This window comes from Arsenophonus sp. PmNCSU2021_1, from assembly GCF_036919435.1.
Classification (GTDB): Bacteria; Pseudomonadota; Gammaproteobacteria; order Enterobacterales; family Enterobacteriaceae; genus Arsenophonus; species Arsenophonus nilaparvatae.
In genome coordinates this window covers 288,357-346,027 of the sequence record NZ_JAZHPL010000003.1, presented here as the reverse complement: position 1 = coordinate 346,027, position 57,671 = coordinate 288,357, and the positions used below count along the sequence as shown (strand labels likewise).

General features: G+C 41.6%; 58 protein-coding genes, 1 tRNA gene and 7 pseudogenes (2 of these 66 cut by a window edge). 31 read left to right on the top strand and 35 right to left on the bottom strand.

The annotated features are described in order from the left end of the window. The 22 genes from V3224_RS04105 to V3224_RS04000 form a co-directional block, all read right to left on the bottom strand. Positions 1-207 carry the 5' end (the start) of a phage structural protein gene (locus V3224_RS04105; protein WP_334468705.1) on the bottom strand. 234 nt of this gene lie to the left of the window's left edge, so only the first 207 of its 441 coding nucleotides appear in the window; its start codon is at positions 205-207; the stop codon falls past the left edge of the window. Positions 208-216: 9 nt separating this feature from the next. Further along, entirely contained in the window at positions 217-1,695 is a 1,479-nt protein-coding gene (locus tag V3224_RS04100; RefSeq protein ID WP_334468704.1) for a DUF3383 domain-containing protein, read from the bottom strand. Between the two features lie 103 nt (positions 1,696-1,798). Beyond that, positions 1,799-2,560 (bottom strand): IS21-like element helper ATPase IstB, encoded by a 762-nt coding sequence (istB, locus tag V3224_RS04095; protein WP_334468702.1) that lies wholly within the window; start codon positions 2,558-2,560, stop codon positions 1,799-1,801. Next, the gene (gene istA, locus V3224_RS04090; protein ID WP_334468700.1) at positions 2,547-3,587 is read right to left on the bottom strand and encodes an IS21 family transposase; all 1,041 of its coding nucleotides are present in this window, start codon (positions 3,585-3,587) and stop codon (positions 2,547-2,549) included. Before istA ends, istB begins: the two co-directional genes overlap by 14 nt. Before the next feature lie 57 nt (positions 3,588-3,644). Continuing rightward, positions 3,645-4,196: a phage neck terminator protein gene (locus V3224_RS04085; protein WP_334468699.1), complete on the bottom strand. Its 552-nt coding sequence runs from the start codon at positions 4,194-4,196 to the stop codon at positions 3,645-3,647. Beyond that, positions 4,186-4,575: a head-tail adaptor gene (locus V3224_RS04080; RefSeq protein WP_334468697.1), complete on the bottom strand. Its 390-nt coding sequence runs from the start codon at positions 4,573-4,575 to the stop codon at positions 4,186-4,188. The genes V3224_RS04085 and V3224_RS04080 overlap by 11 nt, the downstream gene beginning before the upstream one ends. Beyond that, positions 4,562-5,110 carry a hypothetical protein gene (locus tag V3224_RS04075; protein ID WP_334468695.1) on the bottom strand — a complete coding sequence of 183 codons (549 nt, stop codon included), beginning with the start codon at positions 5,108-5,110 and terminating at the stop codon, positions 4,562-4,564. Before V3224_RS04075 ends, V3224_RS04080 begins: the two co-directional genes overlap by 14 nt. Continuing rightward, positions 5,107-5,424 carry a DUF4054 domain-containing protein gene (locus tag V3224_RS04070; RefSeq protein WP_334468771.1) on the bottom strand — a complete coding sequence of 106 codons (318 nt, stop codon included), beginning with the start codon at positions 5,422-5,424 and terminating at the stop codon, positions 5,107-5,109. Before V3224_RS04070 ends, V3224_RS04075 begins: the two co-directional genes overlap by 4 nt. A 43-nt stretch (positions 5,425-5,467) precedes the next feature. Then, a complete protein-coding gene (locus tag V3224_RS04065; protein WP_334468693.1) occupies positions 5,468-5,746 on the bottom strand; it encodes an STY1053 family phage-associated protein in 279 nt (92 codons plus the stop codon). A gap of 35 nt (positions 5,747-5,781) precedes the next feature. Continuing rightward, positions 5,782-6,723 carry a DUF2184 domain-containing protein gene (locus V3224_RS04060; RefSeq protein ID WP_334468691.1) on the bottom strand — a complete coding sequence of 314 codons (942 nt, stop codon included), beginning with the start codon at positions 6,721-6,723 and terminating at the stop codon, positions 5,782-5,784. An 11-nt stretch (positions 6,724-6,734) separates the two neighbouring features. Further along, on the bottom strand, positions 6,735-7,253 hold the full coding sequence (locus tag V3224_RS04055; RefSeq protein ID WP_334468689.1) for a structural cement protein Gp24: 519 nt from the start codon (positions 7,251-7,253) through the stop codon (positions 6,735-6,737). Further along, positions 7,250-8,467: a DUF2213 domain-containing protein gene (locus V3224_RS04050; protein WP_334468687.1), complete on the bottom strand. Its 1,218-nt coding sequence runs from the start codon at positions 8,465-8,467 to the stop codon at positions 7,250-7,252. The genes V3224_RS04055 and V3224_RS04050 overlap by 4 nt, the downstream gene beginning before the upstream one ends. A gap of 4 nt (positions 8,468-8,471) precedes the next feature. Continuing rightward, positions 8,472-9,227: a phage head morphogenesis protein gene (locus tag V3224_RS04045; protein ID WP_334468686.1), complete on the bottom strand. Its 756-nt coding sequence runs from the start codon at positions 9,225-9,227 to the stop codon at positions 8,472-8,474. After that, entirely contained in the window at positions 9,139-10,536 is a 1,398-nt protein-coding gene (locus V3224_RS04040; protein ID WP_334468684.1) for a DUF1073 domain-containing protein, read from the bottom strand. Before V3224_RS04040 ends, V3224_RS04045 begins: the two co-directional genes overlap by 89 nt. Continuing rightward, positions 10,533-12,155 (bottom strand): TerL protein, encoded by a 1,623-nt coding sequence (locus V3224_RS04035; RefSeq protein ID WP_334468682.1) that lies wholly within the window; start codon positions 12,153-12,155, stop codon positions 10,533-10,535. Before V3224_RS04035 ends, V3224_RS04040 begins: the two co-directional genes overlap by 4 nt. Before the next feature lie 163 nt (positions 12,156-12,318). Further along, positions 12,319-12,792 carry a DUF2280 domain-containing protein gene (locus V3224_RS04030; RefSeq protein ID WP_334468680.1) on the bottom strand — a complete coding sequence of 158 codons (474 nt, stop codon included), beginning with the start codon at positions 12,790-12,792 and terminating at the stop codon, positions 12,319-12,321. 70 nt (positions 12,793-12,862) lie between these two features. After that, positions 12,863-13,312, bottom strand: a complete 450-nt coding sequence (locus V3224_RS04025) for a lysis protein (RefSeq protein ID WP_334468679.1) — start codon at positions 13,310-13,312, stop codon at positions 12,863-12,865. Further along, positions 13,282-13,764: a lysozyme gene (locus V3224_RS04020; RefSeq protein WP_334468678.1), complete on the bottom strand. Its 483-nt coding sequence runs from the start codon at positions 13,762-13,764 to the stop codon at positions 13,282-13,284. Before V3224_RS04020 ends, V3224_RS04025 begins: the two co-directional genes overlap by 31 nt. Continuing rightward, positions 13,724-13,942, bottom strand: a complete 219-nt coding sequence (locus V3224_RS04015; protein ID WP_334468677.1) for a phage holin family protein — start codon at positions 13,940-13,942, stop codon at positions 13,724-13,726. The genes V3224_RS04020 and V3224_RS04015 overlap by 41 nt, the downstream gene beginning before the upstream one ends. A gap of 501 nt (positions 13,943-14,443) precedes the next feature. Next, positions 14,444-14,875, bottom strand: a complete 432-nt coding sequence (locus V3224_RS04010; RefSeq protein WP_334468675.1) for an antiterminator Q family protein — start codon at positions 14,873-14,875, stop codon at positions 14,444-14,446. Between the two features lie 326 nt (positions 14,876-15,201). Then, the gene (locus V3224_RS04005; RefSeq protein ID WP_442889822.1) at positions 15,202-17,391 is read right to left on the bottom strand and encodes an AAA family ATPase; all 2,190 of its coding nucleotides are present in this window, start codon (positions 17,389-17,391) and stop codon (positions 15,202-15,204) included. Positions 17,392-17,394: 3 nt separating this feature from the next. After that, positions 17,395-17,634 (bottom strand): helix-turn-helix transcriptional regulator, encoded by a 240-nt coding sequence (locus tag V3224_RS04000; RefSeq protein WP_334468770.1) that lies wholly within the window; start codon positions 17,632-17,634, stop codon positions 17,395-17,397. Between the two features lie 325 nt (positions 17,635-17,959). On the opposite strand from V3224_RS04000, the gene V3224_RS03995 reads away from it, so the two are divergent. The 3 genes from V3224_RS03995 (at position 17,960) to V3224_RS03985 (ending at position 20,507) form a co-directional block, all read left to right on the top strand. Next, positions 17,960-18,652: a S24 family peptidase gene (locus V3224_RS03995; protein ID WP_334468672.1), complete on the top strand. Its 693-nt coding sequence runs from the start codon at positions 17,960-17,962 to the stop codon at positions 18,650-18,652. A 563-nt stretch (positions 18,653-19,215) separates the two neighbouring features. After that, positions 19,216-19,383 (top strand): hypothetical protein, encoded by a 168-nt coding sequence (locus V3224_RS03990; protein WP_334468670.1) that lies wholly within the window; start codon positions 19,216-19,218, stop codon positions 19,381-19,383. A 359-nt stretch (positions 19,384-19,742) separates the two neighbouring features. Beyond that, positions 19,743-20,507 (top strand): BRO-N domain-containing protein, encoded by a 765-nt coding sequence (locus V3224_RS03985; protein ID WP_334468668.1) that lies wholly within the window; start codon positions 19,743-19,745, stop codon positions 20,505-20,507. A gap of 30 nt (positions 20,508-20,537) precedes the next feature. Here the strand turns inward: V3224_RS03985 and V3224_RS03980 are convergent, their stop codons facing one another. Then, the gene (locus V3224_RS03980) at positions 20,538-21,410 is read right to left on the bottom strand and encodes an IS982 family transposase (protein ID WP_334467716.1); all 873 of its coding nucleotides are present in this window, start codon (positions 21,408-21,410) and stop codon (positions 20,538-20,540) included. Between the two features lie 332 nt (positions 21,411-21,742). On the opposite strand from V3224_RS03980, the gene V3224_RS03975 reads away from it, so the two are divergent. The 4 genes and pseudogenes from V3224_RS03975 (at position 21,743) to V3224_RS03960 (ending at position 24,793) form a co-directional block, all read left to right on the top strand. After that, positions 21,743-22,663 carry a hypothetical protein gene (locus V3224_RS03975; RefSeq protein ID WP_334468666.1) on the top strand — a complete coding sequence of 307 codons (921 nt, stop codon included), beginning with the start codon at positions 21,743-21,745 and terminating at the stop codon, positions 22,661-22,663. Next, a pseudogene (locus tag V3224_RS03970) lies at positions 22,635-23,954 on the top strand (DUF2800 domain-containing protein). The gene V3224_RS03975 and the pseudogene V3224_RS03970 overlap by 29 nt, the downstream one beginning before the upstream one ends. Positions 23,955-23,969: 15 nt before the next feature. Further along, the gene (locus V3224_RS03965) at positions 23,970-24,524 is read left to right on the top strand and encodes a DUF2815 family protein (protein WP_334468664.1); all 555 of its coding nucleotides are present in this window, start codon (positions 23,970-23,972) and stop codon (positions 24,522-24,524) included. 74 nt (positions 24,525-24,598) lie between these two features. Then, positions 24,599-24,793, top strand: coding sequence for a hypothetical protein (locus V3224_RS03960; protein ID WP_334468663.1), 195 nt, complete (start codon positions 24,599-24,601; stop codon positions 24,791-24,793). 2 nt (positions 24,794-24,795) lie between these two features. Here the strand turns inward: V3224_RS03960 and V3224_RS03955 are convergent. Next, positions 24,796-24,870: transfer RNA gene (locus tag V3224_RS03955), tRNA-Lys, on the bottom strand. 311 nt (positions 24,871-25,181) lie between these two features. Between V3224_RS03955 and V3224_RS03950 the strand changes: the two genes are divergently transcribed. The 8 genes from V3224_RS03950 to V3224_RS03915 all read left to right on the top strand — a co-directional run bounded on the left by V3224_RS03950 (position 25,182) and on the right by V3224_RS03915 (position 31,424). Then, entirely contained in the window at positions 25,182-25,964 is a 783-nt protein-coding gene (locus tag V3224_RS03950; protein WP_334468661.1) for a Rha family transcriptional regulator, read from the top strand. Between the two features lie 120 nt (positions 25,965-26,084). Further along, positions 26,085-26,957 (top strand): IS982 family transposase, encoded by an 873-nt coding sequence (locus tag V3224_RS03945; RefSeq protein WP_334467716.1) that lies wholly within the window; start codon positions 26,085-26,087, stop codon positions 26,955-26,957. A gap of 95 nt (positions 26,958-27,052) precedes the next feature. Next, the gene (locus V3224_RS03940; protein ID WP_334468659.1) at positions 27,053-27,751 is read left to right on the top strand and encodes a hypothetical protein; all 699 of its coding nucleotides are present in this window, start codon (positions 27,053-27,055) and stop codon (positions 27,749-27,751) included. 12 nt (positions 27,752-27,763) lie between these two features. Further along, the gene (locus V3224_RS03935) at positions 27,764-29,827 is read left to right on the top strand and encodes a DNA polymerase I (protein WP_334468657.1); all 2,064 of its coding nucleotides are present in this window, start codon (positions 27,764-27,766) and stop codon (positions 29,825-29,827) included. Between the two features lie 26 nt (positions 29,828-29,853). Next, positions 29,854-30,075, top strand: coding sequence for an ANR family transcriptional regulator (locus tag V3224_RS03930; RefSeq protein ID WP_334468655.1), 222 nt, complete (start codon positions 29,854-29,856; stop codon positions 30,073-30,075). Next, positions 30,066-30,347 carry a VRR-NUC domain-containing protein gene (locus tag V3224_RS03925; RefSeq protein WP_334468654.1) on the top strand — a complete coding sequence of 94 codons (282 nt, stop codon included), beginning with the start codon at positions 30,066-30,068 and terminating at the stop codon, positions 30,345-30,347. The genes V3224_RS03930 and V3224_RS03925 overlap by 10 nt, the downstream gene beginning before the upstream one ends. Positions 30,348-30,408: 61 nt before the next feature. After that, complete coding sequence (locus V3224_RS03920; protein ID WP_334468652.1) at positions 30,409-30,582, top strand: ORF6N domain-containing protein; 174 nt, start codon at positions 30,409-30,411, stop codon at positions 30,580-30,582. Between the two features lie 146 nt (positions 30,583-30,728). Further along, positions 30,729-31,424 (top strand): ORF6N domain-containing protein, encoded by a 696-nt coding sequence (locus V3224_RS03915; protein WP_334468650.1) that lies wholly within the window; start codon positions 30,729-30,731, stop codon positions 31,422-31,424. Here V3224_RS03915 and V3224_RS03910 read toward each other — a convergent pair. Further along, positions 31,421-31,795, bottom strand: a complete 375-nt coding sequence (locus V3224_RS03910; protein WP_334468648.1) for a DUF1640 domain-containing protein — start codon at positions 31,793-31,795, stop codon at positions 31,421-31,423. The genes V3224_RS03915 and V3224_RS03910 overlap by 4 nt on opposite strands. Positions 31,796-31,896: 101 nt before the next feature. On the opposite strand from V3224_RS03910, the gene V3224_RS03905 reads away from it, so the two are divergent. The 4 genes and pseudogenes from V3224_RS03905 to V3224_RS03890 all read left to right on the top strand — a co-directional run bounded on the left by V3224_RS03905 (position 31,897) and on the right by V3224_RS03890 (position 36,049). Further along, a complete protein-coding gene (locus V3224_RS03905; RefSeq protein ID WP_334468646.1) occupies positions 31,897-32,700 on the top strand; it encodes a KilA-N domain-containing protein in 804 nt (267 codons plus the stop codon). Between the two features lie 312 nt (positions 32,701-33,012). Beyond that, the gene (locus V3224_RS03900; RefSeq protein WP_334468768.1) at positions 33,013-33,795 is read left to right on the top strand and encodes a BRO-N domain-containing protein; all 783 of its coding nucleotides are present in this window, start codon (positions 33,013-33,015) and stop codon (positions 33,793-33,795) included. A gap of 65 nt (positions 33,796-33,860) precedes the next feature. Beyond that, positions 33,861-34,652, top strand: coding sequence for an antA/AntB antirepressor family protein (locus V3224_RS03895; RefSeq protein WP_334468644.1), 792 nt, complete (start codon positions 33,861-33,863; stop codon positions 34,650-34,652). After that, positions 34,624-36,049: pseudogene (locus tag V3224_RS03890) on the top strand (SNF2-related protein). The gene V3224_RS03895 and the pseudogene V3224_RS03890 overlap by 29 nt, the downstream one beginning before the upstream one ends. Before the next feature lie 526 nt (positions 36,050-36,575). Here V3224_RS03890 and V3224_RS03885 read toward each other — a convergent pair. Further along, positions 36,576-37,808, bottom strand: a complete 1,233-nt coding sequence (locus V3224_RS03885; RefSeq protein WP_334468642.1) for a tyrosine-type recombinase/integrase — start codon at positions 37,806-37,808, stop codon at positions 36,576-36,578. Between the two features lie 206 nt (positions 37,809-38,014). Continuing rightward, complete coding sequence (locus V3224_RS03880; RefSeq protein ID WP_334468640.1) at positions 38,015-38,239, bottom strand: hypothetical protein; 225 nt, start codon at positions 38,237-38,239, stop codon at positions 38,015-38,017. A 149-nt stretch (positions 38,240-38,388) separates the two neighbouring features. On the opposite strand from V3224_RS03880, the gene tpx reads away from it, so the two are divergent. Next, positions 38,389-38,892, top strand: a complete 504-nt coding sequence (tpx, locus tag V3224_RS03875) for a thiol peroxidase (protein WP_334468638.1) — start codon at positions 38,389-38,391, stop codon at positions 38,890-38,892. Positions 38,893-39,012: 120 nt separating this feature from the next. Here the strand turns inward: tpx and tyrR are convergent, their stop codons facing one another. The 6 genes and pseudogenes from tyrR to pspA form a co-directional block, all read right to left on the bottom strand. Beyond that, a complete protein-coding gene (gene tyrR / locus V3224_RS03870) occupies positions 39,013-40,560 on the bottom strand; it encodes a transcriptional regulator TyrR (RefSeq protein WP_334468637.1) in 1,548 nt (515 codons plus the stop codon). Between the two features lie 210 nt (positions 40,561-40,770). Further along, positions 40,771-41,810 (bottom strand): annotated as a pseudogene (locus tag V3224_RS03865) (YcjF family protein). 18 nt (positions 41,811-41,828) lie between these two features. Next, positions 41,829-43,227 (bottom strand): annotated as a pseudogene (locus V3224_RS03860) (YcjX family protein). A 307-nt stretch (positions 43,228-43,534) separates the two neighbouring features. Beyond that, positions 43,535-43,894 carry an envelope stress response membrane protein PspC gene (gene pspC / locus V3224_RS03855; RefSeq protein WP_334468636.1) on the bottom strand — a complete coding sequence of 120 codons (360 nt, stop codon included), beginning with the start codon at positions 43,892-43,894 and terminating at the stop codon, positions 43,535-43,537. Continuing rightward, a pseudogene (gene pspB / locus V3224_RS03850) lies at positions 43,894-44,121 on the bottom strand (envelope stress response membrane protein PspB). Before pspB ends, pspC begins: the two are co-directional and overlap by 1 nt. Before the next feature lie 40 nt (positions 44,122-44,161). Next, complete coding sequence (gene pspA / locus V3224_RS03845) at positions 44,162-44,827, bottom strand: phage shock protein PspA (protein ID WP_334468634.1); 666 nt, start codon at positions 44,825-44,827, stop codon at positions 44,162-44,164. Between the two features lie 202 nt (positions 44,828-45,029). On the opposite strand from pspA, the pseudogene V3224_RS03840 reads away from it, so the two are divergent. The 9 genes and pseudogenes from V3224_RS03840 to fabI all read left to right on the top strand — a co-directional run. Further along, a pseudogene (locus V3224_RS03840) lies at positions 45,030-45,797 on the top strand (sigma 54-interacting transcriptional regulator); the annotation flags it as partial. A gap of 175 nt (positions 45,798-45,972) precedes the next feature. After that, positions 45,973-46,941, top strand: coding sequence for an IS110 family transposase (locus V3224_RS03835; RefSeq protein ID WP_032115191.1), 969 nt, complete (start codon positions 45,973-45,975; stop codon positions 46,939-46,941). 70 nt (positions 46,942-47,011) lie between these two features. Continuing rightward, a pseudogene (locus tag V3224_RS03830) lies at positions 47,012-47,197 on the top strand (helix-turn-helix domain-containing protein); the annotation flags it as partial. A gap of 240 nt (positions 47,198-47,437) precedes the next feature. After that, complete coding sequence (gene sapA, locus V3224_RS03825; protein WP_334468633.1) at positions 47,438-49,108, top strand: ABC transporter substrate-binding protein SapA; 1,671 nt, start codon at positions 47,438-47,440, stop codon at positions 49,106-49,108. Beyond that, complete coding sequence (gene sapB / locus V3224_RS03820; protein ID WP_334468632.1) at positions 49,105-50,070, top strand: putrescine export ABC transporter permease SapB; 966 nt, start codon at positions 49,105-49,107, stop codon at positions 50,068-50,070. The genes sapA and sapB overlap by 4 nt, the downstream gene beginning before the upstream one ends. Then, entirely contained in the window at positions 50,057-50,947 is an 891-nt protein-coding gene (sapC, locus tag V3224_RS03815) for a putrescine export ABC transporter permease SapC (RefSeq protein WP_334468630.1), read from the top strand. Before sapB ends, sapC begins: the two co-directional genes overlap by 14 nt. Continuing rightward, the gene (gene sapD, locus V3224_RS03810; protein ID WP_334468628.1) at positions 50,947-51,942 is read left to right on the top strand and encodes a putrescine export ABC transporter ATP-binding protein SapD; all 996 of its coding nucleotides are present in this window, start codon (positions 50,947-50,949) and stop codon (positions 51,940-51,942) included. The genes sapC and sapD overlap by 1 nt, the downstream gene beginning before the upstream one ends. Then, positions 51,939-52,748, top strand: a complete 810-nt coding sequence (gene sapF, locus V3224_RS03805) for a putrescine export ABC transporter ATP-binding protein SapF (RefSeq protein ID WP_334468626.1) — start codon at positions 51,939-51,941, stop codon at positions 52,746-52,748. Before sapD ends, sapF begins: the two co-directional genes overlap by 4 nt. A 173-nt stretch (positions 52,749-52,921) precedes the next feature. Further along, positions 52,922-53,713 carry an enoyl-ACP reductase FabI gene (gene fabI, locus V3224_RS03800; protein WP_334468625.1) on the top strand — a complete coding sequence of 264 codons (792 nt, stop codon included), beginning with the start codon at positions 52,922-52,924 and terminating at the stop codon, positions 53,711-53,713. Positions 53,714-53,792: 79 nt separating this feature from the next. Here the strand turns inward: fabI and V3224_RS03795 are convergent, their stop codons facing one another. Beyond that, a complete protein-coding gene (locus V3224_RS03795; protein WP_334468623.1) occupies positions 53,793-54,851 on the bottom strand; it encodes a hypothetical protein in 1,059 nt (352 codons plus the stop codon). Positions 54,852-55,379: 528 nt separating this feature from the next. Continuing rightward, entirely contained in the window at positions 55,380-56,747 is a 1,368-nt protein-coding gene (locus tag V3224_RS03790) for a hypothetical protein (protein ID WP_334468621.1), read from the bottom strand. Between the two features lie 360 nt (positions 56,748-57,107). Between V3224_RS03790 and V3224_RS03785 the strand changes: the two genes are divergently transcribed. Together V3224_RS03785 and gstA are read left to right on the top strand one after the other, a co-directional pair. Then, on the top strand, positions 57,108-57,302 hold the full coding sequence (locus tag V3224_RS03785) for a YegP family protein (RefSeq protein WP_334468619.1): 195 nt from the start codon (positions 57,108-57,110) through the stop codon (positions 57,300-57,302). Positions 57,303-57,469: 167 nt separating this feature from the next. Beyond that, positions 57,470-57,671 carry the start of a glutathione transferase GstA gene (gene gstA / locus V3224_RS03780; RefSeq protein ID WP_334468618.1) on the top strand. 353 nt of this gene lie beyond the right edge of the window, so only the first 202 of its 555 coding nucleotides appear in the window; its start codon is at positions 57,470-57,472; its stop codon lies off the right edge, out of view.

Below are 57,671 nucleotides of genomic sequence, written 5' to 3'. Positions count from 1 at the left end.
AATGAGGCTTACGGTTATCGTGCCTGACTTCCCCCCGTGTAGTGTGTGCATCCCTTCTCCATCGGCACCAATGGTCATGGTGTTTTTAGCCTCGGTCATTGTCACCACAATGCCTTCTTCCGAGTTCGCCGAGCCCGCGCCCAAATCTATCACCCCCGTGGGGCCGGTTAGCGTGGCGGAAACATTAACAAAACTATAAGCGGCCATTTTCTCTCCTTATCGAACAATGGTGATCAAGACATCCGCGAAATGCACGGCACCCGCTAACTTACAGGCAACCTGAATCGGCGGCGCTTTACGTTTTTCACGCTCAGATTGCGCCTGCTCCGCAAGCGGTTGAATATAGACGTAATAACCTTTGGTGAGCGTATCTCCGCTTGCCAATTGACCTATACTGCCGCCGTTCCAGATACCCGGTGCAAGTAATCCATTAGTGACCGCCTGCGCCAGGGATTGCTCAACATTGGTTAAAAGCGTCGTGCTGCCTTGCTCCGTTTGAGGGATTTTGGTGGTACGGGTATACAAAAGATTGTACAAATTGGTTTGCACAAAGTTTTGCAACCAGTCAAGGCCGTGGCGTTCATCGAAAAAATCACCATTGGCCATCACGCCTTCTTGTATGATGGCAGTGTCGTTATCGTAATTGACAAACACATTGCAATTTTTGGCCGCCAGCGTATTTGCCTGTGACGTAGTCAACGTCTCTGCTTTAACACCAGGTTCCTGTTTGAATTTGAGGGTGATCGTGGTGTTATTGCCGTTGAAATTGACGGAAAACGCCCGTCCAAAAGCCGAGGCTGCTGCATAGGGCGTCGAGGCCGAATATTGGGTAAACACCCGTTGATATTTTGCTTGTTTTAACACGGAGGCAATATCATCATTTTTCGTGCTATCAAGAACGGCGGTATCCTGGGTGGTATAACCAAACACCCTGGCGCTCCCTGCTGCGCCAATAAAGTTGGCAATGCCGTTGACTTCATCGGTAGAAAGGGCAGCGGTTACCACCAGTCCATACCAGTTGCTCGAAAAATCCGCCAAGGTTTTCACCGCCTCAACGATAGTTTCACCGTCCATACCTGAAACCGGCGTTGCGCCGCTCTCTTGGGTGAGTTTCAACAACGCTGATAAGTCAGTGCCTGATTCTGGCGCGGAAGCAAAACCCACTGCACTTGTTTTACCGGCAGTATTCGATGTCACCACAAAGCGACTATCGCTAGCATTCCACGTCATCGTGGAGGTAGTCATTTTTTCACTAATTCTTGCGGCAACCCCGTTTAAATTGGTTTCTTGCGAAAAATCAATGGCACTTAACTTAACCGTTCTTCCATTTACGCTGATATTCATCGCGCCATCGGTAATCGCCTTAAAATTGTTAATTTTTGTCTCTTCTTCGGTCAGTATTCCACCGCGTAATAGTGCGGGTGAGGCTGCTTTTACCCAGCGTCCCACGTATAAATCGACGGGTTTGGGTGACTGCTGGTAATAGAGTGAAGCCGCCTGATACTCGGGTGCGGTTGTACCAAAATCATTGGCGACTTCCTCAATATTGGAATACGCCCGTAATCGCTCAAGCGGATCGATAACGGGTGAGTCACCTAAAATCAGCAGTGAACCAAAATTACGGCCACTTGCCGCGCGCGGTGACATATCAAGCGTGACCTTAACCACCCTTGAAATGGGTAAACCTGTTGACATTATTTGTCTCCCAAAAAGGTGACGTGGGCATCTGTTGTCAACGATCACCGAAAACTGATCCACTTTTTATCTAAATACGATCAATCAAAATTGATCCACTGTTTTACTCGGTTATTGCTCCTGATCGCCGCTTATCTTTCAATCGATAGCTTTCACCGCTTAATTGCAGTACATGCGAATGATGAAGTAAACGATCAAGCATAGCGGCGGTTAATGTTGCGTCATCAGCAAAAGTACCAGGCCATTGCCCAAATGATAAGTTACTCGTCAATATGACACTACCATGCTCATAACGCTTGGCAATCACATTAAAAAATAGGGTTGCTTCCTCTCGCCCAAACGGCAAGTATCCAATCTCATCTATGATCAACAACTTCGGGACCATCACCGAACGTGATAGATATTGTTTGAGCTTATTTTGTCGTTTGGCAGTTGAGAGTTGCAACATCAGTTCAGCCGCTGTTGTAAAGCGAGTTTTCTTCCTAGCCTGTACTGCTTTTAATCCTAATCCAATAGCTAAATGCGTTTTACCTACACCACTTGGGCCAAGCAATACGACATTTTCATTACGTTCAATAAATGTTAATGCGCTTAATTCCTGTATTTGTTGTTTAGGAACACTCGTTGCAAACTTAAAATCGAACGTATTAAGTTCTTTGTGTACTGGGAATCCTGCCATCCGACTCAAGAGATTACGAGTTCGTTCATCTCGTTGTTGTTGCTCACATTTTAATAGGGACAGTAAAAACTCTCCGTAGCTTTTGTCTTGGGCAATGCATTGTTCTGCAAGTGATGACCAATGACTGGGAACAGAATTTAATTTCAATGACTCACACAGGTGTTCAATTTGTTCATGCAATAACATGTTCACCTCCCAGCAATGCTTCATATACGCTGATTGAGTGTTGCAAATTGACAGATTCAAGGGGCGGTACGATACGAATATTAAGCGTATTAGTCTGCGGGATAGATTGGCAAACCCTTGCTGGTAAGGGAAGAAGATACTTAACTTCCTTAGCTAATCTGTCTGCTGGCTTTTCTAACGTTGTTCCATGAATCCGCTGATGGGCAACGCGTTGTAACCATGGACCCACTTTTGCGTTGGCTATCTCGATATCTAGTTCAAGGTTATGAGCACGAAGGTCGGTATTTAATGGCACGATAAAACTGTTTTTTAAATAGTGGTTAAAGCGCTCTACTTTCCCTTTCGTTTTTGCCCTGTAGGGCTTGCAAGCCTTCAATTTAAAACCGTAATCTTTCGACATTTGAAGCATTTCGACATGCAATTTATGTTCACCTTCTGCATAAGCATCCCGTTCGATGATGAGGGATTTTGCGTTATCACACAATACTTCCTGTGGTACACCACCAAAATAGTCGAAAGCTTCTCTTAAACCTTGTTGCCACGATCCTGCTCGTTCATTATCAAAGAACTTTACATAACTAGCACGCGAATAGCCTAGTGTTGCAACAAACGCTTTTAGGGATTTTTTACCTCGCCGGATGCTGGTGAAGTCGATTTGCATTTGTTGACCTGGCTGTGTTTCAAAACGGACGACAGCTTCGGGAACAATGCTTGGTTTAAATTGACAAACAAATCGGCGTAACTGAGCAATACCGCCTTGATAACCTCTTTCAGCTACCTCATCAAATAACACTGTTGCAGGGATCCAATCAGGTTTAGCCAATTCAATTCGCTGAAGCAAATAAGGTTTAAAGGGTGCCAGTTTACTCGGTTGTTTACTTCTTTTAGCATAAGTTGGCATTGCCTGTTGTTGTAAATGATGTTTTACGGTGTTACGGGAAATGCCTAATTCACGGGCAATTTTTCGAAGGCTTTGTCCTTGTGTAAAGCGAACATGAATATCCACAAATATCTCCTTGGTTAACATAAATTACCCGTACAAAAATGTACGAATAATACCAAGTGGATCAGTTTTAGATGATCGTTAGTGGATCAGTTTTGCATGATCGGTGACATCTGTCACTGATTTGATGTGATAGCGACGCACCACTTTGCGACGTAGATGAACGGTTATATCAAACCGGTTCACCCACTGATTGTTGATAAGCTCAGGAAAAGCATTAATTTGACTGTAACTACCTAAAGTAAGATTGGATTTATTCAGTTCCGCGTTATTTTGACTAAGCATAAGGCCATCACGAAAACGGGCGGCATAGTACATGCCGTCTTTTCCATAGAAAGAGGCCATACACGTTAAGGTCTCGTACTGCCAAAGTTCGCTTAGTTCATCACGTTGATTGACCATGGCGGGATTTGGCTCACTCTCAATATCGATGAGGCCAAACGCGCACCAGTTAGTATCAGGGGATGGCAACGGTGCCGGATCGCGTTGCCAGCGAGGTAAAACGTGTTTTGCGGGCAACCCCGAGACGCCACAAACCCAAAGGCTTAACAGACGATTTAAGCCTTCATTGTACAGGGCATTATCATCAAAGGACGTTAGCCATCCCGCCTCCGTACTGCTGTTATTGCTCATGAGCGATACCTCCGTCAAACGGCATTAGTTCACAATGCGCTTGAACAAATCCCGCGCCATAAGCGGTGTAAGGATCGACGGATTTCACCAGATATTTGAGCCCCTGATAAGTGACAATATCACCAATATGATGAGTTTCACCGGCTATTAATCGGGTGGTGGTGACAACCAGTATTCGACCACTCACTAGTTGACCCGATGTGCGTATTTGCGCTTCAATTGAACTATCTACAGTAACGACACCTGAAAAAGGAAAAGTGCTTTCTTTTGTCGAGGTGATACCTTCATCATCAATCAAAATTTCCCGTCGGGTGTAAGTGAGCGAGGTATCGCAAAAATCCGGATCAAAAAGCACATCGGTTACATCAAGCATTGGCATTTTTCTTCCTCACAACATAAGTGATAGCACGCCGATAGGTTCCCGTATCAATCAGCGGTTTAGCGTTGTTGTTATCGGGCGGTAAACCGGCTTTTCGATTTTCCAGCGCTTGCGCCGCCCCTTTACGTCCTCGTCGTGCGCGAGCAGCTAATGTACTGTCAGCCAGAGGGGTAAAATTGCTTTGGGTAATGACAGTCTGCACCCCTTGAACGGCGATTTGGCCTGCCCGATTTAACGCCTGTTCTGCTTTATCCGGCTGATCATCCAGAATGGCTTTAGCGGCAGATTTCAATTCAGCGGTGGTTTTGGTTTCCACTGAACGAATGCCCGGTATCAAATGCGGTCTGGCCGGAATGTTTTTTGCCGGTGAGCCAAACTCATTGATATAACCAATCGCTGCATTGCTAAAGGGAATGTCATCGCGATTGCTATTTTCAGCCGGAATACCCACCAGTACATCTTGCTTGGTCAGCTGATGTAAGGCAGCAAATAACTGACTTGTTTTATCAAGTCGTAGTGCGACACCACTTTTCACAATTGCCGTCCTCCTGCCCCAAACATCAGTACCCACTGATAAAATTCCGCGCCAAAACGGGTGTTGTTCCAAAATCCGGCATTGGGGTTTAACGTCATGCTGTTATCGTAACTGACACTGACCTTATCGACCGACTTAGCGGCTGCCACCCCTGAACTTGAACCGCCCAGACCCCCTGCCTGTAAAGAACGTGAATCCATGGCATAAAGCGTGAGGTAATGCGCAACAAATAACCCCACCCAGTAAGGAAAGACATCACTCCCTGAGACATTTTCACTGAGGAATTTGTCGGCTAAATTTAAACGAAGCTGAATTTGTGAATCAGGAAATTTAACCTCATCGTTAAACTGAGGAAAATCATTGCGGAATTGTTAGATCGTTGACAGGTGTTTGTTCCGTTGACTCATCGATACCCTCTTTATTTTCAGGTTCCTGGTTGATTTCTTCTTTCCCTTTTTTCTTGGTATTCACTGTTTCTTTGGTTTGCGCTTTTACGGGATTAAGGACAATACTATGCGCCTCGGTAAACCAATGCTCTGCCGTGCTTTTGCTGATCTCATGGATACCCACATCAAAATCGGTTCGTTCACCGGAGTCATGGGTAAGCGTAAACGCCGTATGCACTTGAATTTTCATAATCAAACTCCAAAAATGAAGCCCCAATACGGGGCTTAGATACCATCGCAATAGGCCAGTGTTTCCGGATAAACCGCTTCAACCGAACCCAGACGACCATAATAAGTCACCAATTGATACAATCCGCGATACTGGATAGGGATACTCTGTAACGGTACCATTGGAAAGCGAACATACTGTTTATCATTGGTATACGCGATCATGCGATCTTTGCTACTGACCCCCCGCCCTTTTAACCATTTCACCGCATAAATATTGAGTGGCACCCCGTTTTGGTGATAGGCAATGGTATTAGTTTTGAGATACGTCAGTAATGACTGGTTACCCGCACTAGAGACGATAACGCTGGATAGGTGAGCAAATTGTTCTGGTGGTATAAGTAAGTCGGTGGGAACCATCGAGTAGGCCGATGCTGCCCACGCATCACTGAGTATTTTATTAATACTGTCACGGATTTCATCAGCGGTGGACTGGCTCCAGGTTTTGGCGGCATTGTTAGTCTTGATATTGTCAAGATTCAGCAAGCCTTTAATGCCCAATCCGGTATCACCAATATAGACCTGTTCGTCCATATCCATATTCCATTTCAGACGCATCCCTTCATGTTTCTGTGCATCCACGGGGCGACCGACTTGTCTGGCGGATTGTAATTCGACAACCGTCCAGCCCAACTCCATTCCCCAAAGCGGCAAAGGGAAGCCGTATTTTTGAATATCGATATTGATGCTCGCTAATGCGGTCGAATCTGTACCAATCCAGTTTTTCCCATTCGGGTTGGCGCCACTGCCTGCCGCCGCAAAACCCGTACGGGTAAAACTCGAAATTTCATCCGCAATCGAGACATCTTCCCTGCGTTGGACATCCCGACTGTTGGTGTATTGCACCAAAGGCATATTAATCGTTTGGTCTAAACGCTCGAGCTCACCGATAAGAAAAGCACCGGTTGAGTCAAACGTGCGTTGGTCATATGTTAACATGGGTTAATTCCTTAAATTTTGTACGAGATTTCAACGTTGCCGTCAGCATCACCGTGGCCGGTAAACTCAGCATTATTCAATATCACGGTATTGGTTTTTTCTGATGCGCCTGTTCCCGTTTTCTCTTCAGCAATCAAAATAGCACCCAGCGGGCTTTTATCCGTTGCTCCTGCCACTCGCACATAGACCTTGGCGCCTTTTTTAACCTGTTGACTATCCACACCGATATTCACCAAGACATATCCGCGTTTTAGCGCATCGCCAGTAAAATTTTTCTCTTTGCCGACTTGCCGGATAAAATCCTGCGTTTGCGTCGTTGGATAAGGGCGAATATAAATGCCTTTGATGACGTCTGCCGTGTCATTTTCAGCAAGCGGCACAAAATAATCGCCGTCATATTTACCTGCTAGTCCATAGTCCGGAAAACCGTCTTTAGATTTTAGTAACACCGGTTCGGTGGTTAAATCACGGTAACGGGAGATTGCACCGGCGATACCCACTGGCATCCGGTATAAATAAGGTTTCATCATTGTTGTTTACCTCGTGTCGCCCAAAATTCGGCATTTGACTTGTTTAAATCCGCAATCGCATTGCCGGATTTTCGGATTGAATCGATAGTGGAGGTATTTGCGATATTGCGGTTTTTCGAAAGTTCTGCGACCGCATTAAAGGCCATATCCACTGTGCGCTTGGGTAATCGGTTAATTTCCGCATCGCCGACAATAGCGCGCACAATAGTTTGGTCTGCATTGGCTAACACCTGACGTTTAAAGGTGGTGGGTTTTATCGGTGTGGATAACGCTATCCCTGGCATAATCAACTCTGCTTTATACGCCGCATCGCCGGTAATGGTTTCTGCCTTTTCGTTTTTTTCCTCGTCATCAACCGTACCGGCTGTTTTATCCTCCGGTTTATCACTGCTATCAGCGGTTTTCCCCTCAAGGGCATCTAATCGGGTCAAAATAGCCTGAATGACATCATTAACACCCTCATCACGGGTCTCGACTTCGGTTTTTTCGGCTGGCATCGGGTGTTGTGGGCTAATATTAATATTGATTGCTTTTGGTAACTCACTTGTACCTTCATCACCGGTGAGGGATTCTGGCGGATTGTTTAAGGCTGATTCCATGGCCACGGCATCTTTCGTGCGGTGGGCACTTAATAGCCGCTTGAACCAGGTTTGCGTTTTATTTGACATACTGTCTCCAATTGCACATCGTATTCCCGCTCTGCCTTTAGGTACCAGAGCGACATGATTGCCAACGATTTCATACTGACGTGCGATGCCAGGCGCAAGCTGTTCATACTGCGCGTCATAGCCACACGAGACTTCGTCGTTGCCGTGATTAATTTCTTCAATGGCGAGGGCATCTTTGATAATTAAATCCGCGATTATCAAATCCAACTGTTCCCCTTCTCCGCGTCTGACGTTTTGCACATGCCCTTGCGCTAAATCGCGCCAATTGTCGGTGTCAACAAAAATGACATTGCCTTCCCCATCTTCGGGATGCAGCAGTGTGAGGCTCATGCCCTCAAAAGAGGCCAGCGTTTCAGGACGAAAGACTTCATCTTCGCTTCTTTCAACGAGAATTTGGCCACGATTGTCAGGCGTCAGATTCGGCAAATCCAAGGCGGAATAAACTTGCGTGCCTGTTCGGGCAATCGGAACGTTTTTACACAGTAGCGAGCCGTCCGCCATCTGATAACGGGTGTTACCCAGACGGGTTTTAAAAAAATATTTCATGATGTTATCTGTCAGAAAAAGAGACTTCACAGTAGCAACGGCAATTGGGTAATGCGCCCGCGTGCCCTGTCAACCCATCCAGGGTAGGTGGGTTGTGCCAGTTGACAAACTGCCCTTCCAGTTGTTTGTGGGAATGTCGCACGTCCCCATCATGGGCGGTGCGCCAGATATAGCCGTTTGAACCGATTGCCAATGCTCTCGCTTGGGTTAGGGCTTGTGTTGCTCGGCCTAGTTCGGTACGGACTAGCATCTTTGCCCGCGATGCCGCCACCTGACCGGATTGCGCTATCATTGTGGTAAAATGTTCAGGTCTTTCGCCGTTAACGACCGCTTCAATCGCTCGGTTTTGGATATCGTAGACTCTATCAGCGGCTTCAATCGGCAAGGATTTGATATACTCTATTTGCTCATAAACAATAGACTGCATCACATGACCTACAGGAGCTTGAGCAATTAACTGTTTGAGCTCACGGCTCATTTCACGGCTATTTTGCTGCCACAATTTCGCATTATCCTGTGATACCGTGTCGACAAATTTTGTCGCTACCCGCTTTGCCCAACTCGCGATAAGTTCGCTGTAATCCGCTAATGCTTGCTGAATGTCTAGCACTGAATCATTCGAACCGTCGTATTGTTGATTGATGATAGCCCCGATTTTACGAGCAACTTGACTAAGGCTCGTTCGATATTGGGTTTCCGCCCGTTTTGACCGTTGGTGCGTGGACAGCACTGAGCCTTGGCGGTGCTTCTTCTTCCTCATTCGCTATGTCCTCATCGGTGATGGTACTGCCTATACTGATAACATCGGACAAATCCCGTAGCGACGACATTGCCGCTTTTGTTGACAGCATCCCGCCATCTTGTGCCGCATTGAGCGCATTAATCATGTTAACTGCAACGGTAGACTTATCCATGTCTGACATTTGCCACAGCGGATTAAAAGCAAACGTAAAATCACCGGGTAACGGTTTACCTAATGCCGATTGATGGAGGATTTCAAACAGTTTGCGTAACGGTTGTTTTAGGCGCCTTGCTTGTTGTGTCGCGATATTATCGTAGTAATTGGCCAAATCCGCATCGCCGGTATTAAAGCCTGATGGCGATTGACCAAACAATCGGACTAAGGGAATACCAGTTGCCCCACTGATTTGTTCAGCAAACCGCGCCAATACGTTATCTAATCCTGAAAACGAATAGCTATGCGTTTCAAAGGTATCGTCAGCGTCCATGAGCGTCATGCCTTCATTACTCTGGTACTGACGTATCATGTTCATGTGTTTCATTAGCGCTTCATAACGCGGATCCGTCATACCAATGATTGAGCGGAGGTCTTTCACTTTAAATGTTCGCAAATGCGCTTTGTATACCAGTTGTGCAATGCCGGTTGTGGTGCTGTCAAAAGCGGTTAACCGGTCGAAAATACGTTCAATGACCGACATACCCCACTCATTCACGGTTTTGGCTTGCTGATAAGGGAGCGTCACACCGTCAAAACGGATCAGGCGGCTATGATGCACTTTCCAGGCGGGGATGCCGTTCTCAACGGTCACAATGTCGTAGAATTCGGGTTTTCCTAAGTCCTTGCTTAACGTTTTGATACGCCGACTCAAATCGGGGTTAACCTGCCAACGGTCAAGCGGTAAAATACCTTTGAATCTCCCTTGTCCTATCGTCTCGACGCGTAAGGGGGTAGAAGGCGCTTGCCCTTCTATCATAATAAGCCCTAATGCGCCGCCGTAGAGCCGTGACCACTTAATGGTGTTATTCAGGCTTTCCCAGATTTCCAGTTCATCAAATAAGGATTCGATTTCACCTTTATCGCTCGACTCCATTTGTGAGGTGATACGCACGCCTTTTCGGGTCATATCATCGGCGACAGTATCGACTGCCGCACCAATTATCCATGATGAGCGGTAAGCATACTCCAGTAATAACCGGTTTCGACTTGTCCAGTCAGGGCGATAAGTTGAATCCGCATGTTGATTGGGGGTTTGCATCCCGACTCGGGCGGTAAAATTCTCATACCCATCAACCGTTTTTTGATGTAGTGATTTTTTCTTTTTTGTCATGCGCTCCTGCCCAGTAGTGACCAAATTTCAAGTGAGGTGTTCATTGGGGCAAAGTTAATCATCACCGAATCGGCCAAATTGGGGGACTTTGTGCCATCGGGTTGTTTATCTATGACGATTTTTCCCACCGCGTTAATGGAATAGGTTGGTTGCGATAGCTCAACAATCAGTTTGTCTTTGAGTCGCATTGCGCCATGAATTGCAATCAGTTCATCCGGTTTAAATGGCTGTTTTTCTACCACCGCACGATAGACATTTTGAAAGCGCTTACGTAAATGCCACCAACTTTGTGCCTTGGCATTGGCGAAAAAATCCTTGTTTAATCGGGCGTTTTGTCCATCAAATCCAGCAACCGCCTCTTTATCCGGATCAAATACCCCACCACTACCGCGAAATGGCACGGCGTCAATACGTACAGCTCTTCTTTGTCTGCGCTGGTCATTGATAATACGTGCATCGCCTCGTACACCTGCCCCTAATCCATCTTCATCAAAGCGAAAACTTTCAAGCTGATATTTATCGGCTAAATTGAACACCTGCTCAACGCTGCCAAAAATATCACTGCCTTTTCCCGACCACTCTTCGATGCTCTCAAGCAAAAAACCATGACGCCAAGAAAAAGCGTTCTTGTCTCTACCCTCATCCGCCACATCAAAGGCGCCCAGGCGGATACCGGTTGGGTTAATGCCAAGTTTCGTGTGGGCATCAATCGCCGCCTGTACCCACTCTGCCGGAATCAAGACACCTTCAACCGACGCCTGATAGTTCAAATCCAGCTCTTGCGCCACAATGACCGGATTATCAATTTTCAGACACTCTTTTTCGTACCACGAATCATCTTTACGCGGGTCACTGCGCCAATGAAAAGTAAACACCGGAATACGGCCACTGTGACGTTTTTGAGCAAACGGGTTAGCCATACCATTGACCGAGCTTAAATCAATGCGACAACGTGTCGTTTGCGATAAGGCGGCATCAATCAATAGTGGACGAGGTAAAAAGGCGGCCTCATCAACAAAATAGAGTGTCGTCCGGTCACCGCGTCCGATATTATCCCCTGCTTCCCCTTTGATAATGGCGCCTGTGTTTGGGAAATTGACCCGCATATAAGGCGCATGCTTTTTCGCTTCCCATCCCCCCCTGAATTCTTGAGGTAGCGTTTCCACAAATTTTCGCGCTTTCCAAAATAGCGCTTTCGGGTCACCCGTGCTGTCAACATACTCCTCTTTGCGGGAGCCAAAGCCAATCACCATTTCCTTGTTGAAGAGGCATAACGCACAGGCTAACGCAATTGACGTCCAGCTTAAGCCCATTTCGCGGCTTTTTTCGGTAATGCCGTTTTCGCGCGAGCGCCAGCGGGTCATTATCCAGTCAATCCAGGCTTCCTGTTTCGGGAACAGCAAAAAAGGAATAGTCACCGGTAGTCCATAATCAATGTTACGTGGGTCTGTGGTCATGCCCCAGTCAATGATAAATTGTGCAGGGTTTTCCTTGTAAAATCGGGTTAATAGTTTAAGACTTTTCGGCTGCTCACGGAGACGCTTTAATCGCTCAGCACGCCACTCAAACACCTGGACATAATCCGGCTTTTTAAAGTCAAAAGGGAACGGTAATGGCATAGGAATTTGTCCGGAAAAAAGCGAGTCAAAAAAATATTTCGCACATAACTGTGTGCATAAAAAATATAAAATAGGAAGTAAATTTCAATAAGATATTGATATTAAATTGATATTTTTAATTTAATATTATTTTTATTCAAAATAAGTTAGCTATTTTAACCCTTTACCCCATCAATTTTTTATAGGCTTCTGCCGCCTGTTCAGGCGTCATGTCATGGGTGATTAATTCAACCTGACTATGCGAAGTTGCTGAATGTTCTATTTTCTGTTTATTCGTATACGAATCACCGCACTCTTTAGCCGCCTGCTCTATCATTTGTGCCGTGAGCAAAAAATTATCCATCGACTCTGTTCGAATAGCCATGCGGTTTAACACACGCAGTCGATACGCTTTATTGGCAATAGGAATGTCACTAATCTCTTTTTTGAATCGCTCTCTCGTAAAGTGAAAGAGATCAACCCATTTTTGACCAAGGCTTTTTCCAATCGCTTTTGTGGGGTCATAGGAAGAGACCTGTTGTACGGTCAGCGTTAATCCATATTCCAGTTTCACCTGTTTGAGCACCTGAGTTGGACTATCGAAACAGGCTAACGACTGCACGATGAAAGCCTTAACCTCTGGAGATAATGCCGCCATTGATGTCGTCCTCCTGCTAAGTTAATATAATTTATTCTGGTTAATTTCAATCGACAACACGCTTATTGCTTCATTGACACTGCGTTTCAATGTACTGCCGTAAATATTCTGTTTGCTTTTCGTTCTCAATCATCATCTCTCTGAGACGGAAATAATCCTGTCGAGCTGCTTCACCAAGTCGTGGGGTGGCTTCATCATGTCGGCTTTTGGCGGGGGTGGTTTTAGGTATTGGACACACGGCGTTGACGCGCAACCGCTTAGTGCCAGCGCGAACAGCATCATTGAGCTTGGTAATTTGAGCTTTGGCATTATTCAGTTCCTCGGTGTGTTTAATATCGAGCTGGTGCAAAGCGTCGATCTTCTGCTGCTGTAATTTCACGGCTTGGAGTTGAGCGTGATATTGCTGTTTTAGCGTTTGGTAGTTTTGTTTGACGTTTTGATAACGGGCGTTGATGAAAATTAATGCGAGAATTAACCCCACAATAATCACTACGACAAATGCGTAAGGTCGCCATAACATATTACGCTCTCTATTTCTCGACGGGTCATTAGTCCTTTCCACTTTCTACCATCGACATAAACCCATCGCTTCATCTCATCACAAGCACCCTTTCGGTCATTCGCGTTGAGCTTTTTAAGCAACGTCGATTTAGCGAAATTACCCACACCCACGTTATAGGCAAATGAATAAAGGGCAGCTTTGGTCAACGTATTGATACTGACCTTAACCAACGGGTCAACATAACGCTTAACTGCTTTCAAATCGTCATTAAGCCACTTGTCACATTCAGCTTTGGTGTACGTTCGATTACGCTTAATATCGTTGCCTGTATGCCCGTAGCAAACAGAGAGAATACCGCCCCCGTCAAAATAGGGCTTAAGTCTCAACCCTTCAAAATGGGTTATCATGCTTGAGGCTAAAAACAACGCACTACCGCCTGTCGCCATCAATATTTTTTTCGGTATCTTCATACTGACGCTCTTTTAACTTGAGTTCCTTCCATTTGTAGTACCAGTTGACTAAGCAGGTCGCAACCGTGCAGGTTATCCCTATCAGGGCGACCCATTGGTCAATACTAAAACCCATCAAAGTCGTTAGAATACCGGACAAATAAGCATTGAGGGTTGAGTGTTTTTCAAACATACGCATATACCCTCCCGTTGAGGGTTCCATTGCTTTAAATTAAAAAGGGAGACAGCCGCTTTACTTGTTTATGTTTAACAGCTTGTTGGCTATTACGGTGGCGTAAATGAAAAAACCCCGCAAAAGCGAGGCTTATTAAATTTATGTCTAAATAAACTTGATGTTTTTCAGACCTTATTAGTGTCTCAATGCGACATTAATTTGATTTCAGAATCAATTAGCTTTTTCAACCATTTTTCGAGCTTCTCGTAGGAACTGTTTACTTCCTGATATGTAAACACTTGACTGATTGCATTTTGAGCAATCACCTTCGCCTATCCAGCCGTTAAGGTATTCAACTTGCTCCCATCTAGGTTCTAAAACTGAACCGCACTTGGGACAGTATTGATATTTTCCAGGCGTAAATTCTCGTTTCATTTTTTTTCGATTTAACGCTTAACTCAAAAATCATTTTAATGCTTACCAACGGTGGCTATCCGATGGACGCAAAAATTCATCATGGGCACTTTAGCATACCTTTTGCGGCCGCACTAGTGTTTGATAACTGTTTGTATGATATTTATACAATATGTCGATATCTAATTGAATATCAAGGGTTTCTAGACATCCCAGAACAAATCCTTCCGCAATTTGCATTCTTTTTCGCACCTCATCCTCGCGTACTGCAAACTTTCGCGCGATAGCACGTTTGGATATCCCTCTGATGTAATAACCCTCAATGTAACTCAGTTCTCTAGACATACCCACCGTGTTGAGGCGACTGACGCACACATCAATCACCAGCCCGTCCGCATCACTACACGATAAGCGATTTGCGCCTGCAAACGGCATGAAACGATTAAAGCCCGATGCCACCGGCAACCAGCTCACCGCAGCATACGGATTACCCGCACACCAGCCACCCCAGTGGAGTAGTATTTTCTCGATGTCTCTGCTCATGGTCTTTTCGCTCCTGTTGTGAACGGGAATGTTTTTGCCGCTCGCGTTTTAACTTCAATTCAGGCATTTCAGCTTTTGCATATTCATTTGAACTGAATAAAACCGCAACGGCTCGAGCGCAACACAATACCCCCCTCACCCCCTAAAGGGGGTGAGGGGGGTATTGTGTTGCGCCTTCTCGCTAGCCGTCATGTTGCGCCTTGTTGCGCTAAAAAATCCTTTAAAATCAATGATATTATTTTTTGTTGCGCTTTGTTGCGCTTCATGTTGCGCCTTGCTTTCGATTAACCTTAAAAATTGCATATTTATATATAGTAATTGCATATCTATTTAATTTCATCTCTTGGTTGATTTTGGCTTTTTTGTTTTTCTTGCAAACTGTGAAAATTTTTCCGCTCATCTTTTTGGTCGTTTTCTTCCCGTTCAAGTGCTAATATCGAATCGTAAATAACGCCATCAGACGACTCAGAAACACCTTGCGACTTTTTCATTCTTGAGATAACCGTTCGCAGAATATTTGATTCCATACCTAAATCTTTCCATCTTTCTCGTAGTACTGCCCGTTCAATACGTCCGCCGGCACTGTCTAATTGCTCCCAAACCCAAACTTCATGTGTATCGCGCTTTGTGGGCTTGCTTTCGTCATCAAAAGCGGTGATAATTTCAGCGAAAGGAACATCTTCAAACACACGTTCGGTTGTTAAACGTACCGGTTCGTAGATCTCTCCTTCCGTACTGGTATAGTCGTTATTAACGCTTTCGTTTTGCTCAATAACGTAATCGGGTAGCGCTACTATAGGGACGTGATAGCTTTTAGTAGGTTGGGTGGGGCCAGTACGCTGTTTCTCATTGATAAGGTTAACAGACTCACCCACCCGCTCTACCTTAATAACCGAATCCACGTTTGCAAAAGCCGCATAAGAGCCGCGCATCCCTTTATTACCGTCTTTCCCTGTGTGGTGAATGAAAACTACCGCTGCGTCGATTTCTGAAGCAACTTTGGTCGCCCCCGCCAGAAATTTAGCCATATCCCCAGCACTATTTTCATCACCGGAGTTCATCGACTGCGATAACGTATCCACCACAACCATACGTACCGGCTCTCCGGTTACATCTTTTATACGTTTAATTTCTTTCAATACGCCATTGACTACCTTTGGCTCTGCCAAATCAGCCGCTCGCGGTAACGTGTAAAAGTTTTTGATAGGTTTACCGTCATTATATTTATCGGCCCATGCGCCTACTCTTGGCGCAATCGAGCTCCCACCTTCTGCGGCAATATAGAGAACAGAACCACCCTTTATGTTCCTTCCTGCCCAACGCTGTTTCATCAGGGCAACGCGCAAGCTAATTGACAAGGCGGTATACGATTTAAAGGTAGAAGAAGCGCCATAAATCGCCGTTACGCCGACAGGAATCAGCCCCTCAACAATAAATTTTCCAGGGGTTCCATAACCGCCCAAATGCGGTTGCGATACAGGTAATTCAATCTCACTGGTAGCTGCCGTTTTCAATCGCGCTGCCCCGGGATTTACCCATCCTCTTTTCTGTGCAAGGGCAAAAATCGACTGATAACCCGTGCGTTCAGCCTTTAGTTTACCGTCATCCCACCGCTTTGCTGCTATATCGACATCATCTTGACTTCCGCCATCTTTGGCAGACCATTCTAACCAAATCGATCTCGCCCATTCTTCAAATTCCGTTCCAATAAACCATGCAAGACGACACCCCATTGCTGACCAGGCATCGTGTTTATCGCTTCTTGGTGCTGCATCAGCCAACACAAGTGGATGAAACATAGCTGAACGTAAATCTTCAAACGTCTGGTCATTAATATTTTGCAAATCGACTAGACGGGTTAGATCGTCATTATCAGTCTTAGGCACATCGATATGCTCAATAACAGGCGTATTATCCGAGGCTAAAAGCGTATCAACATCAACTACTGTGCCTTCGAAACTTTCATACTTTGCCCCTTCATGAGGAGCAAAAACCATATGCGAAGGCTCATAGACAGAGCGATCCCACTTAATCACCAGATCACTAAGCAATTCGAAACAATCCATCAACTCCTGCTCAATCCGTGGTCCTAGCGCTTTGTACTCTAATGCGGTCACTTCACGGGATAACAAAAAACCAATGCGCCAGCGTTGTTCACCCTGAGCAACAGGATGTTCATGACTGGCAGTGGTATAGGCAAAACATTGATAAAAACCGAGAATGCCTGAGAGCATTTCCCACGCATCCAAGGTACACCCATCCATGTCAAGCCATAACACGCTGCGGTTACCCGCATTAAGTGCGTTACGCCCTTTCTTGGCATTTTTCATCGCACCCCAGATATAATTAAGGGCTTTTTTCTTTTTGTCGAAAACGTCTTTTGGATCGGTTGGACTAATATTAATAGGTTTGGTTAATTTTTTGATCGCCTGCTGATACTCGGCAAAAGAGCCAGCAACAGCAGGACTCGGGCGCTGATCACTCACACTACGCCCGACAGAATAATTGATTTGCATGGGTTATTTGGCCTTTGACTTATTAGAAGAATTAGTCATTTGCTTTAAATAAAATTTTTCTAGAGCAACCATCGTAGATATACGAGAATCCTTAGTCTTTCCAGTCAGTATTCGGCTTATTGAAGGTTGTGTAATACCCGTATTAGCTTCTATTTCTGATTGAGTTAATCCCAGTGCTAATAATGCTCTGACGATTTCTATAGGTGATTTCTCATACATGGTATTTCTCCAATTTAGTTTTATTTAGTCGCTAAAAATACCAATTCGCATAAATATTTGCAATGCGAAAAATTTATTTAAATTCAATTATAATATGCGTAAAAGTATATTTTGAATTTAATATATACACGAGTTTCGCACAGGCCTATAAAATTCTAGAAATGGCTTAAAAGTAATGATTAATCTGCAAGTTACTGAAATGCATAAATTCACTTAATTTACAATAAGTTATATTTAATTTATAAGGTTTTATCTATTTACATATTATGCTGAATTAAACTTAAAAATAGAGCGTTTTTTTATTGGTGCGAAACTCGTGATATAATTTATAGGGGATAACATAATGGGAATGGGGACTCAAAATTTAAATAAGAATATCAAGATATTAATGGATGAAAAGGGGGTAAAGAGCGTTGCTGAACTATCACGTCGAATTGGGATGCCACAACCAACGCTACATAGAATGTTAAGTGGAGAAGTTAAAAGTCCACGATTAGAAATAGTTCAAAAAATTGCTAATTTTTTTAGAGTCGAAGCAAATGAATTGCTATATAAAGATTTAAGCACAACAAATATCTCTGAAGAAAGAGATATAACATCATTCACAAGGATCGAACTCAATGCCATTCCGTTTAATTTTTGTAAGGTTCCTGTGTTAGGAACAACACAATTGGGTGGCGGTGGATATTGGAATTCCAAAGAATCATCGATCGAACATGACTATGGTTATATTGTTTGGCCGACGGAGGATAAAGATGCTTTTGCGCTTCGTTGCCAAGGCGAATCAATGATGCCACGAATTCAACATGGAGAATTCGTTGTTATGGAACCCAACTATAAATATAAACCCGGTGACGAGGTTCTAGTTCAAGATGATACCGGCCAGGTTATGGTAAAAACATTTCTTTATCAAAGAGATGACGTTATTCATTTGCTTTCTATTAACGCTGATCATCCACCAATACGTCTCGCAGCGTCAACCATTAAAAAAATCATTTACGTGGCAGGCATTGCTAAGGATTCTCTTTACCATAGAGACTAAGTGAGTACTTCTACTCAAAGCCCAATACGATTCATTAAAAAATAATGCGAAAAATAATTGACTAAATGTACTTTTCGCATAATATTATCTATGCGATTATGAATAAAATGATTTATAGAACACACGCTCTTTAACAATTTAGAAAGTCGGAACAGCACAGATTTTTCTGTTTAGGACCCCTGCGCATAAAATGCGATGTACCGTCAAACGCGATCCGGTTGGCGAGAAGATTAGCCCCATTTGGTAAAAATGGTCGTGAAAGGGCAACACTGACAGAGAAAGAAATGCAAACGCTAAAAAACACTAATTATAGGTCATTTTGCGAAGTGGCCTATGGTGAGTGATTTTTCTAACCTACGGTCACAAAATACCAATAATTATCTTTATTATCTGAAAAATCGAACCACAAAACACCAAAACAGTCGGTTTTTAGGTGTGTGAAATAACCAAAATACAGCCATTAAGTTAAAAACCAACACCAGGGCACTACCAATATGGCTGTAAATATAATCCGGATACCACCTGCACACACCGCAAAAATTGATTTGTATTTAGGAGAAATGATGAAATTTGAAGAATTAAGTGAAAAATCTCAAGAGAAAGCCGGTGAAGCTTTACTATATGCATTACAGGCGGAGATGGATTCAAATCGCGCTATCGATAATGTCAGGGCGAAAGCACTTGCATCGGCTATCAGAGATGGTTTTATTGCGCTGGAAACAGAAGAGTAGCCATCAAACCCCATTTTGTAACCCATTCCATAGGAAAAACTACCATGCAAAACATCAACCTTTTTGCAATACCCATTGACGAAAGAAGAAATCATGCGCTATAGTTTATTTGCATCTGCAAAATCAGATGCCGGGATTCGCATCTCGCCGTAACTAAACAGGCGCATAGCACGCCTTAAGCGTGTTTTTTTATGCGTCAGTCTGCCATATCAAAGAATCAATGGTGGGCTGGATGGGGGAGCCGTAAGGCTCGCCGGGTCCTGTTTAGCCGGTAATGCGAACTCCGTCCAGTTCACCGCCCGTTAGATTCGCATCTTAAGGTGGTGATTATCCTCTTAACTAAACAGGTAATCATTACTATGACTACTTTAATTTTCCGTAATACTATTCTTGAAACTATCTCTCATAATGGAAAGATCTGGTTTACGTCTGCTGAACTTGCTAGAGCTTTACAATATTCGGACGCAAAACGTGTAACAGTTTTATATAATCGTAATAACGATGAATTCACTAACGAAATGACCGAGGTACTCAATTCGAGTACCGTTAAAAACGCTCCATATAAAATTCGTATTTTCTCTTTACGAGGTGCACACCTAATTGCTATGTTCGCCAATACGCCAGTAGCAAAAGAATTCAGAAAATGGGTGCTAGATATCCTCGATAAACAAACAGTTAATCAAACCTCCAGCTTTACACCAAAATATCAACCGAAAGCCGTAGAGCGTTTTACCCATTCGGATACACGTAACCTAACGCATTTAGTCTGGTGTATGACAAATGGCTTTCGGTTTGAACAGTCATGGACTAGAGCGGTGTGGCTGGCATTACGTGAAGTGACGGGCACACCCTCACCTGAGCGTTTTCAGGTAGAGCATATCCCGTTGATGGCTGACGAATGCAGACGCATTTATTATATCACCGAGTCATTGCGCCAGATTATCAATGAGGCTGAAAAGCAGACGATTAAGCGACTTTTACGCAAGCGTGAGAATATCGATACCGTATTAGCGGAAATAAAACAGCTTTTTGAGCAATTTCACCATCAACAAATCGGGCTAATCACCGCACGCACCGATCACTGGTATGAAGGTGAACTCACCCATTTCTTAGAACGCCATTAATTAACCTGAGTTCGGGATAAGCATTATCAATTATACTTGAAGATACGTACCTGCAACAGGTATTTTTGGTTTAGATGGCATTAAACAATATGCAACCAGTCCGCCTAATAAATTCACTACAAAGTTAGCCGGAGAGCGATGTCGCGTATGCTCTATTTGACAAAGATTTTTTAACTCATCAAATACCGTTTCAATGACAGAACGATGACGCAAGATGGCTTTGTCGAAACAAGTCTGTTTAATAGGCTTCATTTTCTTCTTGATATTCGTTATAAGGCTAATTCCCATCGTTTTGAGTTGCTGTTTCAGTGAAGCCGATAAATACCCTTTATCTGCGTACAAACAACCAGAAAGATCCTTTGTCAGCTCAGGCAATGGTTTCCGATCATCGGTGTTTCCTGGTGTGAGTCGAAAACTGAGTATTTCCCCCAAATGATTGATAATTACATGAAGCTTGAAACCAAAGAACCAACCTGTTGAATTTTTTCCCCGTTCAGCTATCCCATTGAAGACTTTATGTCTGCGGATCCGTAAGTTATCACACACCGCTATCGGAGTAGAATCGGCAACCGATAGCCCCGTGCATTTTCCCTTAATTGACTCAAACAGTGCCGTTAACGCTAAGGCACTACGCGGAAGTAACTCTACACAGCGTGAATAGGATGGCAAGTTAGGAAATTCCTTCCGGAGATATAAGCGGACATAATAGAGATAAAATACCTTGAATTGCCTGAATCGGAGTTGATGAAACAACACAACCAGTGTCATCATTTCCGCCAACGAAAGCTGAGTAGACCGTCTACGACGCTTAGTACCGTTAGTCAGCAAATATTCATGCATTTTTGGCTCGAAGTCTTTGCAAAAATCATCCATCAGGCAATAAAGTTCAGTAAGATTTTCCATAATTGTTTAACAATGCTCTACTCTTTAACCAGACTGTTAGAGTATTTTAACAAAACAGGCTCATTCAACTATTTGAATATCAAGACTTTCTCTTTATTTCTTATCCCGAACTCAGGTTAATTAATCTTAACGCCCCTTTAAAAAGGGGCAATTTTTCATCAATTTAACTATTGAGAGATTCCTACATGCAAAAAGCAAAAATCCTGTCATCGGAGCGATTTCCGATGAACAACAACGTCCGGCGTTTACGCTATTTACAAAAATTAGAAGCGCTAAAACGCAATGTCAATCACCAGTTCCCTGTCACTGTATACCGTTGAGGTCGACGCAAAATGCTTACCGTAAATACTCCCCTGCTGGCAAGACTGGCAGAAAACCACACGCAAATGATCATGGCGCACAATCAACTGGCCGAAGCCCATAAAATATTAATCAGTCAGTTAGTCGGACACCCTGAAAATGACCCGAGTGACCCAAACGAACCGACAAAAGCAAACAAACCAAACCCCTTTGTGCCGGATGTTAAACCTCAACCTGTTGCGGCATCTGCTATGGCCGAGCCTCAAGAAGTGATTGAGCCTAAAATTACTATCGAAGTGCCCACTAAAGCCGAAGACAAATCAGCACAGGTTATTGCCGAGAAAAAGGTTCAAACCCCCAAGGTAGAAACGAAACCTGCTAAAGCCGTTAAACCGATTGTTGAAGCACCTAAAGTAGAACCGGTTGATATTGAATCGCTTGATTTGCGTCACGTCGTCGCCCTGTCGGTCTTGTTTGGAGATAAAGCAGTAAAACCTGACAATACGCAAATCGCTAAAGCCAAAGCCACTTTTGCGGCCGAAAAAGCAGATAGCGTTACCGGACAAATTGATGCGCTTTATTGCGCTTTAAACGGCATAAGTAAAATTAAAACGCTCTCAAAAACATCGACTTTTGATTTATGCCTAAAAATGCTGGCCAATTGGGGTAATCTCCATGGCATTACAGATCGCCGTGAATTTGCCTTGTCATTAGTGCCTGAATTGCCTACCCCAGCAGAAGCCAAACCGATTAATTTTAAGGCACTTCGCAGTGAGGCTTCCGCATGCATTACTCAACTGGTCAAAGGCGGATATCGCAATGAAGCACTGGATATCCTCGCCTCATTCAACGCTAAAAAGATGGGTGACGTTACCGATGACAATCTGGTTCAGTTTATCGAGAAAGCCCAACGCGTTTTAGCCGATGATAACGCCGAGGGCAGTGATGGCTGAACATGCAAAACTTTCCCCCTCCTCAGCGCATAGGTGGATGAGATGCGCCGCTAGTCTCGCAGTCGAGGCCACCTTACCCGATAAAACATCGCCGTTTGCGGAAGAAGGCAGCGCGGCGCATGCATTAGCGGAAAGTCTCTTAACAATGCGCCAAAACCCGTTTAGTGAAGGTTGTAGACGAACATACGGTTTTGATGCAAAAGATTATATTGGCACATATCCGTTGCTAAAAGCCAATTCGCCACAAGTGGATGAGGAGATGATTGAGCACGTCCAGACCTATGTTGATACTGTCTGGCAACTGGCGGACGGAAAGCTCTTACTGGTTGAAGAAAGCGTTGACTTTTCAGCGGCCATTCGCGTAGAGAATTCATTCGGTACCGCGGATGCGATTATTGTCAGTGAGGACGAGTTACAAATCCATGACCTTAAATACGGTAAAGGCGTTAAAGTAGACGCCCTGAGCAATGAGCAACTTATGCTCTATGCCCTGGGGGCGTAACCTCAGTTTGACCTTGTTTATGATTTCAAAACGGTTCGTCTTTTCATCCATCAACCTCGCCTTAACCATCGGTCTGAATGGACGCTATCGGTTCAAGATTTAAAAGACTTTGGTGATTTGGCCAGATTAAGGGCGCAAAAAGCCATGGAGATGGCAACCCTTGCCGAGCGCAACGGGCTTGATGCGCTACCCGATAGTGCCTTTTCACCGGGCATCAAGCAATGCCAGTTCTGCAAAGCTAAAGGCGGATTGTGTTTTGCCCAGGCGCAATTTGTCCATAATGAAGTCAGAGGCGATTTTGTCGATTTAACACAACCGCTGGCACCACAACTAAGTGATGCACCAAAACGCATTACGCTACTAACCCCTGAGCAAATGGCAACACTCTACCCGCATGTCGATTTGATAGAGAGCTTTTGTAAAGCCTTACGAAATCGGGTAGCCGAGGCATTACATAGCGGGCAATCGGTGCCAGGTTTTAAACTGGTTACGAGCAAACAGGGGAATCGTGTATGGGGTGATGAACGTGAAGCCGAAACGCTGTTAAAAAATGCCAAACTTAAACAGGAGCAAATCTACCACAAGAAAATTATCAGCCCACCACAGGCTGAAAAATTGCTTAAAAAAGACAAACCGAGTCGCTGGGCAAAACTGGAAGCGCTTATTCAGCGAGCAGACGGTAAACCCGTCATCGCACCGGAATCAGACCCAAGACCTGACATTATTACTAACCCCTTAAACGACTTTGACGATGTGACCGAAGCGTCACTCGCTGATAAATCCATCTAATTAAAAGGTAACGTGATGAAAATCAAATTAAACAACGTACGTCTGGCTTTTCCTGATTTGTTTGAACCCTCTCAGTTTAGTGGTCAGAGTGAATTTAAATACCGTGCCACTTTCCTAATCGCTAAAAGTCGTACTGACCTGATTGAGGAAATCAAAGCCGGGATCAAACACGTGATTGGCGAGAAATGGGGCACCAAGGATATCGAAAAAATCTATAACAGCATTTGCAATAACCCTAACCGTTTTTGCTTACGCGATGGGGATAGTAAAGAGTACGACGGGTACGCAGGAAACCTGTATATCGGTGCTAGCAACAAATCTCGTCCGTTAGTCATTGACCGCAATACCTCACCGTTAACCGCACAGGATGGTCGCCCCTACTCAGGCTGTTACGTTAACGCCACTATTGAGTTTTACGCCTATGACAATAATGGTAAAGGGGTTTCAGCGTCATTAAGAGGCGTTCAGTTTTTCCGTGATGGCGATGCGTTTGCAGGGGGCGGCGTGGCTTCTGTTGACGAGTTTGACGACCTGAGTATGTTTGAGGAAGAAGAGTTATTGGCAAGTTAACACCAGGGAACTACCGCGGCCTGAGGTAGTGAAACAATCAGGCACCGCGCTAAATTCCTTTAGGAGGCTTAAAAATGAACTTAGATAATATGTGTAGAACCATTACGCTCACTAACCCCAGTAACAACAGCCGTTATTTACTTAACTTAGCCCAACCCGTTTTCGCCGATGAGGAAACCAAAACCTTAATCAATATGATCCAACTACTAGCTGAAGAAAACCAGTACCTGAGAAAAGAGAATAAGCGATTGGCAAAAAGCCATCGGTAAAATGGAGGGCTATGCAGGGTTCGAACCTGCAACCGATGGGCCAAAAGCCCTCTGCTCTATCATTAAGCTAATAGCCCAACACCTCGCAATTATAACCACAAAATACCCATTGACGAAAGAAGAAATCATGCGCTATAGTTTATTTGCATCTGTAAAATCAGATGTCGGGCGTGACAACCCGCTTCGAGTTAACCGCGACATATACACGCCGCGAGCGTGTTTTTTTAATGTCGTAATCTAGCTATACCTTTCAATGGTGAGCTGGATAGGGCAGCTGAAAAGCTGGCCGGTTGGTTAACTCCGGTATTGTCACCCCTGTTCAGTTCACCGCCAGAGAGTGTGACAACTCCTGATGGTGAGTAAATCTAAGTTAACCATCGGAGGTCATATGACCCTTCAACTTTCTAATATCACACCTAAAGTTACTATTCATAATGGCAAAGCTGTAGCATCATCTCAAGATATTGCTGATTATTTTGGTAAGCGACATGATGATGTTTTAAAGAAAATTCGCAACCTAGACTGTTCTTTTGATTTTCATACCCGCAATTTTTCGGAGATGTTCCAGAAAATAAATATAGGCAAAGGTGCAAAACGAGAATCTAAATACTATGAAATGACCAAAGACGGTTTTGTATTCTTGGTCATGGGATTTACAGGTAAAAAAGCAGCTCAATTCAAGGAAGCCTATATCGCTGAATTCACCCGCATGGAAACCAAGTTACACTCTACACCAAAATACCAACCCCAACCCCAACCTAAAGCCGTAGAGCGTTTTAGCCATTCAGACATCCGTAACCTGACGCATTTAGTTTGGTGTATGACAAATGGCTTTCGTTTTGAGCGTTCGTGGAGTAATGCGGTGTGGTTGGCTTTGCGTGAAGTGACGGGCACGCCATCGCCGGAGCGTTTTCAGGTAGAGCATATACCTTTAATGGCTGACGAATGTAGACGTATTTACTACATCACCGAGTCACTACGACAAATTATTAATGACGCTGAAAAACAGACGATCAAACGACTTTTGCGTAAACGTGAGAATATCGATACCGTATTAGCCGAGATCAAACAGATTTTTGAGCAATTTCACCATCAACAAATCGGGATAATCACCGCACGCACCGATCAGTGGTACGAAGGTGAACTGACCCATTTCTTAGAACGCCACTAATTAACCTGAGTTCGGGATAAGAAATAAAGAGAAAGTCTTGATATTCAAATAGTTGAATGAGCCTGTTTTGTTAAAATACTCTAACAGTCTGGTTAAAGAGTAGAGCATTGTTAAACAATTATGGAAAATCTTACTGAACTTTATTGCCTGATGGATGATTTTTGCAAAGACTTCGAGCCAAAAATGCATGAATATTTGCTGACTAACGGTACTAAGCGTCGTAGACGGTCTACTCAGCTTTCGTTGGCGGAAATGATGACACTGGTTGTGTTGTTTCATCAACTCCGATTCAGGCAATTCAAGGTATTTTATCTCTATTATGTCCGCTTATATCTCCGGAAGGAATTTCCTAACTTGCCATCCTATTCACGCTGTGTAGAGTTACTTCCGCGTAGTGCCTTAGCGTTAACGGCACTGTTTGAGTCAATTAAGGGAAAATGCACGGGGCTATCGGTTGCCGATTCTACTCCGATAGCGGTGTGTGATAACTTACGGATCCGCAGACATAAAGTCTTCAATGGGATAGCTGAACGGGGAAAAAATTCAACAGGTTGGTTCTTTGGTTTCAAGCTTCATGTAATTATCAATCATTTGGGGGAAATACTCAGTTTTCGACTCACACCAGGAAACACCGATGATCGGAAACCATTGCCTGAGCTGACAAAGGATCTTTCTGGTTGTTTGTACGCAGATAAAGGGTATTTATCGGCTTCACTGAAACAGCAACTCAAAACGATGGGAATTAGCCTTATAACGAATATCAAGAAGAAAATGAAGCCTATTAAACAGACTTGTTTCGACAAAGCCATCTTGCGTCATCGTTCTGTCATTGAAACGGTATTTGATGAGTTAAAAAATCTTTGTCAAATAGAGCATACGCGACATCGCTCTCCGGCTAACTTTGTAGTGAATTTATTAGGCGGACTGGTTGCATATTGTTTAATGCCATCTAAACCAAAGATACCTGTTGCAGGTACGTATCTTCAAGTATAATTGATAATGCTTATCCCGAACTCAGGTTAATTAATCTTAACGCCCCTTTTTAGAGGGGCAATCTTTTATCAATTTAACTATTGAGAGATTTCTACATGCAAAATTTAATGAATGTAACAAAAGTCACGCTTCCCAACAACGAAACGATCGACTCGCAACAATTACTGGTCATGGTTAATGAAACACGAAAAGAATATGGTGAGCCACCGATTAGAAATAACGTCTTCATCGATCGCATTAAAGATGAACTCGAAGGAGAGACCTACAAAATTTTTGTAGGTCAAAAAAACGGCGCTGATATTGAAATTATCGAAATGGCACTTAAGCAAGCGCTTCGGGTTGCTGCCCGTGAATCGAAATCGGTTCGTCGCTCGCTGATTGATAAACTGGAACAACAGAGCAAACCTAAATCACAGGCTGAACTTAATCTGGCTTATGCAATCGCACAGGTTGAGCAAGAGCGACGGTTAAAGACTATCGAGCATCAGGTAGAACAAGTTTCAGAAGAAATCGAACACATCAAACAAGGCACTATCCCAGCAGGTTTTCAGGGCTATAGCTATCTAAAAACAAAATATGGCTTAAGCGATGCGAAATGTCGCCAGTTAGTGATGGCATGGAATGTACCTTACAAAAAAGTGCCCCATGTACCGCCAGGCGGACAGATTACCCAAATGTCAGTGGTTGATGAAGCAGCCTTTAGAAGTGCACTGGATAATATGATGCTTGAGTCTGAAAAACGCGGCAGTCAGTGGTATCACCCTAAAATGGGGCGTTTTTCTGTTACGGCCTGATAAGGATGGATTATGCAAAATTTACTATTTTGCGATTTAGAAACCTACAGCGATATCCCCATTAATTGTGGCACGCATCGCTACGCTGCAAATGCAGAAATATTACTTTTTGCTTATGCTTACAATCGTGAATCTGTCAAGGTCTGGGATGTGACGCAAGATAAAACAATGCCAAAAGATTTAAAAACCTATCTTGAGGACCCTGCGATCTTAACCGTCTGGCATAATGGCGGTATGTTCGACACGGTAATTTTAAAACACGTGTTAAATATTGACTTACCGTTATCCCGCGTTCACGACACATTAGTACAAGCACTGGCACATGGCTTACCCGGTGCGCTTGGTTCGCTTTGCGATGTCTTCAACGTCAATAGCGATAACGCCAAAGATAAAGAAGGTAAAGCGCTCATACAGTTATTTTGCAAACCGCGCCCTAAAAACAGCAAAATACAACGCGCCACGGCGTTAACACATTTCGAAGAGTGGCAGCGGTTTAAAACCTACGCAGGTTCAGATATTTTAGCCATGCGCGAGATTTACCAACATTTACCGCGTTGGAATATGAATTTTAATGAAACAATGTTATGGCAGTTAGACCAAAAAATTAATCGCCGTGGGATGTGTATGGACGTTGAACTGGCGAAAAGTGCCTTAACCGCGGTTGAAAGCAAGCAAAAACGGTTATCAACCGTCACACAGCAATTAACGGATAATGCCGTACAGGCCGCTACCCAACGCGATGCTCTCTTACAGCATATCGTTTCAGCATTTGGCATCAAGTTACCGGATATGCAGGCCAGTACGCTACAGCGACGTATTAGTGACCCTGATATTCCACAGGCTTTACGCGAACTACTATCAGTCCGTCTGCAATCGTGTACAACCAGCACCAGTAAATATAAGGCGCTGTTAAAATCGGTAAGCGCAGATGGACGACTTCGCGGGACTAAGCAATTTTGTGGCGCCTCACGCACTGGCCGCTGGGCGGGGCGTATTTTTCAACCGGATAATCTCCCCAGACCCACGCTTGACCAAAAAACCATTGATAACGGGATTGAAGCATTAAAAGCCGGTTGCGCCGAGCTGATTTGCGATGACATTATGCAACTGACCAGTTCTGCACTTAGAGGATGTATTATTGCACCCCTCGGTAAAAAACTGGTTATCTCGGATTTATCGAATATTGAAGGCCGCATGCTGGCATGGCTGGCGGGGGAAAACTGGAAAGTCAACGCTTTTAGCGAGTTTGATAACGGCAAAGGTGATGACCTCTATAAACTGGCCTATGCGCGCGCGTTTAATCTTTTACCTAAAAACGTCACCAAAGACCAACGACAAATCGGTAAGGTAATGGAACTCGGCTTAGGCTATGTCGGCGGGGTTGCGGCATTTCTAACGTTCGCCCTCGCCTACGGTCTGGATTTAGATGAGCTGGCGGAAGCCGCATTACCTAACATACCGTCTGGCGTTAAGCGAGAGGCAATAAGCTGGTATCAAAAATCTGTTGAAACGGATAAAACTTATGACCTGAGCGAAAAAGTATTTGTTACCTGCGATTCCCTTAAGCGCATGTGGCGCAATGCCCATCCACAAACCGTATCATTCTGGTACGACATTGAAGAGGCAGTAAAACAGGCCATTCAGTCACCGGGGATATCGTTTAAGTGCCGTAAACTTAGCGTCCGGCGCGATAAAGGCTGGCTCAGGATTTGTCTACCATCAGGTCGTAGTCTTTGCTACCCTTCTGCGCGAACAGAGAATGGACAAATTACCTACATGGGCACCAATCCTTATAGCCGAAAATGGGAAAGGCTAAAAACCTACGGGGGGAAAATCACAGAAAATATCTGTCAGGCCGCCGCACGGGATGTATTAGCCTGTAACATGCCGTCTATTGAAAAGGCGGGTTATGAGATTGTCTTAACCGTCCATGATGAGATTATCAGCGAAGCGCCCGATACCCCACAATTTTCCGCTGAGGGGTTAAGCGCACTGTTAAGTGCCGAGCCTGACTGGGCTTTTGATTTACCGCTTAGTGCAGCGGGGTTTAAGACTTATCGCTATCGCAAGGAATAAATAACACACAGGATAAAATAAACATCATGGCCTTTAGAAAAAACGACAGCCCACTTTATTTTAAGGCGGCGCAGGATGCCGTTCACCTTGAGCAGTCAGGGCAATACCATGAAGCCGCGCGCGCATGGTCACAGGCAAATCGACTGGCACGTAATCGCAATAACCGTATCTGGAGTGAGAACCGTGCCGATTTTTGCATTATGCAAATAAAACGGGAAGACATAAAAAGGATGTACCCATGCGGTTAGTCAGGGAAGACACTATTGAAAAGCACTTGGTCAGTGAAGTGAAAAAAATCGGCGGTATTGCCTATAAATTTGTTTCACCAGGGCGACGGGGTGTACCTGACCGATTAGTCGCCCTGCCCAATGGCAAGATTATTTTCGTGGAATGTAAAGCACCGGGCAAAAAGCCCACGCCCTACCAATTACGCGAACACGCACGGCTTTTTGCCCTCGGCCATCAAGTTATCGTACTGGACAGTCAGGATTTAAGCAGCATCTTACCCACTGTTAACTGAACACCATTTAAGTAACTTATCTTCATTGATCTCCTTTGTTTAACTACGGAGGCATATTTTTATGTCTAAATTAGTCACAATTCAAAACACACAATTACCTGTTATCGAGTACAAATCTCAGCGAGTGATCACTAATGATATACTTGCTCAGGGGTATGGCACCGATGCTAAAATAATCTCAAATAATTTTAATCGTAATAAAGCACGAGTTTCGCACGGGCATATAAAATTCTAGAAATGGCTTCAGAACAATAATTAATCTGTAACTTGCTAAGACGTATAAATTTACTTAAATTACAATAAGTTATTTTCAATTTATGAGATTTTTTCTATTTATATATTATGCTGAATTAAACTTAAAAATAGAGCGTTTTTTTATTGGTGCGAAACTCGTGTAAAGATCGCTTTGTAGAAGGCAAACATTATTTCAAAATAGAAGGCGAGGAGTTAAGGTCATTTATTAACCATTCATCATTAAGAGGATTGGTTAGTAAACATACAAATGTTCTGTATTTATGGACAGATCGCGGTGCTTCCCGCCATGCGAAAATATTAGAAACGGATGAAGCATGGGATTGGTACGAAGCATTAGAAGACAATTATTTCAATCAAGCTATCTTGCAGATAAAACCCCATAAAGACGAAGGCAGCGGATTACCTGAATTTCGTAAGGCAAAAGCGATAGAAATTCAGGCTAAAGCCATACAAATTCAAATGGAAAATGTGAAGCAGATATTTGAATGGGCAACAAACCTTTCCGATGACGCTAGACAAACCATCATAGCCGGACTGATTAACCCTATTGCGGATAGTGAAGTGATCCCCTTGCCGCTTATCACCGAAAAACATTATACCGCCACAGAGATTGGCAAAATGTTTGGTGTTTCCGCAAATAAAATTGGGCGTATCGCCAACGACAATAAGATGAAAGTTAAAGCGTATGGCGATACCTACCTCGATAAATCACCTTACAGTAATAAAGAGGTTGAGTCCTTTCGCTACAACGACAAAGCAATTAAGAAATTCAGGGAAATTCTTATTACTGAACAAGAAGCAGCAAAAAGCGAACTTGTTTAATGGACAAGCTTAAGAATAGCTGTAAGCGCACCGATTGCCAAAATTAACATACCTCCAAGTCTCACTGTTAATTGCAAGCCAAGTTTGTCAAAGCGATTTTCCATGTCTTTGCGAACATCAGCTATCTCAGCAGACAAGTCTTTACGGACATCAGCGATCTCAGCAGATAAGTCTTTACGAACATCAGCAATTTCTTTTCTGACATCAGATATATCACGCTTAACATCAGCAATATCAGCTTTAGTCGCTACATCAGCAACCTCATGTGATTTGCGTACAACAAGCGAAATAGCCTTAGCTTGCTGACTAGTAAGACCAGCAGTTTGAAGCTCTTCTGATGCCTGTAGTGTATCAAATGCAACCTGACCCATAGGGAATCCTCCTTTTTGGTAAGTATAAAGGGTTTAGGCTTCAATCTGCAAAATCTTTCACGTTAATACCTTAATTCGTTTCATTACGGAGAAATATTTTTATGTCTAAATTAGTTGTTATCGAAAATACCATTGTACGCCAAGACGCTTTCGGGCGGTATTGTCTGAATGATTTACATCGTGCTGCCGTTGCGCAAGGTAAAGCGACAGAATCGCAACGGCCATCAAACTTCCTTAAATCAGAAGGAGTAAGTAATTTTGTACAAAAAGCAAGCGAAGCTACGAAAATAGCTTCGGTCAACATCATCAAAGGTGGCCTTGAATCGGGAAGCTGGGCAGTTGAAATTATCGCCATTAGATACGCTGCATGGATCGAACCTGCATTTGAAGTTCAGGTTTATGAACAATTTCGTGATTCAGTAAAAAGCAATAACGGCGTACTTGTCGAAAAAGTACAAGCTGGCTTAGCCATGATCGCTTTTTACAAGCAGGAGCTACGTATCGCCCCTTCTGGTCTACTTGGTGCAATGAAAAAATTACAATCTTCCCTTGGGATGCCGGATATATTGCCCACTTATGCCGTCGATGCTCCAGAAGGCAGCTTGACAGTATCAAGCGAAGTGACACATTCTTTTACGGAGCTTTTGCAATTACATGGCAAGCCTTACAGCCCACCATCCAGCTTTAAGCGTTTGCAATTATTAGGTATTGTTGAGCGTAAATCACGCCCTAGCAGTAAGCATCCTGATAAAGAAAAATTATTCTGGTCATTGACGGAAAAAGGATTACAGTTTGGTAAAAATCTAACTGACCCAAACCACCCTCGTCAGACTCAGCCTCATTTTTATGATAGCCAATTTCCCAGACTGCTAAGCGTGATGATGAACGGGATTGCCGCAGCGTAATAAAACATTGACATTTTAAATACCCATTGACGAAAGAAGAAATCATGCGCTATAGTTTATTTGCATCTGCAAAATCAGATGTCGGGATTAGTACCCCGCCGTAACTAAACAGGCGCATAGCACGCCAACAGCGTGTTTTTTTATGCGTCAGTCTACCATATCAATAATCAATGGTGGGCTGGATGGGGGAGCCGTAAGGCTCGCCGGGTCCTGTTTAGCCGGTAGTACTAACCCTGTTCAGTTCACCGCCAATATAGAGATTAGTACCTCTTGGTGGTGATTATCCCCTTAGCTAAACAGGTAATCATTACTATGAATACTTTAATTTTCCGTAATACTATTCTTGAAACCCTCCCTCATAATGGGCAAATCTGGTTTACCTCTGCTGAAATCGCAAGAGCTTTAGAATATTCCGACTCAAAGCGTGTAACAGTTTTGTATAATAGGAACAGTGATGAATTCACTAACGGAATGACCGAGGTACTCGAATTGAGTACCTCGAGAAAATCAAATACTTACGACAATCTACGCAACAAAATTCGGATTTTCTCACTACGTGGCGCACACCTGATCGCTATGTTCGCCAATACGCCAGTAGCGAAAGAATTTAGAAAATGGGTACTGGATATTCTGGATAAACAAACAGTTAATCAAACCAGTAACTTTACCCGTCAACCCCAGCCTAAAGCCGCAGAGCGTTTTAGCCATTCGGATACTCGTAACCTGACACATTTAGTTTGGTGCATGACAAATGGTTTTCGATTTGAGCGTTCATGGAGTAATGCAGTGTGGTTGGCGTTACGCGAAGTAACTGGCACGCCATCACCCGAGCGTTTTCAGGTAGCGCATATCCCCTTAATGGCTGACGAGTGCAGACGCATTTACTATATTACCGAGTCACTACGACAAATTATTAATGACGCTGAAAAACAAGTTATCAAACGGCTGTTGCGCAAGCGTGAAAATATCGATACCGTGTTAGCGGAAATAAAACAGCTTTTTGAACAATTCCACCAACAACAAATCGGGATAATCACCGCTCGCACCGATCAGTGGTATGAAGGTGAATTGACCCATTTCTTAGAACGTCACTAATTAACCTTAACGCCCCTTTTTACAGGGGCAATCTTTCATCAATTTCATTATTGAGGAATTTTTACATGCAAAATTTAATCAACATCGAAACAAAAAACATCAATGACTCATTAATCCAAACGGTTAATGCCCGTGATTTACATCAATTTTTAGAAGTTGGCAAGGATTTCTCAAATTGGATTAAAGACCGTATTAAGCAATACGGATTTGAAGACAATATCGACTATATAGTTTTCGCCAATTCTGGCGAAAACCCCTTAGGAGGTCGTCCGGCAAAGGAATATCACATTTCCCTTGATATGGCGAAAGAACTATCCATGGTTGAGCGTAACGAAAAAGGGAAGCAGGCCAGACAGTATTTTATTGAATGCGAAAGGCGTGTTTTACAACCTCAAGCATTACTAACGGCAAAAGAACTGGCGCTCATGGTTGTTCGTGCCGAGGAAGAGAAAGAAAAGCTGTTACTGGAAAATAAAAGTCTCTCAACCGAAAACGATTGTCTTAAAAATCTTTTTAAAGAAGGCATGACCCCTACCCAATTTAGCAAAATGCTTAACGGCGTGAATAGTCAACAGATAAATCATTATCTTGCAGCAAAAAACTGGCTCTATAACGAAAGTAAGTCCGGTAACAATTTACGCTGGCGTGTTGCCGCTACCGCTCGGGATAAATATTTAACCGAAAAACAAAATGAAATCAGCCCCCATGGTGCGAATAGTTTCATTAGTTATCGCCCTGTTTTGCTGAGAAAAGGCGCCCAGCGACTTTATGACCAGTATTTGGCTGACAAACTCCCCATGAAAAAGAACTGGAACGGATTACATACCCATGACAAAACTATCCAGATTGTCGCCTGAACAAAAGACAATCGCTAAAACCTTCACCCCTCGCCCTTACCAAAATCTCATTATCAATCACCTACTCGATATAAAACGCTCAAATGTCTGGGCGGGAATGGGAATGGGTAAAACAGCAGCAACGCTGACGGCGTTAGAAAATCTCTATTTATCAGGCAGTGAAACCAAACCCACACTGGTGTTAGCCCCTTTACGGGTAGCCCAATCCACCTGGCCGGATGAAGCACTTAAATGGAACCACCTCCATAATATCGAAGTACAACCCATCATTGGCACAGCCAAATCACGGATGGCAGCACTCAAAAATACCCATGCCAGCATATTTACGGTCAATTATGACAATCTTGTCTGGCTGGTTGACATCCTTGGGGACAGTTGGCCTTTTGGCACAATTATTGCCGATGAGAGCACACGCTTAAAATCATTCCGGTTACGCAAAGACGGTAAACGCACCGCAGCCCTTGCCAAAATCGCGCATAAATCTGTTCATAGATGGGTGAATCTGACCGGTACCCCCTTCACCCAATGGCCTGATGGACTTATGGGGCCAAGCATGGTTTGTTGACCAGGGTGAACGCTTAGGCAGAACGCATAATGCGTTTATGTCCCGCTGGTTTAACCGTATCCAGTTCCCTGGCCAACAATGGAGCAGATTTGAGCCTTTAGGGTTTGCGCATCTTCAAATTCAGTTAGCGCTTAGCGATATCACCTTATCACTTAATGCCGCCGACTGGTTTGATATCGAGGAACCGGTACACAACGTTATCAACGTTACGCTACCCGCAAAAGCGCGAGCACACTATCAGGCCATGGAAAAAGAACTGCTTCTTGAGTTGGGCGATAGCGCTATTGAAGCATTAAATGCCGCTGCCAAAACAATAAAAACTTTACAAATTGCAGCCGGCGCTATTTATAGCGATGACAATCACAACTGGACAGAAATACACGATGCCAAAATCCAGGCGCTGAAAAGTATTGTCAATGAAGCCGGAGGGATGCCTGTACTGGTCGCTTACCACTGGAAGCATGACCTGGAGCGTTTATTAAAAGCCTTCCCAAAAGGCAAAATGTTAGACGCTAACCCTCAAACCCTTACCGACTGGAATAATGGCAAAATTCCGTTGCTTTTTGCCCACCCCGCAAGCTGTGGACACGGCTTAAATTTACAGGACGGCGGTAATATTCTGGTCTTTTTCTCCCACTGGTGGGATTTGGAGCAGTACCAGCAAATTATCGAGCGTATCGGCCCCACCCGTCAAGCGCAAGCCGGACATAATCGCCCTGTCTTTATTCACCATATCGTCGCTAAAGATACACTCGATGAAGTGGTGATGGCGCGCCGTAATTCAAAACGGGCAATACAGGATTTATTACTCGAAGCAATGAAAAGGAAATAAAAAAGACCAGCGCTAGGCTGGCCAACACCAGGGAAAAAATTGTGAATAGCAAACACACAACCAAATAACTATACAAGAAAAATAAAGAATTAACCTTAAATTTACAAATATTTATACATTTACACGAGTTTCACACCAATAAATAAACGCTCTTTTTTTAAGTTTAATTCAGCATAATATATAAATAGACAGAATCTTATAAATCAAAAACAACTTATTGTAATTTAAGTAAATTTATACGTTTTAGTAACTTGCCGATTAATCATTGCTTTTGAGCCATTTATAGAATTTTATATGTCTGTGCGAAACTCGTGTAGTTATTATCCCACCTGAATTTCCCCCACTCAAATCACCAATACTGAAACGATGTAATAAGGAGAAAATCCTATGAATGAATCCCCTTTTGTCAAAACCAGTGAACTGGCAAAAAGGTACAGAGTGACAATACACACAGTCAGACAGTGGGCGGGTAATGGAAAACAACGGCGTGACGGTTTTCCACGCCCTCGGTTTAGGTCTGATGAGCTTAATTTTGCCCGGCAGGATATTCTGGATTGGGAGATGGGTAAACGATTTGATTAACTTTATTCCACCAGCGCTCATAAGCCTCTCGCTGCTCTTCCAGGTAGGTATGCTTGTCGTATACCTGCCAAACGCCCGGTAATTTATGGCCTAGCATGATTTCAGCAACATGGGGTTGAGTTAACTCCGCAACCCCCGTCCGCATGGTTTTACGCAAATCGTGAATTGACCAGTGGGTATAGTTCTCAGATCTGCGAGCCATTTTTTTGTTGAGATAGGGAATAAAAGCGTTGTGACCATTTATACGTAACGGTCTACCACCAGACACGGTAAACAAATAATCACTAGCACAAATCATTGTCTTGGCAGTTTTTATCAATTCCTCTGCCGCTGGAATAATAGGCCGGATGATGGGCTTTTTGCTTTTCCGCCCTGTTTTATGATTTTCTGGTGGGACTGTCCATATTCCTTTAGTAAAATCGAAATCAGCCATTTTTGCTTTTAGCAATTCGCCTATTCGGGAACCAAACAACAACGCCAGTTTGATTATCAGGGCATTTCTAGGGTTATAGTCTGGCGCATCAATTAACGCAAATAATACTCTGAGTTCATCTTCACTTAATATCCTTTCGCCCGGTTGCACTTTTACCCCTAAATCTTGAGGTGTTACATCGATAAGCGGATTTAAACTGATGATCCCCCTGCGTATCCCCCACCGATGGGCGGTTTTGGCATAAAGTAAAATTCGTGCCCCTATTGCTGGTTTTGCTTTTACCACCTCTTCGATTAGCGATAACCAGACATGCAAGTGGGTTTCGTCATGGGGTAAATTGCCGATCTTAGGGAAAACATAAATTTCAAATGACCGTAGTATCGCTATAGCGTTTACCTGTACATTTTTAAGCGTTTTTTCCCACCAATCCCTAATAACAGATTCAACCGTGTGCGCGTCAACCGACTGTTGCTTACGTGTACGTTTAACCACTTTAGGGTTTCTATGCTGTTCCAATTCACGACGGTAAAAAAGCGCGCTATCACGCGCATCTTTTAAACTGATCGCCGGATAGGTTCCAATATCTATCCGATCACCTTTCCCTTGCCAGCGATAACGATATTGAAAAATCACTTTACCTTTCGGTGTCACGCGAACCGATAAACCCTCTCTGTCTGATTTAGTCACAATTTTAGCTTGTGGCTTACCATTTACCGCTCTTAACCATGAATCACTCACCGCCATCTTTTTTCTCCTTGCGTCTTTTTTCTATAATATTTCATGTACACCAATATGTACATAAATTTCATGACGCAAGGGTTATAATAGGCGGCTAAAAACAGCTATTCTATGCTGAGATAAGAAATAAAAATGATATAAAACAGTTTATTATCTATAAAATATCTCCTATCGATGACGGTTAACGGCTATTACTGATAGATTATCATCATTTATCCTTCAAATAAATCACGTATTATATGCGATTCTGCTAAACCAACATTGCTGATAGGATCAAGAGAAGTTGGATCCGCATTAATCTGCCTAACTATCTCTTGTTTTTCAGCTAATAAGTCCCCTCTAACCACCAACGCAGCCACGGCAGGTTTAGTGTTGACGATACAATTTAAAAAGAATATTGCTAATGCTGTTCTATAGCGAAGCATATAGATTTCCATATTATATCCCGATGTTATTATAATTATAGAAAATAATTTGGTTAAAACAATTAGATATAACACAAGTTGTTGTAACGATTTAGATAGGAAACTTAATTATTTTCATTTAGAATTGTTGAACTAAATGTTATTAAGAAGGAAAGGATAAGATGTCAACTAGTACAAATTTCAAAGGGGAAGGTGTTGCTATCAATGGTACTTTCTTGCAACCTGGTGATAAAGCTAAACAATTTACCCTTGTAGCGAGCGATCTTGCAGAAAAATCCTTGTCAGATTATCAAGGCAACCGAAAAATTCTTAATATATTTCCCAGTATTGATACCGGTGTTTGCGCTAGCTCTGTTCGCAAGTTTAACCAAATAGCCAGCCAACTAGAAAACAGTGTTGTATTATGTATTTCTGCCGATCTTCCTTTTGCACAGAGCCGGTTTTGTGGCTCCGAGGCCCTTGAGAATGTAGTTACATTATCGTTTTTTCGTGCACCTACCTTCAGTAAAGACTACGGCGTAGAAATGACCTCTGGGCCATTAAAAGGACTAGCAGCGCGTGCTGTGGTTATCATCGATGAAAACGATAAAGTCATTTATAGTCAATTAGTTGATGAAATCACCCATGAACCCGACTATGATGCCGCTCTTAATGCCTTAAAATAGTGATATTAATACTTACTAAAAATATCTGTTTTTTAATTAAACTATTTGTCTAGTTTTAATTCGATAGCGATAAAACTTATCGCTATCTTGATCCAAATTACACTATCACTCACCCTGACTCTATTTTTTATGACTTAATCCATACTCCCGCAACTTATTTGCAATTGCTGTATGCGATACGTTAAGCCGTTTAGCTAATTTACGTGTACTTGGATAATCTTGATAAAGTCGCGCCAATATTGAAGCTTCAAAATGTTTTGTTAATTCATCTAAGGTACCATTTAATTGATCGGCGCTAAACAATGAAATATCTTTTAGATCTGGCAAATGAATATCTTGTGGCGTTAATTCTCGTCCTGCCAATTGAATTAAGGCCTGATAGAGAACATTACGTAGCTGCCGCACGTTACCAGGCCAGTGATAACCGGCAAGGTAATGCCCTAACTTAGACGAAAGTTTCGGTTTTTCAATACCTTGTTCTTGTGAAAATTGCCTAACAAATTCTACCGTAAGCGGTATTATATCAGCTTGTCGTTCACGCAGCGGGGGTAAGTTCACCGTTAATACATGCAGGCGGTAGTATAAATCTTGCCTGAATTGCCCTTTTTCAACTAATTCCAGCAAGTTTTTTTGTGTCGCGCAGATCACTCTGACATCAACTTTAACTTCTTGCTCTTCACCTACCCGACGAAAAGTACCATCATTTAAGAAACGTAATAGTTTGATCTGCATTTGTGGCGACATTTCACCAATTTCATCAAGTAAAACAGTACCTCCATTCGCTTGCTCAAAAAATCCTTTTTTAGCCTCAATGGCATTTGGATAAGCCCCTGCAGCATAACCAAACAGCTCGTTTTCAACCACATCCTCTGGCATCGATGCACAATTAAGCCCTAAGAAAGGTTTATCGCCTCTGATGCTCTGCAAGTGACAAGCTTTAGCTAAAATATCTTTACCCGTTCCGGTTTCCCCAACCAATAGAAGCGGTTCATCAAGTAAAGCTATTTTTTTTAGATCCTCAACCAGCTGGCTCATTTTGGGACTGACTGCAATGATGTGAGCAAAACTATCTGCTGCTGCTATTTTATCTGCTTGATACTGCTGCTCTGCGGGTAATACTTTTAGTAGAATAATGGCGCCTGCATTTTCAATCGAACCCGTTGCTTTATGGTTGTTAATTGGCGTAACCTGCAGCAAATATTTATTACCTTTAATCACCACTTGTTCAGAATAAGATTGTAAATTATTTTGCTCTAGTAATTTTGCCAAACGCGGGTGATTTATTAGCTGATTAAATTTTTTTTCTTTTAACTGATTATTATCAATAGCAAACAATTTTAACATCGCTGAATTGGCTAATTCGATGTGAGCTTTAGCATTAACCGAAAAAATAGGATCAGGAAATGTATTTAATAGAGTTAATAATAATTTTTTTTCATGCTCAGAAGGCATAAAAGAGACCCTCTTAACATCTTTAACACCACGAATACGCCGAATTTCAGTCATTAACAGTTGAAACGTCGTAGTGTCAATTTGAGCAAATCTGAGATAAATATTACGATTTGGTGAAATTTCAATCCCTTCAAGGTCAATGTTTTGTAAAACAAGTAAATCAAGTAATTCACGTGTTAGTCCCATTCGATCTTGGCAAATCACTTCTAATCGCATCACTGAGAACCTTATGTCTATATAATTTACTATTTAATTAATTAAGTATGTATTTTTATTTATTAAGCTACCATAGAAAACGTTTTATAACATAAACACTAGCACCAGAAATGATAAACGGATAAGCATTAATCTAATATTGCTGCTTACCATTTAGTCAACAGAGATCTTAATTAAAAAATTACCCAATTAAGCTTGATGGTGAATTAGTTAAATCTTTTTATGCTCAACGCTTTTTGGCATAATACTTTTTAACTGGCTGAATAGTTGACGACGAAAATCAGCCAATTTAGGTTTATCATCCATCCACGGTAAAGGACGGCATAACTCTATCGTTTTAATACCTAATCTAGCTGTGAGTAAACCGGCGCCGATCCCTTGAGCCGCTCGTGTAGAGAGCCGTGCCATAATATCTTGCGATAACCAATCCATGCCAATTTCACGCACCAACTCACTTGCTCCAGCAAAAGCAATATTAATTAATACCATTTTAAATAATCGGATACGGCTATAATACCCTAGCTCAATGCCATAAATAGCTGCAATCCGATTAATCAATCGAATATTGCGCCAGGCAATAAATGCCATGTCGACAATAGCTAAAGGACTAACGGCAATCATTAACGCCGATTCAGCTGATGAACGATTAATCTCTTTGCTAGCCTGCTCATCCACAAAATAGGTTGCACTATTTGGCTATAAAGTGTCACGATTTCTTTATCATTATGACTATCATGGATTGTTGCCTGCCAACGTTTCATCGCCGGATGATCTAAGCCTATCGCCGATTGTTTGCCTAGCTTTTGACAAAATTCACGCCCGCCATGCATACCATGACTTTGCAAAAATTCTCTAGCCTGGATCCGTTCTTGACTACGTTCTTTTAAATAATAAAGCCGCCGCCATTCAGTTATTATGGCGCCAATAGCAGCAATAATAATTAAGCCACCAGCCGCGACAATAGCTAAAGAAACCCAATTTTGCTTTATCCACGCTTGGTAGATCCATTGGCCGGTTTGAGCAAAAATACTCATTACGATTAAACTTAAAGCAATAACCACCAGTTTACGCCAAAAACTATAGCGCGGTTTGAGTGCAGCATTGACCAATGCCTCAATTTCACCTTCTCGTTCGTCATTTTCTGCTTCGTGGCTGCTAGCCGCAAATTGTTCAGGCGCTAATTGATCAAACACTTTGGCTTTTTTTAACTTTGTTTTTTTGTTTGCCGGCAAAGACTCATCAAAATCGATGCGGGATTTTAGGTTTACTCATTTCAATTTATCTCCGAGTAAAAATTCTAAAGCACTATACAATCGAATATGAGCAACAGGTTGGTCAGTCGCTGTTTCGCGAGGCCGAAAAGATTCAAAATCAAATCCCTGCTTTAACCAAAAATCAGCATTAGGCAAATGCCGTGGTACCTCACCTGGAAAAAAAGTCATTAATCGACCATCTGTTAATCTATGTCCCTTTAAGGCAGGTACCCGTTCTCCTTGATATTCAATCATGCCATTTTCTGTCGCCTGAATTCCAGCTAGTGCCAGACAATCCATCCTGATCCCTTCAAAAGCGGCATTTCGCCAGGCCGCACGAACTAATTGCTGGAGCAATGAAACTAAATTGGCATGTTGATCATGGGTTATATGATCAACCTTACTTGCCGCGAAAAGTAATTTATCAATATGTGGTGAGAACATGCGGCGCAATAGTGTCCGTTTACCATAATGAAAGCTACGCATAATTTGGGTTAATGCGGCCTGCATATCATTAAATGCTGCCGGACCGTTATTCAATGCAGCTAAACAGTCAACTAAAACAATTTGCCGATCAAAATGTTGAAAGTAATCTTTATAAAAACGCTTAATAATTTTTTGACAATAATAGTGATAACGCTGTTGCAACATACCAATATTAGACTGTTTGTCCGCTTGCTTTAATTTCAGTTCATCTGTTGTATCAATATTGGGCCAAGGAAAAAACTGCAATACCGGTGCCCCTGCAAGATCACCAGGTAATACAAATCGCCCTGGCTGAATAAAATATTGCCCCTGTTGTTTACAAAAAACCAAGTAATCGGTGTAAGCCTGAGCAATATTAGCTAATAATTTCTCATCAGCCGCTGCAAAGGGGTCGCACTGTTGACAAAGTTGCAACCATTGCTGTGCCCCCCTCCTTATCACGGCCTTTTAATAGCTGTTGCATTTGCCGCGACCAACTAAAATAGTCCTGAGTCAACATAGGCAGATCCAGCAACCATTCGCCTGGATAGTCAATAATTTCAATATATAAATTAGAAGTCTCTTTGATGTGGCGTAGCAAACTCTGTTGCGATCGATAACGTAGTTGCAAACATATCTCACTCATCCCACGGGTAGTAGTCGGCCATTGAGGAGGAGAATGGTACAGTGCTGCTATATTTTCGTCATAAGCAAAACGAGGAATATTAAAATGTTTCTGCGGGATCCGTTTTGCAACTAATAGACGGCCATCTCTTGCGGCGGAAAACAGTGGCAAACGCGCCCCACTGTGCACATGTAGTAATTGATTAACCAGCGAGGTAATAAATGCCGTTTTACCGCTACGGCTAAGCCCGGTAACCGCTAAACGGACATGACGATCTACGCTTCGATTGACCAGTTCACTAAGCTCACTTCGCAATCTTTCCATATTCCTCCCATAACAACTTACGCACAAGTTTAGCAATGCCTGGACGTTGCAATAGCTGTATAACTATTAACTAAACCATCGCAAAGGTTTGCGGCTAGTATATTTTAACATTAGTCCAATTATTCCTGTTGGCGCGTAATGAATAACCATAATTATTGCTATTCTTGCCATTTTTCCGCTTAAAACCTTAATTTTTAGTCAGCTAATCAGCATATTATTCTGTTAATACATAGGATAATTATTTAATTGATAAGAAAAATGATTTTACGGTAGAGCATTATTCACTCTACCCTAATTTGATAATTAGTTACAATTTATTGATGCGACTATCAATACTGAAACTATCAGAAGTGATATAGCGCTCCATTTGGCGCAGTTTTTTTTCACCCGCTTTCAATTGCTGATCGATTTCATTCATTAACTTAGTCACTTTAACACTAACATCAGTTTCATCCTGATAACCTACCGGTGCCGGTTCGATAAAAAACCACATTAACAGATAAATAACGATGGTAATGGCAAAAAATCCCAAGAATAATGCCACAACCGCCAGTGCCCGTACTAAATTAACCGGTAAATCAAAGTAATGCGCCAACCCGGCACAAACACCCCCAATCATACGTTGATCAGTACGCCGATAAAGTTTTCGCGCGCCCATTTTTGCCATTATATTTGCCTCCAATTTGGATGCTCTGCATTCAGAATATCTTCCAGCGCTTTAATACGTTGCTGCATGCGTTGTGCTCGCTCGGCTAACTGCGTTAGTCGCTGGATCTCATTCTGCGTTAATTGACTATGGCTATTTACTTTTTTACCATAGTGGCACCATAATCAAATAGGCAGAATAAAGATAACAAAGATCAATAAAACTAACCCAATAAATATAGAGCCCATCACATTTCCTTATTAATCATTAATTTTGGCTACCAATAGATTACTCTTGCTTGTTCAGTTTAGCTTTCAACGCAGCCAATTGCTCACTGATTTCATCATCAGCTTTTAATTCAGCAAACTGTTGGTCTAAGGATTTTTGTTTACCTAAATGATAACTTTGCGCTTCACTTTCCATATGATCGATCCGCTGCTCAAACTGTTCAAACCGCACTAATGCTTCGTCCAATTTACCACTATCTAATTGACGACGCACATCACGACTGGATTGCGCGGCTTGATGCCTTAATACCATAGTTTGCTGCTTTGCCCGTGTTTCAGTCAGTTTTTGCTCTAATTCAGCAATCTCGTCTTTCATACGTACTAATGTTTCATTTACCATAATTAACTCACTTTTTAGTGTATCAATAATGGTAGCCACTTTTTGCTTTTCAATTAATGCCGCGCGAGCTAAATCCTCTTTATCTTTAACTAGCGCCAGTTCTGCTTTTTCTTGCCATTGTATAACTTGTTTTTCACCGCTAGCAATACGACGCTCTAATCCTTTCTGCTCAGCTAAAGTGCGTGCCGAGATTGAACGAGACTCAACTAACATATCTTCCATTTCTTGGATCATTAAACGGATCATTTTTTGTGGATCTTCTGCCTTATCAAGTAAAGAAGCAACATTTGCATTAATGATATCTGCGAAACGTGTGAAAATGCCCATCGATAAATTCCTTAATTAATATTGAATGATTGATTTGTCATTAAATTTTTTAACCTTAATTATTGATAAACAATATTCATGCCAATTTTACAAAAAAATATAACCATATGAAATAATTAAATTTTTATTTTGTTATCTTTTATTCCAATTTTCGTTATAATTTACAGATAATTAAAATGACCAATAAATGGCTAAAATGACCATGCAACTCTCAACAGATAATATTCTTGGTACTGCAGATAATTTCTTAGAAATACTGGAGCAAACTTCTGCACTTGCCAAACTGAGTAAACCGGTTTTAGTTACAGGTGAGCGAGGAACAGGCAAGGAGCTGATTGCTATCCGTCTTCATTACCTTTCACCACGTTGGCAAGAACCATTTGTTTCCCTTAATTGCAGTGCACTGAATGAAAATTTATTAGATTCCGAATTATTTGGTCATGAAGCAGGCGCATTTACTGGAGCACAAAAAAGACATTTAGGCCGATTTGAACGGGCAGATCGAGGCACACTTTTCCTTGACGAGTTGGCAACCGCCCCCATGATTGTACAAGAAAAATTATTACTGGTGATCGAATATGGCCAACTAGAACGTGTTGGTGGTAGTCAAAGCCTTAAAGTCAATGTTAGGCTTATTTGCGCAACCAACGCTAATCTACCCCAATTAGCTAATAAAGGCTTGTTTCGTGCCGATCTACTTGACCGTCTAGCCTTTGATGTCATCCACATTCCGCCCTTACGTGAGCGATTAGCCGATATTATGTTACTAGCTGAACATTTCGCAATTAATATGTGCCGTGAGCTCAATCTCTCTTTTTTCCCTGGATTTACTGTTAAAGCACAAAAAAACCTGTCAGCTTATCCCTGGCCGGGTACGGGTAATGTACGTGAATTAAAGAATGTTATTGAGCGTTCCGTCTATCGTCATGGCGATAGAGCTGAACCATTAGATTTGATTGTCTTCAATCCCTTGTATCTTGAAATTTGGTTATAATAATAGCGATTAGATTTGGCAAGGTGTATGTAATCCGATTGTCCCTGGGGTTTATAGCCCGTAGCAAAGCGAATGATGCATACACTTAGCCACTCATCTGAAACCCGAACAGTTGTCCGTAATTCATAACGTATTTGCAAGGATGGGTAATATGAGTCAGCTAAATCCAATTTGTGTAGGAATTGATGTTTCTAAAGCTTCATTGGATATTGCAGGCACCAATAACATTGAGCAGTTCAGAGTCAGCAATAACCCTGACGGGTTCGATACCATCATTTATCAACTGAAAAAGAACAACATAGCCTTGATTCTGATGGAAGCTACAGGTGGTCTCGAGGCAGCGATTGCATGCGCTCTTCAGGCTGAAGGTTTTGATGTTGCCGTTATCAATCCCAGGCAAGCCAGAGACTTTGCTCGATCCATGGGCTATCTGGCAAAGACTGATAGAATAGATGCCAGAGTTTTAGCTCAGATGGCTGATGTCATTAACCGCCATCCTGAGCGGTCACGTTTTATCCAGGCTATTCCTGATGCAGAGCGTCAGATTCTTGCTGCTATGGTGGTGCGCAGACGGCAGCTGATTGCAATGCTTGTAGCTGAAAGAAACCGGATGCATCCATCTCACCCGCAAAACAGAAAAAGCATCAGTAACATCATCAATGCACTAGAAAATGAACTTAAACGGATTGACGAGGATATGCATAAGCATATTACGGATCATTTCAACGAGCTTGCAGAGCGGCTAAGTACTATCAAAGGCATTGGTATGATGACTGCTGCTACATTGCTGGCAGAAGTCCCTGAGTTAGGGAAACTCTCGCGCAGGGAGATCAGTGCACTGGTTGGGGTAGCTCCTGTTAATAGAGACTCGGGAACCATGCGTGGCCGACGAACCATTTTTGGCGGTCGGGCCGGAGTTCGAACCTCTTTGTACATGGCTGCACTGGTTGCAACTCGTTTCAATCCGGTGATAAAAGCATTTTACACACGGCTGGTTGCAGCAGGAAAAGCCAAAAAAGTGGCGCTGGTTGCCTGTATGCGCAAACTGCTGACTATCCTGAATGCGATTCTCAGAAAGAACCAAGAATGGGATGAGTCGTATCATAACGTTGCTCCATAAATATACTGTTCAAGACAGTTGCTTTGCTAATGAGTCAATGATGTCGGTGGTAAGAAAAGAAAACGATGAGCTACCTCAACTTCCCATTGATTTGAAACAATGGCAGCAGGTGGCAGAAAAAAATTTGCTCGAACAGGCATTACAAATAAGCCAGTTTAATCAGCGCTTGGCCGCTTCACAATTAAAATTAACTTATCACCAATTAAGGGGACTACTGAAAAAACATAATTTGCCAGAGAATCAAAATAACAAATAAGAATTAGTAATCGAGAAAGTGGCCATCCGATGCTGGTAAGAAAATTAAACCACTGGCAACAATCTAAGCAATATCGTGTCAGCAATACATTAAAGTTACTATAATTATCAATAACGTTAGCAAAGCAGTTGGTTGACAATTTTTATCAACAAATTACTGATAATTTTATCAACTCTATTTTGTTGCATAACAGGAGTTAAGCTACAATAAAGCCATTCGCACTTAATAATAGGTTTTTATATGCGGTACCTAATTTTATGGATTATTTTAATAAATGTAGGGACAATAAATGCATTAGCAGATACCCTTCCACCTCAAATTCGTCAAAACAGTTTTATCTATTGTGTTAATGGCATTGCCACTACATTTAATCGGCAAATTGCCAGCACCGGGTTGATTATTGATCCACTAGCCGCTCAACTTTATGATCGATTATTAGAAGTTAATCCATTTACTTACAAATTAAATTCCGAACTTGCCTCGCACTGGAAATCATTTGATAAAGGAGCAACTTATCGATTTTATTTAAAACGTAATATTCCATTTCAAACAACAGATTGGTTCACACCGACACGAACGCTCAATGCCGATGACGTTGTGTTTAGTTTTTCCCGTATGTTTGATAAAAATCATCCTTATCACTATGTTGGGGGAGGCAATTATCCTTATTTCGATAGCCTGCAATTAGCTAACAATATCCGTAGTATTCGTAAAATTGATAATTATACTGTTGAATTTAAATTATATACCCCCGATGCATCATTTCTCTGGCATCTTGCAACTCGCTATGCACCAATACTTTCACAAGAATATGCGCAATATCTCAACAAAATTAATCATAAAGAATTTATTGATTGGCAACCTGTTGGCACTGGTCCTTTCATGTTGGTAGGCAATCAAACCGGTCAATTTATCAAGCTAAATCGGCATAATAACTACTGGAAAGGCAAACCTTTAATGCAGCAAGTGGTGATTGATCTGGGTGCCGGCGGTACAGGACGCATATCTAAATTATTAACCGGTGAATGCGATGTCTTAGCCTATCCAGCTGCTAGTCAATTAAAGGTGCTACGTGAAGATGCCCGTTTGCGGCTATCGATGCGAGCCGGCATGAATATCGCCTATCTGATTTTTAACACTAGCAAACCACCGCTTGATCAATTAAAGGTTAGACAAGCCATAGCGTATTCAATTAATAATGAAAGATTAATGCAATCTATCTATTATGGCACCGCTGAAACAGCAACTTCTGTTCTACCTAGAGCTTCATGGGCTTATGATAATCAAATTAAAGTGACAGATTATAATCCTGAAAAAGCCAAAGAAATGCTAGAAGAGCTCGGTTTGTCCGGTATGAAATTAGATATTTGGGTTCCCGTTATTTCTCAATCCTATAATCCGAGCCCGTTAAAAACTGCCGAACTTATCCAGGCAGACTTAGCAAAAGTAGGCATTAAGATGAATATTCATCCGGTAGAAGGCAATTTATTAGAAAATAAGCTGAGCGATCGTAACTATGACATGATTCTTGACGGTTGGTCGACGGATAGTAATGATCCTGATAGTTTTTTCCGCCCTCTACTTAGTTGCGCTGCTAAGGAATCACATACTAATTTGAGTAAATGGTGTAATCCTTACTTTGATGAACTTTTACGTAAGGCGCTAGTAAGCCAAAGTATTTCATCTCGCATTAATTATTACCACCAAGCGCAATCATTACTAGCAAAAGAATTACCTGTATTACCGCTAGCTTATTCATTACATTTACAGGCTTATCGCTATGATATCAAAGGGCTAGTTATTAGCGCCTTTGGTAACTCCTCTTTTGCCGGGGTTTATCGTGATGGGTCGATAAAAACCCCACTACCGGCTGACTCCTATTTTAATGACGAAGAAGGAGCAGCGTGGTGATTATTTACGTATTAATGCGGTTATTACTTTTAATTATTACTTTATTTTTACTAACGCTGGTTAGTTTTAGTTTGAACTATTTCACTGCTGATGCTCCATTAAGTGGACTATCATTATGGGATGCCTATATTTTTTATTTAACCGGCTTATTACATTGGAATTTTGGTTTTTCTAGTATTAATGGTCAACCGATTAGCAGTCAGCTGAATGCCACTTTTCCTGCCACTATGGAGTTGTGCTTTTTAGCGTTTATTTTAGCTTTAATAATCGGCATCCCTACCGGCATTATTGCGGGTGTCTGGCGCAATAAACCAATTGATTACATTATTAAAATTTTTACCCTAATCGGTTTTTCTATGCCAATTTTTGTGTTGGCTTTATTATTTATCCTGCTTTTTTCATTGAAATTAGGCTGGTTACCGGTCTCTGGCCGAATTAATTTACTGTATGATCTTGAACCTGTGACCGGTTTTGCCCTGCTCGATGTGTGGTTATCGAATTCAATCTATCGTAGCCAAATGTTTATTAATCTATTAGAGCATTTGATTTTACCCGTTACTACATTAGCTATTGCGCCAATTTCTGAAATGATACGGTTAATGAAAAATAGTACTGAAGCTGTTATGGGTGAAAATTATATTAAAGCAGCAGCAACCAGAGGACTCTCTCGCATTACCATTATCAAACGTCATGTCTTACACAATGCGCTGCCTCCTATTATTCCAAAACTTGGTTTGCAGTTTTCTACTATGATAACACTAGCGATGATCACTGAACTTGTATTTAATTGGCCAGGCTTAGGGCGTTGGCTAGTCACAGCCATTCGACAAAATGATTACTCAGCAATTTCTGCCGGCGTAATGATTATTGGTACTTTAGTTATTTTCGTTAATGTCATATCGGATATTTTAGGCGCTATGATGAACCCTTCTAAATATAAGGATGGGTATGTCTTCAGATAATTTTTATCGTGAACAAAAGATGCCATCCCCTATCCGGGTTGTCTGGCGATTTTTCTCTAATGATATTCTAGCAATGACTGGATTTTATGGTATTGCTTTTCTCCTGGTTTTGACTTTATTTGGCAGCTACTTAGCCCCCTATACCATTAACCAACAATTTTTGGGCTACCAGCTACTACCTCCATCCTGGTCGCATTATGGTAATGTGGCATTTTTTTTGGGTACTGATGATCTTGGTCGTGATATTTTAAGTCGATTACTTATCGGTACAGCATCTACCTTTGGCTCTGCACTTATGATCACCATTAGCACAACGCTGGTCGGATTAATATTAGGTTGTTTAGCCGGCATTACCCATGGGTTAAAATCAGCTATTTTAAATCATGTGTTAGATACGCTGTTATCAATTCCCTCGCTACTCCTGGCGATTATTATTGTCGCTTTTGCCGGTTCAAGCCTTGAAAATGCGATGATAGCAATTTGGTTAGCCTTATTACCAAGAATTGTTAGAACAATTTACAGCGCTGTTCGCGATGAATTAGATACCGAATATGTTCTTGCCGCTCGACTTGACGGTGCTTCAAACTTTTATATCCTTTGGTATACCGTATTACCCAATATCACACCTATCTTGGTAACAGAAATTACTCGCACTCTCTCTATGGCCATTCTGGATATGGCTGCGTTAGGCTTTCTTGATTTAGGCGCCAGATTACCGACTGCTGAATGGGGCACTATGCTCGGTGATAGTTTAGAATTGATTTATGTAGCACCATGGACAGTTTTTCTTCCTGGTGCAGCCATTATGATCAGCGTTTTATTTGTTAACTTACTCGGTGATGGCTTACATCGCGCCATTAATGCTGGGGTGGAATAATGCCATTATTAGATATCCGTAACCTCACTATTGAATTTATGACCGCCAAAGGGCCAGTGAAAGCCGTCGATAATGTTTCTTTACAGCTAAATGAAGGCGAAATTCGTGGCTTATCGGGCGAGTCCGGTTCAGGTAAAAGTTTGATTGCTAAGGCTATTTGTGGCGTTACTAAAGATAACTTAAAAGTGACTGCCGATCGTTTTTATTTTCTTGATATTGATCTGTTAAAGCTCACCGCACGCCAACGACGTAGAGTGATAGGGCATAATATTTCGATGATTTTTCAAGAACCCCAGTCTTGCTTAGATCCAGCTGAAAATATTGGTAAACAACTTATCCAATCAATACCGCAATGGACTTTTAAAGGTCGTTGGTGGCACCGATTTAGTTGGCGTAGGCGACGCGCAATTGAATTACTCCATCGAGTCGGAATTAAAGATCACGATGATATAATGTACAGCTATCCTTATGAACTTACTGAAGGTGAATGTCAGAAAGTGATGATAGCCATTGCGCTAGCAAATCAACCACGATTACTGATTGCCGATGAACCCACCAATGCAATGGAATCGACAACTCAAGCACAAATATTTCGCCTGCTTGATAGATTAAACCAAAACAATAACATGACAATTTTACTAATTAGTCATGATATGCAAATGATGAGCAAACTCGTTGATCGGATTAGCGTACTCTATTGTGGCCAAACCGTTGAAAGTGCAACACCTGAAGAGTTATTGGTCCGGCCCCATCATCCTTATACACAAGCATTAATCCGTGCTGTACCGGATTTTGGTAGCCCACTTCCGCATAAAAGTCGGCTAAATACCCTACCTGGGGCGATCCCTTCTTTAGAGCATCTACCAATCGGTTGCCGTCTTGGCCCTCGTTGTCCCTATGCACAAAAAACGTGCATTATCACGCCGCCGCTACGCAGCATAAAAAATCGGGCTTTTGCATGTCATTTTCCTCTTAATATGGAGGAAACATCATGACAACACCGTTACTGGCAATCAAAAATCTGACTAAAACCTTTCGTTATCGCACCGGGTTATTTCAAACTCAATTATTAGAAGCAGTAAAACCGTTAAGTTTTACCTTAAGAGCTGGTGAAACCTTGGCTATTATTGGTGCTAACGGTTCAGGTAAATCAACCCTGGCACGCATGTTATCGGGTGTTATTGAACCTAGTAGTGGTGAAATCTTTATTAATGGTCATCAACTTAACTCTGGCGATTATAGTTATCGCAGTCAACGCATCCGCATGATATTTCAGGATCCAAGTACTTCGTTAACCCCCAGGCAGCGTATTGGGCAAATCCTTGAGATCCCTTTAATTCTAAATACTTCACTTTCCGTTCATGAACGGGAAGAACGTATAGAACAGACTCTTCGCCAAGTTGGGCTATTACCGGATCACGCAGGCTATTATCCGCATATGTTAGCAGCGGGCCAAAAACAGGGAGTAGCGCTGGCAAGAGCTTTGATCCTGCAGCCAGAGATTATTATTGCCGATGAAGCACTGGCGTCATTAGATATGACTATGCGTTCTCAAATCATCAATTTAATGCTTGAATTACAAGAAAAACAAGGTATTTCCTATATTTATGTTACTCAACATCTAGGTATGATGAAACATATCAGCGATAAAGTGTTGGTAATGGATAATGGTGTTGTCGTCGAAAGAGGTAATACCGCCGAAGTACTTGCTTCACCTTTACATGAAGTGACCCGACGCTTAATTGCCAGCCATTTTGGTGAACTTTTATCTGCCGATGCCTGGCGGCAAGATGTTAGCTAATATAAAGGCAGCAAAAACTGCTCGGATCAGCGAGGTAATACAACATATTTTATTCTGTCATGATAAACTCTCTCCCGTTTATCAAAAAAATAATGCATAAATACCATCTACAATAGATAATTTATGCTGTGTATATTATTGTTATTATTTAAAAATTTACAAGGATACGGCTTATGGGCTTTATGAGCGGCAAGCGCATTCTGATCACCGGTTTAGCTAGTAAACTATCTATTTCTCACGGTATTGCACAAGCAATGCACCAACAAGGGGCTGAACTGGCCTTCAGTTATCAAGGTGATAAACTGAAATCTCGCGTAGAAGAGATGGCAAACAGCTTTGGCTCTAGTATTGTTTTGCCATGTGATGTTGCTTCGGATGAAAGTATCACTACCTTATTTGCCGAGCTGGCGAAAGTATGGCCCAAATTTGATGGTTTTGTCCATTCAATTGCCTATGCTCCAGCAGATCAACTTGATGGTGATTATGTCGATGCAGTGACACGCGAGGGCTTCCGGATTGCCCACGATATTAGTTCCTATAGCTTTGTTGCGTTAGCAAAAGCTTGTCGAAGTATGTTAAATCCTCATTCTGCCCTGGTTACCCTAAGTTATTTGGGCGCTGAGCGTGCGATCCCTAACTATAATATTATGGGATTAGCAAAAGCTTCCCTTGAAGCAAATGTTCGTTATATGGCTAACGCAATGGGGCCTGAAGCTATTCGCGTTAATGGCATTTCAGCCGGTCCAATCCGCACATTAGCAGCATCGGGCATAAAAGATTTTCGTAAAATGCTATCACATTGTGAATCAGTAACCCCCATTCGCCGTACGGTAACAACGGAAGATGTTGGCAATTGTGCTGCTTTCCTTTGTTCTAATTTATCAGCGGGCGTGACAGGTGAAATTTTACACGTTGACGGTGGTTTCAGTATTGCTGCTATGAACGAACTAGAGTTAAAAGCTTAGTACAATAATCAGCCCGCCAAATCTATTGATTGATAATGATACAATTTAACGGCGGGCTTACTGTTATAAGCAAGACAAATTAATGATACTGAATAAGATAATTTGCCATCAAATCGGTAATTATCCCTCTTTGATCGTTATAACTAATAAAATTTTCAGGCGTTATATCGATGATCCTAGGTAACATTGATGTCACAATACTCGATTTTGTTAAGCCTTGAATACCCTGATTACTGTCAACCAAACGCAACGCTTCTGCCATTGAAGCAAAACAAGCTTGCAGATTATTTTGTGTTTGTTCTGAGCCGCTAGCATTAATTTTTTCCTTGATTAAACTATCAAAGTCCTCTTGCGCCAGGACCTTGTCTAATTGTTGCAATGCTTCTGGATTACTGTTATCGATTGACAAAATATTTTTTAATTCATGCATATCAACGTTGGGGAAAAATTCACCTAAAAAGGTTTTTACCATCCATGATAAAGAAATAGGTTCAGATTGAAGTGCTTCGTTGCTAAATGCCTTAATCAATTTGCTATTATCATCTTTATTGTATATTGCTTTATTCGGCTCTCCTCTAAAAATACCCTCAACATTTTTGTCCGCTATAAATTGATTTAACTTGTCACAAATTCCTGCGATATTAGCATGCATTGCTTGTTCTACTGCTATACGCTCTTTAGCAACTTGACCTGCTTCTATTTTGTTCTGCTCGACATTATCGCTGGCTGAGGACATTTTTCTCTGCCAAAAACTGGGATTACTCAATCTGAGTAAACCATCGTACAACATATTAAAGCCAGTTTTCTGCGGTTTTTCATTTAAAATAGCACTTTCTGATTTTACTGTAGTTGATTGCGCTGACTCAGGCGATTTTTTGCCAGTTAACGTCATTCCTTCTGATGATATTGAACTCACTCTACGCAATTCAACGGGAAATTTTTGCGGTTGAGATGAATAACTGAATGAATCATTTGATTTCCAGTCAAATTCGCTGGAACTATTTTTTACGCCAATCAAACTATTCACCAAACTAATTGTTAAATCTTTAAAATTATTAAAGCTGTTTTGAATGCTTGATAACAGCGAAGTGGTCGATGCTTCAGTATTATTGGTGTTGGAAAAACTATCTAAACGCATGTTAACTCCATTATTTATTTTATATATTTGCCTCAACAAGGGTAAATATAATTAAATAACACCAATACCAAATTTAGCTTTTCTATTATTTACAAAATAAACATCTGACTTTTTATAAACAGTAAATATATTATCTGCAGATAAATAACTATTTATAAAATAAATTTATTTAATTATGTAAATACTCAATATAATTAAGATAACCTTATAAATTGTATTATATTAAATATGTTGTTTAATACAAATTATAATGTTAATGTTTGGTTAATGTTTTTGTGCTGTAGAGGAGCAAAGAAATTATACTTTGAAAGGAATAGCAATAATGTCATGATTAATAAGAAAACTGAATTTTAGTATAGATACTTATATTAAACCACTACTAAACATCGTTTGCTAAATAATAATTTTTATTAACAATATTATTTTTAGTAGCGGTCTACTAATTATAAATATCTTATCTATTAATTAAAAAATTTGCTACTAGATTAGAAATTTCTTCTTTATTTTCTTCAATATAACGTGCATAATTCAGGAGTTCATTGTTGTGATTTTTTTAGCCGCATTTAGTTTATTAGCATATTCATTATTATATGATTCTTTGGCAACAAATCCTTCAGAATGAAGTTCTTTAGTAATAAATTCTTCAATAACGAATTCTTCAGGTTGTTTTACCAAACCAGTTAACATTGAGCCAACAATATTAACCGAACTAAATTGATTATTTTTTTCACCCTTAGCTTCCGACTCTTTACCTAATTTTAATACATTTGCTATAGTGGTAAAACACTCTTTTAAATTATTTTTTGTTTTATCACAATTTATTTGATCAATCTTTTCCTCAATTAAACAATTTAATTTATCTTGATTTTTCTCTTGCTTTATAATTATATCAAATTCTTCAATAGTGATTTTAGGCATATTTTCATTTATATATAATTTTACCATCCATGCCAATGCAATAGGATTAGAATAACAGTCATCATTATTGAATACCTTTATTAATTTTTCAGGATCATCTTTTTTATAGATTGAATTATTTGGCATCTGTCCAAAAATACCATCAACTTCTTTTTCGGCGATGGATTTATTTAACGCATGACAAATTCCATCTATATTAATCTGCATGGCACGAGCAACCAACTCAGCTGGCGGCACTATCTTTGGTTCATTTTTCGTACCAAACAAAGCATTCCATATAGAGCTGGTAAGACGAGCAATAAAAGATTTTGGCGGCGCAAAAGTTTGTTCTGCCAATCGCGTTATTTTATTTCGCTGCTCGTCAGTCGTAAAATTATCGGGAATTGTATCATAAATATGCTCTTCATTTTTATCAACCGCATCATGGTAAATTTCGTTATCCATTTGTTCTGCTTCTCCCGTAGTACAATTGGAGAATTCTTCATAGATATGTTCCTCTTGTCCTACAATAGCATATCCTTCTGCATCATAGTAAACGTCATTACTAGTATGTTGTTGTTTTTCAACACTATCATAAGGAGCTGCATAAGTAGGCTCCACTTTTATACCATCATTTTGATTAGTAAACTTTACTATATCATTACCAGCATAATGAAGTTGGTTATTAGCGGCTGTTAAATTAGCTAAATTATTTTTCTCTAATGGATTGTTTGCATTTTTTGCAGCAATAAACACATTCTGTAAATGCTCTGTTATAAAGGCAGAAAATTCAGGCTTAGTTAAAGCTGCATCTTTTTCGCTAGTTAATTTACAATTATCAGATTTTACATTATTTGCAATATTTTGATGGCTGTTTTTAATACCCAAAATATTTTTGCAAACATGAGCTGGATTAATAGCCATGGCATCCATATTGGAATTTAGTGCTGTAAATTTAATTAACTGAACTGGTGTAATATTATTTTTATAAAAAGTCATTTTTTTTCCTTATTATTTTAGATAATTCCCAATAACCATTATAAAATTAGCTAGTAAAAATAAATATCAAATTACGTTCAAATACTAATAATCCAAACCATATTTATATAAGAACCAGTTATATTTGATCAGCCATTAAATAACATAATAAATATTTCCATGTTATATAAAAAAATAAATATAGTTTTTATTTAAATAATATATGACATTAATTTAATCTAACTGCCTATAAATTTGACAAATTTTCAAATTACTTCCATATTTAGAGATGGTTAAATTAATATACTCTAGGGTGTTAAGGTTATTAAAATGTCATCCATATTCAATAAGTTATTAGCATTCTTTTCAATAGGAGCACGCATGGGTTACTATGAAATCAAAAAAAGTAGTAAAAGTACTGAGCAACCATACTACTTTGTGTTAAAAACCGCTAATCATGAAGTTATTGCCACTAGTGAGATGTATAAAACCAAAGCCGCAGTACAAAAAGGGATTGCCTCGGTGCAAAAAAATGGTCCAACCAAACAAGTGAAGGATCTTACCAGCGAAAGCTAAGCTATTCATTATTCTTCTAAAAGCTGCAGCTATTGGCAGCTTTTCCTTTTACCTGCTCTCTCTTGCTATCTTTAGCCTGACTAAAAATAAATCCATAAAATCTTTAGCAACTGCTATGCTGTTACTTTAACCGCAATAAACCCGATCAAATCCAAAGGAAGGTCACCATGAAACTCTACTATTCTGCCGGCGCTTGTTCACTTGCCCCGCATATTGTATTAAGAGAAACCGGCTTAGATTTTAGTATTGAACGGGTTGATCTAAAGAAAAAATGTACCGAGAAAGGAATTGATTTCTATACAATTAATCCTAAAGGCCAGGTACCGGTATTACAGTTAGATAACCATGATATTTTGACTGAAAATGCAG

Coding starts and splice junctions, on each gene's coding strand:
- V3224_RS03935 (WP_334468657.1), top strand. CDS start 27,764: ATGCAAAATTTACTATTTTGCGATTTAGAAACCTACAGCGATATCCCC.
- V3224_RS03790 (WP_334468621.1), bottom strand. CDS start 56,747: ATGACTTTTTATAAAAATAATATTACACCAGTTCAGTTAATTAAATTT.
- sapF (WP_334468626.1), top strand. CDS start 51,939: ATGACAACACCGTTACTGGCAATCAAAAATCTGACTAAAACCTTTCGT.
- V3224_RS03940 (WP_334468659.1), top strand. CDS start 27,053: ATGCAAAATTTAATGAATGTAACAAAAGTCACGCTTCCCAACAACGAA.
- sapC (WP_334468630.1), top strand. CDS start 50,057: ATGTCTTCAGATAATTTTTATCGTGAACAAAAGATGCCATCCCCTATC.
- V3224_RS03980 (WP_334467716.1), bottom strand. CDS start 21,410: ATGGAAAATCTTACTGAACTTTATTGCCTGATGGATGATTTTTGCAAA.
- tpx (WP_334468638.1), top strand. CDS start 38,389: ATGTCAACTAGTACAAATTTCAAAGGGGAAGGTGTTGCTATCAATGGT.
- tyrR (WP_334468637.1), bottom strand. CDS start 40,560: ATGCGATTAGAAGTGATTTGCCAAGATCGAATGGGACTAACACGTGAA.
- V3224_RS03785 (WP_334468619.1), top strand. CDS start 57,108: ATGGGTTACTATGAAATCAAAAAAAGTAGTAAAAGTACTGAGCAACCA.
- V3224_RS03795 (WP_334468623.1), bottom strand. CDS start 54,851: ATGCGTTTAGATAGTTTTTCCAACACCAATAATACTGAAGCATCGACC.
- sapD (WP_334468628.1), top strand. CDS start 50,947: ATGCCATTATTAGATATCCGTAACCTCACTATTGAATTTATGACCGCC.
- V3224_RS04020 (WP_334468678.1), bottom strand. CDS start 13,764: ATGAAGATACCGAAAAAAATATTGATGGCGACAGGCGGTAGTGCGTTG.
- V3224_RS04045 (WP_334468686.1), bottom strand. CDS start 9,227: ATGAGGAAGAAGAAGCACCGCCAAGGCTCAGTGCTGTCCACGCACCAA.
- V3224_RS03895 (WP_334468644.1), top strand. CDS start 33,861: ATGCAAAATTTAATCAACATCGAAACAAAAAACATCAATGACTCATTA.
- V3224_RS03885 (WP_334468642.1), bottom strand. CDS start 37,808: ATGGCGGTGAGTGATTCATGGTTAAGAGCGGTAAATGGTAAGCCACAA.
- V3224_RS03985 (WP_334468668.1), top strand. CDS start 19,743: ATGACTACTTTAATTTTCCGTAATACTATTCTTGAAACTATCTCTCAT.
- V3224_RS04035 (WP_334468682.1), bottom strand. CDS start 12,155: ATGCCATTACCGTTCCCTTTTGACTTTAAAAAGCCGGATTATGTCCAG.
- fabI (WP_334468625.1), top strand. CDS start 52,922: ATGGGCTTTATGAGCGGCAAGCGCATTCTGATCACCGGTTTAGCTAGT.
- pspC (WP_334468636.1), bottom strand. CDS start 43,894: ATGGCAAAAATGGGCGCGCGAAAACTTTATCGGCGTACTGATCAACGT.
- V3224_RS03910 (WP_334468648.1), bottom strand. CDS start 31,795: ATGGGTCAGGTTGCATTTGATACACTACAGGCATCAGAAGAGCTTCAA.
- V3224_RS04065 (WP_334468693.1), bottom strand. CDS start 5,746: ATGAAAATTCAAGTGCATACGGCGTTTACGCTTACCCATGACTCCGGT.
- istB (WP_334468702.1), bottom strand. CDS start 2,560: ATGTTATTGCATGAACAAATTGAACACCTGTGTGAGTCATTGAAATTA.
- V3224_RS04025 (WP_334468679.1), bottom strand. CDS start 13,312: ATGTTATGGCGACCTTACGCATTTGTCGTAGTGATTATTGTGGGGTTA.
- V3224_RS04015 (WP_334468677.1), bottom strand. CDS start 13,942: ATGCGTATGTTTGAAAAACACTCAACCCTCAATGCTTATTTGTCCGGT.
- V3224_RS03835 (WP_032115191.1), top strand. CDS start 45,973: ATGAGTCAGCTAAATCCAATTTGTGTAGGAATTGATGTTTCTAAAGCT.
- V3224_RS03880 (WP_334468640.1), bottom strand. CDS start 38,239: ATGGAAATCTATATGCTTCGCTATAGAACAGCATTAGCAATATTCTTT.
- V3224_RS04085 (WP_334468699.1), bottom strand. CDS start 4,196: ATGAGCAATAACAGCAGTACGGAGGCGGGATGGCTAACGTCCTTTGAT.
- V3224_RS03960 (WP_334468663.1), top strand. CDS start 24,599: ATGAACTTAGATAATATGTGTAGAACCATTACGCTCACTAACCCCAGT.
- V3224_RS03945 (WP_334467716.1), top strand. CDS start 26,085: ATGGAAAATCTTACTGAACTTTATTGCCTGATGGATGATTTTTGCAAA.
- V3224_RS03995 (WP_334468672.1), top strand. CDS start 17,960: ATGGGGACTCAAAATTTAAATAAGAATATCAAGATATTAATGGATGAA.
- istA (WP_334468700.1), bottom strand. CDS start 3,587: ATGTTAACCAAGGAGATATTTGTGGATATTCATGTTCGCTTTACACAA.
- sapA (WP_334468633.1), top strand. CDS start 47,438: ATGCGGTACCTAATTTTATGGATTATTTTAATAAATGTAGGGACAATA.
- V3224_RS04050 (WP_334468687.1), bottom strand. CDS start 8,467: ATGAAATATTTTTTTAAAACCCGTCTGGGTAACACCCGTTATCAGATG.
- V3224_RS04010 (WP_334468675.1), bottom strand. CDS start 14,875: ATGAGCAGAGACATCGAGAAAATACTACTCCACTGGGGTGGCTGGTGT.
- V3224_RS03930 (WP_334468655.1), top strand. CDS start 29,854: ATGGCCTTTAGAAAAAACGACAGCCCACTTTATTTTAAGGCGGCGCAG.
- V3224_RS04030 (WP_334468680.1), bottom strand. CDS start 12,792: ATGGCGGCATTATCTCCAGAGGTTAAGGCTTTCATCGTGCAGTCGTTA.
- V3224_RS04040 (WP_334468684.1), bottom strand. CDS start 10,536: ATGACAAAAAAGAAAAAATCACTACATCAAAAAACGGTTGATGGGTAT.
- V3224_RS03920 (WP_334468652.1), top strand. CDS start 30,409: ATGTCTAAATTAGTCACAATTCAAAACACACAATTACCTGTTATCGAG.
- V3224_RS03950 (WP_334468661.1), top strand. CDS start 25,182: ATGACCCTTCAACTTTCTAATATCACACCTAAAGTTACTATTCATAAT.
- pspA (WP_334468634.1), bottom strand. CDS start 44,827: ATGGGCATTTTCACACGTTTCGCAGATATCATTAATGCAAATGTTGCT.
- V3224_RS03990 (WP_334468670.1), top strand. CDS start 19,216: ATGAAATTTGAAGAATTAAGTGAAAAATCTCAAGAGAAAGCCGGTGAA.
- V3224_RS03900 (WP_334468768.1), top strand. CDS start 33,013: ATGAATACTTTAATTTTCCGTAATACTATTCTTGAAACCCTCCCTCAT.
- V3224_RS04060 (WP_334468691.1), bottom strand. CDS start 6,723: ATGTTAACATATGACCAACGCACGTTTGACTCAACCGGTGCTTTTCTT.
- V3224_RS04055 (WP_334468689.1), bottom strand. CDS start 7,253: ATGATGAAACCTTATTTATACCGGATGCCAGTGGGTATCGCCGGTGCA.
- V3224_RS03925 (WP_334468654.1), top strand. CDS start 30,066: ATGCGGTTAGTCAGGGAAGACACTATTGAAAAGCACTTGGTCAGTGAA.
- V3224_RS04080 (WP_334468697.1), bottom strand. CDS start 4,575: ATGCCAATGCTTGATGTAACCGATGTGCTTTTTGATCCGGATTTTTGC.
- V3224_RS04100 (WP_334468704.1), bottom strand. CDS start 1,695: ATGTCAACAGGTTTACCCATTTCAAGGGTGGTTAAGGTCACGCTTGAT.
- V3224_RS04005 (WP_442889822.1), bottom strand. CDS start 17,391: ATGCAAATCAATTATTCTGTCGGGCGTAGTGTGAGTGATCAGCGCCCG.
- V3224_RS03965 (WP_334468664.1), top strand. CDS start 23,970: ATGAAAATCAAATTAAACAACGTACGTCTGGCTTTTCCTGATTTGTTT.
- V3224_RS03975 (WP_334468666.1), top strand. CDS start 21,743: ATGCTTACCGTAAATACTCCCCTGCTGGCAAGACTGGCAGAAAACCAC.
- V3224_RS03905 (WP_334468646.1), top strand. CDS start 31,897: ATGTCTAAATTAGTTGTTATCGAAAATACCATTGTACGCCAAGACGCT.